Origin of the sequence: Acinetobacter sp. I-MWF, assembly GCF_025433935.1 — a bacterium.
GTDB classification, from domain to species: domain Bacteria; phylum Pseudomonadota; class Gammaproteobacteria; order Pseudomonadales; family Moraxellaceae; genus Acinetobacter; species Acinetobacter guillouiae.
The window spans coordinates 1,700,435-1,750,926 of the sequence record NZ_JAMBAR010000001.1; the positions used below are offsets into that span (position 1 = coordinate 1,700,435).

The 50,492-nt window shown below is 39.3% G+C and carries 38 protein-coding genes and 3 pseudogenes; 17 read left to right on the plus strand and 24 right to left on the minus strand.

Annotated elements, in window-relative coordinates; translation table 11 throughout:
• The 3 genes from M2R48_RS07885 to M2R48_RS07895 form a co-directional block, all read right to left on the minus strand.
• Positions 1 to 360: NAD(P)/FAD-dependent oxidoreductase (locus tag M2R48_RS07885; protein ID WP_262085698.1), on the minus strand; the 360-nt coding region annotated here is incomplete at its 3' end.
• Between the two features lie 172 nt (positions 361 to 532).
• A complete protein-coding gene (locus tag M2R48_RS07890) occupies positions 533 to 1,783 on the minus strand; it encodes an MFS transporter (protein WP_262085699.1) in 1,251 nt (416 codons plus the stop codon).
• Between the two features lie 61 nt (positions 1,784 to 1,844).
• A complete protein-coding gene (locus M2R48_RS07895) occupies positions 1,845 to 2,996 on the minus strand; it encodes an acyl-CoA dehydrogenase family protein (RefSeq protein WP_262085700.1) in 1,152 nt (383 codons plus the stop codon).
• 329 nt (positions 2,997 to 3,325) lie between these two features.
• Between M2R48_RS07895 and M2R48_RS07900 the strand changes: the two genes are divergently transcribed.
• Together M2R48_RS07900 and M2R48_RS07905 are read left to right on the plus strand one after the other, a co-directional pair.
• Positions 3,326 to 4,543 (plus strand): CaiB/BaiF CoA transferase family protein, encoded by a 1,218-nt coding sequence (locus M2R48_RS07900; protein ID WP_004721468.1) that lies wholly within the window; start codon positions 3,326 to 3,328, stop codon positions 4,541 to 4,543.
• 190 nt (positions 4,544 to 4,733) lie between these two features.
• The gene (locus M2R48_RS07905; RefSeq protein WP_004721467.1) at positions 4,734 to 5,579 is read left to right on the plus strand and encodes an IclR family transcriptional regulator; all 846 of its coding nucleotides are present in this window, start codon (positions 4,734 to 4,736) and stop codon (positions 5,577 to 5,579) included.
• 82 nt (positions 5,580 to 5,661) lie between these two features.
• On the opposite strand, the pseudogene M2R48_RS07910 reads toward M2R48_RS07905, so the two are convergent.
• Positions 5,662 to 5,801, minus strand: a pseudogene (locus M2R48_RS07910) (enoyl-CoA hydratase); the annotation flags it as partial.
• Between the two features lie 50 nt (positions 5,802 to 5,851).
• On the opposite strand from M2R48_RS07910, the gene M2R48_RS07915 reads away from it, so the two are divergent.
• Complete coding sequence (locus M2R48_RS07915; RefSeq protein WP_262085701.1) at positions 5,852 to 6,823, plus strand: NAD(P)H-dependent flavin oxidoreductase; 972 nt, start codon at positions 5,852 to 5,854, stop codon at positions 6,821 to 6,823.
• Positions 6,824 to 6,886: 63 nt separating this feature from the next.
• Here M2R48_RS07915 and M2R48_RS07920 read toward each other — a convergent pair whose 3' ends face one another.
• The 6 genes from M2R48_RS07920 to M2R48_RS07945 form a co-directional block, all read right to left on the minus strand.
• A complete protein-coding gene (locus tag M2R48_RS07920; protein ID WP_262085702.1) occupies positions 6,887 to 8,062 on the minus strand; it encodes an MFS transporter in 1,176 nt (391 codons plus the stop codon).
• An 89-nt stretch (positions 8,063 to 8,151) separates the two neighbouring features.
• Positions 8,152 to 8,994, minus strand: coding sequence for an IclR family transcriptional regulator (locus tag M2R48_RS07925; RefSeq protein ID WP_004721464.1), 843 nt, complete (start codon positions 8,992 to 8,994; stop codon positions 8,152 to 8,154).
• Positions 8,995 to 9,115: 121 nt separating this feature from the next.
• Entirely contained in the window at positions 9,116 to 10,321 is a 1,206-nt protein-coding gene (locus tag M2R48_RS07930) for a 3-oxoadipyl-CoA thiolase (protein WP_262085703.1), read from the minus strand.
• 14 nt (positions 10,322 to 10,335) lie between these two features.
• Positions 10,336 to 11,859 (minus strand): 3-hydroxyacyl-CoA dehydrogenase, encoded by a 1,524-nt coding sequence (locus M2R48_RS07935; protein WP_262085704.1) that lies wholly within the window; start codon positions 11,857 to 11,859, stop codon positions 10,336 to 10,338.
• A gap of 88 nt (positions 11,860 to 11,947) precedes the next feature.
• A complete protein-coding gene (locus M2R48_RS07940; RefSeq protein WP_262085705.1) occupies positions 11,948 to 12,709 on the minus strand; it encodes an SDR family oxidoreductase in 762 nt (253 codons plus the stop codon).
• Between the two features lie 29 nt (positions 12,710 to 12,738).
• Entirely contained in the window at positions 12,739 to 13,527 is a 789-nt protein-coding gene (locus M2R48_RS07945) for an enoyl-CoA hydratase (RefSeq protein WP_262085706.1), read from the minus strand.
• Positions 13,528 to 13,839: 312 nt separating this feature from the next.
• Here M2R48_RS07945 and M2R48_RS07950 point away from each other — a divergent pair, with 312 nt between their 5' ends.
• Genes M2R48_RS07950 through M2R48_RS07975 form a run of 6 tightly spaced genes read left to right on the plus strand, consistent with a single transcriptional unit; the run spans position 13,840 to position 20,301 of the window.
• Positions 13,840 to 14,994, plus strand: a complete 1,155-nt coding sequence (locus M2R48_RS07950; RefSeq protein WP_004721459.1) for an acyl-CoA dehydrogenase family protein — start codon at positions 13,840 to 13,842, stop codon at positions 14,992 to 14,994.
• A gap of 57 nt (positions 14,995 to 15,051) precedes the next feature.
• Positions 15,052 to 16,347: an MFS transporter gene (locus tag M2R48_RS07955; RefSeq protein WP_016539715.1), complete on the plus strand. Its 1,296-nt coding sequence runs from the start codon at positions 15,052 to 15,054 to the stop codon at positions 16,345 to 16,347.
• Positions 16,348 to 16,394: 47 nt separating this feature from the next.
• On the plus strand, positions 16,395 to 17,063 hold the full coding sequence (locus M2R48_RS07960) for a 3-oxoacid CoA-transferase subunit A (protein WP_004721455.1): 669 nt from the start codon (positions 16,395 to 16,397) through the stop codon (positions 17,061 to 17,063).
• Positions 17,063 to 17,716 (plus strand): 3-oxoacid CoA-transferase subunit B, encoded by a 654-nt coding sequence (locus M2R48_RS07965; protein WP_004820535.1) that lies wholly within the window; start codon positions 17,063 to 17,065, stop codon positions 17,714 to 17,716. The genes M2R48_RS07960 and M2R48_RS07965 overlap by 1 nt, the downstream gene beginning before the upstream one ends.
• A gap of 41 nt (positions 17,717 to 17,757) precedes the next feature.
• Positions 17,758 to 19,074: an outer membrane trimeric porin-like protein DcaP gene (dcaP, locus tag M2R48_RS07970; protein WP_004721452.1), complete on the plus strand. Its 1,317-nt coding sequence runs from the start codon at positions 17,758 to 17,760 to the stop codon at positions 19,072 to 19,074.
• Positions 19,075 to 19,092: 18 nt separating this feature from the next.
• On the plus strand, positions 19,093 to 20,301 hold the full coding sequence (locus M2R48_RS07975; protein WP_262085707.1) for an MFS transporter: 1,209 nt from the start codon (positions 19,093 to 19,095) through the stop codon (positions 20,299 to 20,301).
• Positions 20,302 to 20,651: 350 nt separating this feature from the next.
• Here the strand turns inward: M2R48_RS07975 and M2R48_RS07980 are convergent, their stop codons facing one another.
• Positions 20,652 to 21,086, minus strand: a complete 435-nt coding sequence (locus M2R48_RS07980; protein WP_262085708.1) for a PaaI family thioesterase — start codon at positions 21,084 to 21,086, stop codon at positions 20,652 to 20,654.
• Positions 21,087 to 21,427: 341 nt separating this feature from the next.
• Here M2R48_RS07980 and M2R48_RS07985 point away from each other — a divergent pair, with 341 nt between their 5' ends.
• Together M2R48_RS07985 and paaG are read left to right on the plus strand one after the other, a co-directional pair.
• Positions 21,428 to 23,230 (plus strand): acyl-CoA dehydrogenase C-terminal domain-containing protein, encoded by a 1,803-nt coding sequence (locus M2R48_RS07985; RefSeq protein ID WP_262085709.1) that lies wholly within the window; start codon positions 21,428 to 21,430, stop codon positions 23,228 to 23,230.
• A 40-nt stretch (positions 23,231 to 23,270) separates the two neighbouring features.
• A complete protein-coding gene (gene paaG, locus M2R48_RS07990; protein WP_262085710.1) occupies positions 23,271 to 24,059 on the plus strand; it encodes a 2-(1,2-epoxy-1,2-dihydrophenyl)acetyl-CoA isomerase PaaG in 789 nt (262 codons plus the stop codon).
• A 1,147-nt stretch (positions 24,060 to 25,206) separates the two neighbouring features.
• Here the strand turns inward: paaG and M2R48_RS07995 are convergent.
• The 3 genes from M2R48_RS07995 to M2R48_RS08005 form a co-directional block, all read right to left on the minus strand.
• Positions 25,207 to 26,163, minus strand: a complete 957-nt coding sequence (locus tag M2R48_RS07995) for a 3-hydroxyacyl-CoA dehydrogenase NAD-binding domain-containing protein (RefSeq protein ID WP_262085711.1) — start codon at positions 26,161 to 26,163, stop codon at positions 25,207 to 25,209.
• A gap of 207 nt (positions 26,164 to 26,370) precedes the next feature.
• The gene (locus M2R48_RS08000) at positions 26,371 to 27,156 is read right to left on the minus strand and encodes a 3-hydroxybutyrate dehydrogenase (protein ID WP_096733811.1); all 786 of its coding nucleotides are present in this window, start codon (positions 27,154 to 27,156) and stop codon (positions 26,371 to 26,373) included.
• Positions 27,157 to 27,189: 33 nt separating this feature from the next.
• Positions 27,190 to 28,614: a GntP family permease gene (locus tag M2R48_RS08005; protein WP_262085712.1), complete on the minus strand. Its 1,425-nt coding sequence runs from the start codon at positions 28,612 to 28,614 to the stop codon at positions 27,190 to 27,192.
• A 654-nt stretch (positions 28,615 to 29,268) separates the two neighbouring features.
• Between M2R48_RS08005 and M2R48_RS08010 the strand changes: the two genes are divergently transcribed.
• The 4 genes from M2R48_RS08010 to M2R48_RS08025 all read left to right on the plus strand — a co-directional run bounded on the left by M2R48_RS08010 (position 29,269) and on the right by M2R48_RS08025 (position 32,979).
• Positions 29,269 to 30,150, plus strand: coding sequence for a LysR family transcriptional regulator (locus tag M2R48_RS08010; protein WP_004820562.1), 882 nt, complete (start codon positions 29,269 to 29,271; stop codon positions 30,148 to 30,150).
• 147 nt (positions 30,151 to 30,297) lie between these two features.
• Positions 30,298 to 30,999: a CoA transferase subunit A gene (locus tag M2R48_RS08015; RefSeq protein ID WP_004721433.1), complete on the plus strand. Its 702-nt coding sequence runs from the start codon at positions 30,298 to 30,300 to the stop codon at positions 30,997 to 30,999.
• Between the two features lie 2 nt (positions 31,000 to 31,001).
• Positions 31,002 to 31,649, plus strand: a complete 648-nt coding sequence (locus M2R48_RS08020) for a 3-oxoacid CoA-transferase subunit B (RefSeq protein ID WP_004721431.1) — start codon at positions 31,002 to 31,004, stop codon at positions 31,647 to 31,649.
• 151 nt (positions 31,650 to 31,800) lie between these two features.
• Positions 31,801 to 32,979: a thiolase family protein gene (locus M2R48_RS08025; protein WP_262085713.1), complete on the plus strand. Its 1,179-nt coding sequence runs from the start codon at positions 31,801 to 31,803 to the stop codon at positions 32,977 to 32,979.
• A gap of 161 nt (positions 32,980 to 33,140) precedes the next feature.
• On the opposite strand, the gene M2R48_RS08030 is transcribed toward M2R48_RS08025, so the two are convergent.
• The 9 genes from M2R48_RS08030 to sbnA form a co-directional block, all read right to left on the minus strand.
• Entirely contained in the window at positions 33,141 to 33,455 is a 315-nt protein-coding gene (locus M2R48_RS08030) for a BrnA antitoxin family protein (RefSeq protein WP_262085714.1), read from the minus strand.
• Positions 33,418 to 33,729, minus strand: a complete 312-nt coding sequence (locus tag M2R48_RS08035) for a BrnT family toxin (RefSeq protein ID WP_004820567.1) — start codon at positions 33,727 to 33,729, stop codon at positions 33,418 to 33,420. The genes M2R48_RS08030 and M2R48_RS08035 overlap by 38 nt, the downstream gene beginning before the upstream one ends.
• Before the next feature lie 128 nt (positions 33,730 to 33,857).
• The gene (locus M2R48_RS08040; protein ID WP_262085715.1) at positions 33,858 to 36,086 is read right to left on the minus strand and encodes a TonB-dependent receptor; all 2,229 of its coding nucleotides are present in this window, start codon (positions 36,084 to 36,086) and stop codon (positions 33,858 to 33,860) included.
• 162 nt (positions 36,087 to 36,248) lie between these two features.
• Positions 36,249 to 37,022 carry an HpcH/HpaI aldolase family protein gene (locus M2R48_RS08045; RefSeq protein ID WP_262085716.1) on the minus strand — a complete coding sequence of 258 codons (774 nt, stop codon included), beginning with the start codon at positions 37,020 to 37,022 and terminating at the stop codon, positions 36,249 to 36,251.
• A complete protein-coding gene (locus M2R48_RS08050) occupies positions 37,015 to 40,542 on the minus strand; it encodes an IucA/IucC family protein (RefSeq protein ID WP_262085717.1) in 3,528 nt (1,175 codons plus the stop codon). The genes M2R48_RS08045 and M2R48_RS08050 overlap by 8 nt, the downstream gene beginning before the upstream one ends.
• A complete protein-coding gene (locus M2R48_RS08055; protein ID WP_262085718.1) occupies positions 40,539 to 41,744 on the minus strand; it encodes an MFS transporter in 1,206 nt (401 codons plus the stop codon). The genes M2R48_RS08050 and M2R48_RS08055 overlap by 4 nt, the downstream gene beginning before the upstream one ends.
• 3 nt (positions 41,745 to 41,747) lie before the next feature.
• On the minus strand, positions 41,748 to 43,388 hold the full coding sequence (locus M2R48_RS08060) for an IucA/IucC family protein (protein ID WP_262087467.1): 1,641 nt from the start codon (positions 43,386 to 43,388) through the stop codon (positions 41,748 to 41,750).
• Between the two features lie 71 nt (positions 43,389 to 43,459).
• On the minus strand, positions 43,460 to 44,473 hold the full coding sequence (gene sbnB / locus M2R48_RS08065; RefSeq protein WP_004820581.1) for a 2,3-diaminopropionate biosynthesis protein SbnB: 1,014 nt from the start codon (positions 44,471 to 44,473) through the stop codon (positions 43,460 to 43,462).
• A gap of 22 nt (positions 44,474 to 44,495) precedes the next feature.
• Positions 44,496 to 45,500 (minus strand): 2,3-diaminopropionate biosynthesis protein SbnA, encoded by a 1,005-nt coding sequence (gene sbnA / locus M2R48_RS08070; RefSeq protein WP_004820582.1) that lies wholly within the window; start codon positions 45,498 to 45,500, stop codon positions 44,496 to 44,498.
• Between the two features lie 482 nt (positions 45,501 to 45,982).
• Here sbnA and M2R48_RS08075 point away from each other — a divergent pair, with 482 nt between their 5' ends.
• Entirely contained in the window at positions 45,983 to 48,184 is a 2,202-nt protein-coding gene (locus M2R48_RS08075; RefSeq protein WP_262085719.1) for a TonB-dependent receptor, read from the plus strand.
• A gap of 938 nt (positions 48,185 to 49,122) precedes the next feature.
• A pseudogene (locus M2R48_RS08080) lies at positions 49,123 to 49,509 on the plus strand (contractile injection system protein, VgrG/Pvc8 family); the annotation flags it as partial.
• Here the strand turns inward: M2R48_RS08080 and M2R48_RS08085 are convergent.
• A pseudogene (locus M2R48_RS08085) lies at positions 49,482 to 50,492 on the minus strand (NAD(P)/FAD-dependent oxidoreductase); the annotation flags it as partial. The pseudogenes M2R48_RS08080 and M2R48_RS08085 sit on opposite strands and share 28 nt — an antisense overlap.

The following is a 50,492-nucleotide window of genomic DNA, read 5'->3' on the forward strand; positions in this document are numbered from 1 at the left end:
TGAAATAACATAGTTACCATCATTGTGCATGGTTTTAGGAACCATCCAATGTGGTGCTTCTTGTGACTTTTCAGCAGACATGAGGAAATAAGTTTTGTCCTCAGTCACAGGTACATTTAAAGGTGCACCTTGTTCTTTCCATTCAGGGAAAAGTTCATTGATTGCACGAGGTTCAAGTACAGCACCAGAAAGGATATGCGCACCAACTTCAGAGCCTTTTTCAACCACACAGACGGAAAGGTCTGGAAGATTGTTTTCAAGCGCTAATTGACGAATTTTAATCGCAGCAGAAAGACCCGCAGGGCCTGCGCCTACGATCACTACGTCAAACTCCATTGACTCTCGTTGTAAATCTTTCATAAAAAGAAATCCTATTTCGCTTAGCGGTATTTTAATTTATTGGGGTAAAAATATCAAATAAAAAGCCTCAAAAAAGGACTGTTTGATGAACAAATTCAAAATGGTATCGACAAAAAAGCCAGCTAGATTTAGCTGGCTTTAAAATGGGATAACTGATTTTACAAGGTTACTTTTACGATTTTTGCGGATCGTAGAGTTTTTCCTTGATGAAGAGGGCAGGAATAACACCGCAAATTAAATAAGCACCCCCCATCACCACAAAACCTAAACCAATAGAACCACCCGATGCCAAGTAGCCAATCGTTGCAGGCGCAAGTGCTGCACCAAGACGCCCCACGTTATAGGCACCACCAATCGCTGTACCACGAATCGCTGTCGGGAAACTTTCCGTCATATAGGTGGCATTTACACCATAAGGAATACCGTATAAAAATCCGAAAGCGATCAGTAAATATAAAATGTTGCTGGGTGAGTTATAAAAAACAATCAGTGGTAGAAAAATAGCAGTCCCAATCGCACCAAAGGCATAAGTAAAGCGACGACCAAGTTTATCAGCCATCATCCCCGCAAGGACTTTACCGAGGATCATGGCGGTATAGGTACCGACCATATATGCGGTCATTTCCTTAAACTTCATGCCTAATTCACTTTCTAGATATGAAGGCATCCAGTTATTTACCCCATAATAACCAAATTGCAAGAAGCCTGCTGTGAGCGCCCACAAGATAAACATATTGCGATTTCGTTTATCTTTAAAAATCAGTTTAAATGCTGAAGTTTCCTCAGAATTTTTATCACGTGTTGGTTGTTGTAAACGAGACTGTTGCCATGCGAGTGGTTCTGGTACCAAAAGATGCATTAAAACAGCAATCAACACCGGTACAATGGCAACATAAAACAGCATACGCCAGCCATGATCTGGAATAATCCATCCAGCGAGTAGCGTTGCAACAATATAGCCAACCGTCCAACCTGCTTGTAAGGTACCCAATACCGTTGTACGGTAACGTGTAGGTACATATTCCGCCATCAAGGTATTGCAGGCAATATAAAGCGAGCCTAGTCCGAGAGAAGCAAAAAAGCGTAATAGACCAAATTCAAGAAAACTTTGGGTAAAGCCTAGTCCACATGTAAGTAGTGAGAAGGTGAGAATAGAAATAACCACGATCCGTACTCGACCAAATTTGTCACATGCCCATCCCCCAAATATCCCACCAACAGCCATACCCGCCAAGGTAAAACTACCCAGCATACCTGCCTGAACGGAACTTAAACCAAAATCTGCCTTAATACTGTTGAGACTATAAGACAGCAGCATCAGATCGGCACCATCCACCAACAAGGCTAAAAATGCAAAAATAAATGCAATTTTCCAAGTATGAGGCTGTATTGAAGAGAGATGTGTATTGTAGTTTGTCGCCATAATCCATTACCTACATTTGATTTACAGCACTTCAAATCGTTTTAAAGTGCCTGAAAATTAATTAAGACGCAGCACGAATCATATTTCGCGCAATAATCATTTGTTGAATTTGGGTGGTGCCTTCATAGAGACGGAATAAACGTACATCTCGGTAAAAACGTTCAATGGCATATTCACTGATATAGCCAGAGCCACCATGAATCTGTACGCAGCGATCGGCCACGCGACCACACATTTCAGTGGCAAACATTTTTGCGCATGATGCTTCTGTGCTGACGTTGTGCCCAGCATCACGTTGTCTTGCCGCATCTAAAACCATACATTGCGCTGCATAAATTTCTGCTTTGGAGTCAGCAAGCATGGCTTGAATCAGTTGGAATTCAGCAATCGCTTGTCCAAATTGCTTACGCTCAAGGGCGAACTTTAAAGTATCGTCTAACATACGTATGGCAGCACCGACACTGATTGCGGCGATATGCAAACGACCTTTATCCAAGACTTTCATTGCGGTTTTAAATCCGACACCTTCGACACCGCCAATTAGTGCTGAGACAGGAACCCGACAGTTTTCAAAAATCACATCACAGGTATGGGCACCTTTTTGCCCCATTTTTTTATCTGTTTTACCTAGAGAGATTCCTGCGGTTTTGCGATCTACGATAAAAGCAGAAATTCCACCAGCACCTTTAATGTCTGGATTGGTTCGTGCCATCACGGTAAATACCCCTGCATGAGGTGCATTGGTAATAAAGCGTTTGGTGCCATTTAAAATATAAAATTCACCTTCTTTTACAGCACTGGTTTTTAAAGAGGCAGCATCTGAACCTGCATCTGGTTCAGTTAAGCAAAAAGAACTGATCACTTCGCCACGTGCTAAACGGGGTAAGAAAAATGATTTTTGAGTTTCGGTACCATCAATAATCAGACCACTCGAACCGATTCCATTATTGGTGCCGATCAGTGAACGAAAGGCAGGCGAAGTACGTCCAAGTTCAAAAGCGATAGACACCTCTTCTTCCATGGTCAAGCCAAGACCTTCATATTCTTCTGGAATCGTCAGTCCAAACAAACCTAAAGCTTTCATTTGCTCAATGATGGCTTGAGGGATTTGATCTGTTTCTGCGACTTCATTCTCATGAGGAATGAGGACACCATCTACAAACTGTCGAATCATATCTACCAGTTGTTTGAGTGTTTCCTGATCTCGAATCATAGTCTTGTCCTTTGTACAACATGTTGAAAACATCGAGCTGATGTTGCTAAAACCCTGCATATTGATGCGATAGTAATCAAAGGATCAGTAGAAAACAATATATTTTGAAAATTAATTTCGCAATGCGGTATATTGTGCTTGTTTTTCAGTTGGCTAATTATTTGATTTAATTAATCTATATTTGTTGAATAAAAATCATCACTTTTGATGAAAAAATTAAGTTTTATTTTTAAAGTTTTTTGTGTATATTAAAAATATATATCGCTATGCGAAATTTATATTAAATAAATTTTCCTGTAGGAAATTAATCAAAGGTTAGTGGAATAAACATGGGTGCTTTAAATGGAATTCGTGTACTTGACTTAAGTCGAGTACTGGCTGGACCGTGGTGTGGACAGATTCTTGCCGATTTAGGCGCAGAAGTGATTAAGGTTGAAAGACCGAAACTAGGTGATGATACGCGTTCTTGGGGACCACCTTGGATGAAAGATGACGCTGGACAGGAGACACGAGAAGCCGCTTATTATCAGTCGACCAATCGTAATAAACTTTCTGTTGCAATTGATATTGCAAATCCTGAAGGGCAGGCGCTCATCAAAGCACTTATTCAAGATACCGATGTGGTCATTGAAAACTACAAAGCTGGTTCTTTGAAAAAATATGGCTTGGATTATGCTTCTTTATCAGAAATTAATCCTAAACTGGTTTATTGCTCGATTACGGGTTTTGGTCAAAATGGACCGAGAGCAGAAGAACCTGGCTATGATTTTATCATTCAAGGAATGGGTGGACTCATGTCCATCACGGGTGAAAAAGATGATTTACCCGGTGGTGGTCCGCAAAAAGTAGGTGTCGCATTTTCAGACTTATCAACGGGATTATATTCAACCATTGCCATACAAGCGGCTTTGCTCAATCGTCATATGACGGGTTTAGGGCAACATATAGATATGGCTTTACTTGATGTGCAAATTGCCACAATGGCAAATCAAGGAATGAATTATCTTTCATCTGGAAAAGTGCCGGTACGTTATGGCAATGCACATGCCAATATTGTGCCTTATCAATTATTTAAAGCCGCAGATCGAGAGTTTATCATTGCTTGTGGTAATGACACCCAGTTTATTCAACTGTGCAGAAGTATTGGTTTGCCAGAGTTACCCAATGATGTTCGATTTACCCGTAATGCAGATCGTGTTAAGCATCGTGATGAAGTAATAGAAATTTTATCAAAGCATTTTTTAAGCAAGACTGCCGATGAGTGGGTGAGTGCAATTTATGCTGCTAAAGTGCCTGTTGGTGTGATTAATAATCTAGAGCAAGCTTTTAATGAACCTCAAGTAATTGCGCGAGAGATGCTGGTAGAAATGCAACATCCTCAACGTGAAAAACTTACTGTGGTCGGTTCCCCGATTAAGCTTTCACGTACACCTGTAGAGTATAGAAATGCGCCTCCTTTATTAGGCGAACATACTCAAACAATCTTAGGTCGTATTATCTCTCCAGCAAAACTTGATGAGTTAAAAGCCAAAGGCGTGATAGGATAGTTTTTAAATAGATGATGTGAGCAGTCTAAAGCCATTTTTTTCAATAAAATAAGCAAATTTAGACTTTTCACATCGAGATGGATGCATCGTTTTATTTTCAAAGTGAATCAGATGATTGCTTTTTGCTATTTATAGAAAAAATAGATTATAATTTTCGCAGTGCGAAACAAATATGTGAATTGGTATAACCATGAATGATGCCGTAGATGCAGAACAAACAGAAAAATTATTAGCGCCTTTGAGGCATGAGTTATTGCATCCGATTGAAGATATGCAAGATGAAAATGATCGTCAATTTATTACAGCTTTAGGACGTGGTTTAGAACTCTTACGTTGCTTTACCCCAAAACATCAGCATTTGGGTAATCAAGAGTTATCACAAATGACGGGTTTGCCTAAACCGACCATTACCCGTTTAACGCACACATTGTCACGTTTGGGCTATATCAAGCAGGTCCCAAATTCAAGCAAATTTCAACTTTCAGTTGGGGTTTTGGCGTTTGGTTACTCCATGCTTTCTAATGTGTCTATCCGTAATATTGCACATCCCTATATGAAAAACTTAGCGGATTATGCGGGTGCTGCTGTGGCAATGGCAACGCGTGATCGTCTAAATATGATTTATTTGGATGTGGTACAAGGCAAGGGCAATATGACCATGCGTCGTCAAGTCGGTACTTATTTACCGATTCATTTAAGTTCAATGGGACGTGCATGTCTGGCTGCAATGCCTGAAGATGAAAGAGAGTTTTTACTTGATGCAATCCGTAGCAAACATAAAGACGATTGGATCAAGATTAACCGTGATTTAGATAAGGCATTTAAAGATTATCAAGATTTTGGTTATTGTTTTTCAATTGGTGAATGGCATAAAGATGTCAATTCAGTGGCAGTCCCCTTGATTCATGAACAACATGGTCTACTGGTATTTAACTGCGGCGGACCAAGCTTTATTATGAACCGCGAAAAACTTGAAGAGGATATTGCACCGCGTCTTCTCCACATGGTGAATAATATTCGTACTGAAATTAGCTAATTTTATTGCTTTAAAACTGAAAGGCCAGCAACGATCTACATTGTTGGCCTTTTTAATAAGATGCATGTTAATAAGATGCATGTTAAATAGTTTGCTTACGAAAAATAGGTGCTGTTTTTTCATCAATGCACTCAGTGCTTGTTTAAATTCGTCACCTTGCAAACAAAGTGAGAATACAGTGGACTCATGATCGATCAGATTTAATAAATTATCGACAAGCATAGGATGCTAAGAAATGAGCCTCAAAATATAAAATAGTGAGTGGAAAGAATATGAAAACCAAAATTACAGAATTATTTGAAATTGAACATCCGATTATTCAAGGCGGTATGCATTATGTCGGTTTTGCCGAGCTGGCTGCTGCAGTTTCAAATGCGGGTGGGTTAGGCATTATTACCGGTTTAACCCAGCGAACACCTGAAAATCTAGCAAAAGAAATTGCCCGATGTCGAGAAATGACCGATAAGCCTTTTGGTGTCAATCTAACTTTCTTACCCACAGTCAATACACCTGATTATCCGGGTTTTGTCGAGGCAATTATTAAGGGTGGGGTAAAAGTTGTAGAAACAGCAGGCCGTAATCCTGAACAGGTCATGCCTTATTTAAAGGCTGCTGGAATTAAAGTAATTCATAAATGCACTTCGGTTCGGCATAGTCTAAAAGCTCAAAAAATTGGATGTGATGCTGTTTCTGTCGATGGTTTTGAGTGTGGTGGGCACCCCGGTGAAGATGATGTACCGAATATGATTTTATTGCCTTTAGCTGCCGATACCTTAGAAATTCCATTTGTTGCATCAGGTGGTATGGCTGATGGACGCTCACTTGCTGCCGCTTTAGCCATGGGGGCGGATGGCATTAATATGGGAACACGTTTTATTGTAACTCAAGAAGCGCCAGTGCATGCAAATGTAAAACAGGCGATCCTGAATGCTACGGAAAGAGATACCCGTTTAATTATGCGTGCTTTACATAATACTGAGCGTGTTATGAATAATGCGGCTGTAGAAAAAATTGTAGCCAAAGAAAAAGCACTTGGAGACCAGATTAAATTTGAAGATATCATTGAAGAAGTTGCAGGTGTTTATCCTAAAGTGATGATCGATGGTGATGTCAATGCTGGGGCGTGGTCATGTGGTTTGGTTGCCAGTCTGATCCATGACATTCCGACATGTGATGAACTGGTCAACCGTATTGTAAAAGATGCAGAAGACATTATTCGTGGACGTTTATTCGGGCTTTTATAAACATCTATTTGAGTTCAGCTTTATCTCGATGATAAAAGACTGCTTTTAAAGATCAGCACAACACTATGAATTGTGCTGATTTTTAGCATCTGCAAGACAATAATATAGACACAGCAGGGCAAAAACTAAGCCCAAGATACATACACCTGTCCAGCCAAAATGTTTCCATGCATAGCTTCCACTCGTGGTCCCTAAAGCACCGCCAGCGAAATAACCTGTCATATAGATAGCATTGAAACGTGAACGCAATTGTTGGTTAAGCTTAAAGACAATACTCTGATTGGTGACATGAACAGCCGAGAGCGAAGCATAAAGGATAAGTAAGGCAATGATATAAAAGATAAAATGATAAGAGAGCAATAAAAACAATAGCCAACTTAAAATCAGACCGATACCACAACATATCGAAATTTTATGAATATAGCCTTGATCAATAAATTTACCTGAAAAATTGGCAACGAATGTCCCTAAAACACCGACAAACCCAAATAAGCCAATCGTAAAATCACTGAAAAAATAAGGCGCAGGAGCTAAGAGTAAAGACATGGTGGTAAAGGTTAAGCTTACACAGGCAAAGGTTAATCCACCAATATAGGTTCTGATTCTTAGGCGACGATTTTGAATAAAGATTTGCGGCAGTGAGTGAATTGTTTTGAGATAATTTTCAGATTTGGTTGGAGGAAATAAGCCAATATTACGGTACAAAATAATCGCAATGAGTAATAATAAAAAACCGCTGAGTAGATAAATAACATTCCAAGCAAAAAGCGTCGACATCATCCCTGATAATGAGCGTGCCAATAAGACACCCATCATTAACCCACTCAGTAAAAAACCAACAACACGACCACTATGTTGAATTGGAACCAGACTGGCAGCCAGTGGTAACAACAGTTGGGCTGAACTAGAAAATAATCCTGTAATGATGGTACCGAGCATTAACAGATAAATATTGTGGGAAAAACCACTAATAATTAGCCCAATTGAGGCAAGCAGCATAAATATAAATAACAACTTACGCTTTTCAAGAATATCCCCTAAAGGCATTAAAAATAGCAGACCTGCTGCATAGGTGATTTGCGCTAAAGTAGGCACCCATGCTGTGGTGGTATCTGCTAAATTTAAACTTAGACTAATGGAATGAATCAGTGGTTGGCTAAAATAATTACCACCAGTACAGATGCCTGCTGCAACTGCCATTAAAATAATGGTTGGGGTATAGAGAGTGTTTTTCATCATGCCTATGGTTTGTCATTATGAAATCGGAACTTTTAATCCACACAACCATGTATCTGCTGATTTTAAGCATCTGATTTTAATCATCGTTGTTAAGGCGTTTCACTCAAAGCATCTTGAATGTTGTGCACCATATGGATTAAACGGGGTCCAATTTCACCTTCAAGTTTTTCAGGGTTTAAATGAAAACTTGGTGCACCGCAGTTAAACACATAAAGACCATGTTTGGAGCTGACTAAAGGTACAGCAACAGAGTTTACTTCTTTATGCCATTCACCTAAAGAAAGGCAATATCCGTAATCTTGATAATCTCGGAAAGCTCGTTCTAAAGAACGTTTAATTGCAGGCCAGTTTTCAGCATTTTTTTGTTTAAGCGCATCCAGTAAAAAGTTACGCTCACGTTCAGGTGTAGCCGCCAAGCAAGCTCGACCCATGGAACTGCTGTGAATGGGTAGGGTTGAGCCGATGGGACGGCGCATATTTAAAGCAGTTTCGATCTGAACTACGTCGATATAGACCATGTTTAAACGGTCACGGGTTGCCATAGCAACAGGTGCTTGTACATATTGGCTCATTTCTTCCATATAGCGATGTGCAATATTACGGATAGAAATATTGGACAAGGCTGCATAGCCTAAAGATAAAACACCGATATCCAAAGTATATTTGGTGGAATTAGGTAATTGTTTTAAATAGCCTAATGACACTAAGGTATTGGTTATCCGCGCAATGGTAGGTTTTGGTAAACCCGTCATTTTTGCCAGTTCTTGGTTGCCCAAGACTTGATTGTTGGCAGAAAAACAACGTAATAGCTCTAAACCACGTGCTAAAGAAGCGATAAATTGGGGGTTATTTTCCCGATGAATATGTGAAATAGGATCAAGACGTATCTCATCAAAATTTATAGGTTGTTCAGTTTCTGAATTCTGAGACATTCAATACTCAAATATAATAAAGCAACAGTTTGGCTATTATATTTCGCTCTGCAAAATAAATCCATTCATCACTGCGCTGTTGTGATGAATGGATACTCGGTTAGTGATTAAACAGTCAATGTTATGACACGTTTTCAATCACCATGGCTAAGCCTTGTCCTACGCCAATACATAAGCTAACGACAGCATATTTCTTATTGCGGCGGATCAGCTCACGCGAAACTGTCAGTGCAAGACGTGCACCAGAAGCCCCAAGTGGGTGGCCAATGGCAATTGCACCACCATTTGGGTTGACACGCGGATCATTAAAATCAACATCTAAACCTTTTAAGCAAGATAATACTTGTGAAGCAAAAGCTTCATTGATTTCAATGATATCCATATCATCTAAAGTTAGCCCTGCACGTGCAATGGCTTTTTTGATTGCTTCGATTGGGCCAGCACCCATAATACGGGGTTCAATACCTGCTGCCGCTGCTGACAAGATTTTTGCCATTGGCTTTAAGCCATATTTTTGTCCCGCTGCTTCGGAACCGATGAGTAGTGCAGCAGCACCATCGTTAATACCCGATGCATTTCCAGCAGTGACGACACCACCTTCAAATAATGGTTTTAATTTGGTTAAGGCTTCAACCGTTGAGCTTGGGCGAGGGTGCTCATCTTCAGAAACCAGTTTTGGCGGTAACTTTTTGCCTTGAAAGACTTCAATTGGGGTAATTTCACCAGTAAAAAAGCCATCTTGTTTAGCTGTTTGATACTTTGCCTGTGATTGAGCTGCAAATAAATCTGCCTGTTCACGGGTAATGCCAAACTCAACTGCGACATTGTCACCAGTTTCAGGCATTGAGTGACCACCGTATTGCGCAATCAGCTTTTTGTTTGGAAAGCGTGAGCCAATTGTGGTGTCGTAAATTTTGGCCTCACGACTATAGGCAGATTCAGCTTTACCCATCACAAATGGAGCACGTGACATGCTTTCTACACCACCCGCAATATATAAATCGCCTTCGCCACAGGTAATGGCACGTGCAGAGTCAATCACAGCACCCAAACCACTTGCACATAAACGGTTTACAGTTTGGCCGGGAACAGTCACAGGTAAGCCCGCGATTAATAGGGCATTTCTGGCAACGTTACGGCTATCTTCACCACCTTGGTTGGTATCACCCAAAATAACATCTTCAATCGCTGCGCCTGGAACCCCAGTTTTTTCAAGGAGCTTTTGTAAAACTGCCGCAGCTAAATCATCTGGACGTACTGAAGCAAGCTCACCTGCATGACGACCAATTGGGCTACGTAAACCATCATAAATATAGGCATTTAACATTGAGAAGTTCCTTTTCAAAATCCAGAATTAAAAGTAAGTGGTAAATTTAATGCGACACGACGTTGTAACCATGGGCTAGGACGATAGCGTGGGTCATAGGTCAATGTTGAGATACGATTGAGAATGAGTAAGATTTTTTGGCTACCGATATGATCCCCCCATTCAATAGGGCCAAAGGGATAGCCTAAACCTAAACGGACTGCGGCATTGATATCATCGACACTGGCAATATTTTGTTGTGCAATATCACAGCCTAAATTAATCACCATGGCTAAAACACGTTGTGCCACGAAGCCAATACTTTCAGCAATCATGCTGACCATAGCACCATCTAAATTAAACATAGAGTGGGCTGCTTGACGATACTCCGTGCTTGTCGCCAGTGACGGCATTAACGTTCTATGTTTATTTATGCCATATAGCATATCTATGGCAACAGCTTGTTGTGGATTGACTTTTAAACGTGTCGCTGCTTGGGTGGTATCTTCACCATAGCAAGCGAGTAAACATAAACTCTCAGGTAGTGGTTTTAGACCTGTATCTAAGACAATATTTTGCTGGATTAAATAATCTTCCAGTTGTTGTTTATCTTCAGCAAAATCAGCTGCAATCCAAACTTTTGGATAGTTGGTTAAACGCTCAACAAACTGTGCAGGTTTTTCACCTGTTTTTGTGCCTGTTTCATAGTGGTAAAAGCCTTGATTGACTTTACGCCCAAGTTGTTTGGCTTCAAGCATTTGTTTGGTCAATGGATTGGGCTTGTAACGGGCTTCTTCATAGTATTGATGATAAATCGACTCCATTACAGGATGTGATACATCCAGTCCTGTTAAATCCATGAGTTCGAATGGTCCCATTCTAAAACCAACACCATCTCTTAAAATGCGGTCAATTTCACTGATGTCACAGACGTTTTCATTTAAGATTTTTAACGCTTCGGTGCCATAGGCGCGCCCCGCATGATTAATAATAAATCCTGGGGTATCTTTGGCAACAACAGGTCGATGACCAAATGCACGTGATAGCTCATTTAATGCAGCTACAATACGTGGATCCGTTTTTAATCCTTGGATCACTTCCACAACTTTCATCAGGGGTACCGGATTAAAAAAATGGAAACCGACTACACGTTGTGGTTTTTTACAGTTTGCTGCAATGGCTGTGATTGAAAGCGATGAAGTATTTGAGGCTAAAATAGTGGTGTCTGAAACGATTTCTTCGAGTTGTTGCATCAACGCTTGTTTGATATCTAAGCGCTCAACAATCGCTTCCACAATCAAGTCACAGGCTTTTAAATCTTCAAGTTGCGCGGCAACGATCAAATGTTTGTTGGCATTTTCCGCCTGTTCAGCGCTGATTTTATTTTTATCGACCAGCTTTTGAAATGTTGCTGCCAGCTTTTCTTTGGCCTGTAGCGCAGCACCTTCTTTGGTGTCATATAAATAAGTGGTATGACCTGATTGTGCGGCAATTTGAGCAATACCGCTGCCCATAATACCAACACCAATTACAGCCATGCTTTGAATATCATAAGTCATGTCGATCATCCTGATAACTGATCCAGATTAAACGAAAAATTAGAGATGGAAAAAATAGAAACGAAAGAAACCAGTACAGTTTGGTGGGTTAACTCAGACATTGTTTGTCACCATCAATCGGTAAAATTTGTCCAGAAATAGAGCAACCGCTTTCCGAGGCTAAAAATATACACAAATCGGCAATATGCTTTGGATTGACAAAATATTTGAGCGATTGATTTTTAAGTGCATTTTGCGTAACGGCATCCAAGGATGTTTGCGCGACATCTGCACGCGCTTGTAACACCCGTTGAACTCGTTCCCCATCCACTGCACCTGGAAGTATGGCATTGACTCGAATATTGTCTGCACCGAGTTCCATTGACAATGTTTTGGTAAAACCAATTAATCCCCATTTAGAGGTCGCGTAAGCCAAACGATATGGATAGCCCAAACGTCCAGCGATCGATGACATATTGATAATGACACCTGCTTCCGACTGTTTTAAAAAGGGAATGGCGAGTTGGGTGATAGCAAAGGTACTATTTAAATTAAGGTTTAATACCGCACTCCAATCGGCAAAACTCAATTCTTCTGCTGCGATGGTTGGGCCAGAAATCCCTGTATTATTGACCAGAACATCAATATGCCCCAGTTTGTTGATGGCATCACTAAACATAGATTTGATTTCATCATGGTTAGATAAATCACATGCATAAATATGTAGTGCAGGATAGGCCTTTTGGAATTGCGCTAAGCTTTCTGCATTGATATCACAAACGAAAACTTCATCGTGATGCGCTAAGAATGCTTCTGCAATACATCGTCCAATTCCTGAACCGCCTGCACTAATCAATACTTTTCTAGCCATTTCTATTCCATTGTTGTTATCGATTAAACTTATTTGCCTTGATATGAAGGTTTACGCTTTTCAATAAACGCTTGAATGCCTTCATTTTTATCTTCGGTCGAAAACAACAATTGAAATGATTTACGCTCCAATGCCAAACCTGCATTTAATGGAACATCTTCGCTCATTAATGCAACTTCTTTGATTTGTTGTAAGGCAATCGGTGGCATTTTTGCCAGATTTTGCGCCATTTGAATAGCGGTTGAGATAGTCTGGTCATCTTCAGTAACTTGGGAAACCAGTCCAATGCTATATGCTTCTTCTGCTTTGACCATTACACCCGTCATGATCATACGCATCGCGTGGAATTTACCCACTGCACGGAAGAGACGTTGGGTTCCACCAGCACCAGGCATTAAACCGACTTTAATTTCAGGTTGACCAAAAGTTGCGCCTTTACCCGCAATAATAATGTCGCTATGCATGGCAAGTTCACAACCGCCACCCAGTGCATAACCATTTACAGCAGCAATCACGGGTTTAGGGCATTGCGCAATAGCATTCCAATAACGTTCTGTATGACGTAGCAACATTTCTGTGGAGGTTGCGCTTGCCATTTCTTTTAAGTCTGCCCCTGCGGCAAAAACTTCTTCACCACCTGTAAGCACAATGGCATTGATCTGGTCATTAAAACTTAACTCAGTAAACACTTGAGCCAGTTGCTGACGTACCTGCGTATTTAAGGCATTTTTAGCCTCTGGACGATTAATCTTCACGATCGCTACTTTCTGAACAGAATAGTCTACTTCAATGAAACTGTTCCCTGTTATTTCACTCATTTTTTGATTCCTTGTTTCGCAGATCAAAACTATATTTCTTTAATAATGCGTGTTTTGAAATTTATTTCAAGTAGTTTTTATTCATCTTGACACTTTATCGTCTGCAAATTTTTCTAAGTGATTGATATTTAATATTGGTAGAGTATAAAATTTCGCTTAATGAAATTAATTTTCAAAAAAGCTTGAAATTTGTGTTTTTAATCTCGTACTATGAAACACATTCGCAGTAAACAAGATTTAAAACAGGGTATCCATTACCCAGCTGGAATAGCTGATGGGTGCAATGAAGCTACAAAAGAAGGGAGATCATAGATGATCCGTGATGAAGGAATGTTGCAACAGTTGCTCACAACAATTCGTGACTTTGTAAAAAATGAATTGATTCCACGTGAGCATGAGGTTGCCGAGCAGGACAAAATTCCTGAGGATATCGTGCAACAAATGCGTGAGTTAGGTTTGTTTGGGTTAACCATTCCAGAAGAATATGGTGGATTGGGAATTACCATGGAAGAGGAGGTGAATGTTGCATTTGAACTTGGACAAACTTCACCAGCATTCCGTTCACTGATTGGTACCAACAATGGTATTGGTTCAAGTGCGATTTTGATTGATGGCACAGAAGAACAAAAACAAAAATATCTTCCTCGTTATGCCAGCGGTGAAATTATTGGTTCATTTTGTTTAACCGAACCTGAGGCTGGTTCAGATGCCGCCTCTTTAAAAACCAGTGCGGTCAAAGATGGTGATTTTTACGTTTTAAACGGCACTAAACGCTTTATTACCAATGCACCACATGCTGCTACTTTTACCGTGATGGCACGGACCAATCCTGATATTAAAGGTGCAAGCGGTATTTCTGCATTTTTAGTTGAAGCCAATACGCCTGGGATTAGTTTGGGGAAAATCGATCAAAAGATGGGACAAAAGGGTTCTCATACTTGTGATGTGATTTTTGAAAACTGCCGCGTTCCAGCATCAGCACTGATTGGTGGGATTGAAGGTATTGGTTTTAAAACAGCCATGAAGGTTTTAGATAAAGGTCGTTTACATATTGGTGCATATAGCGTCGGTGTGGCTGAACGGATGTTAAATGACGCACTTCACTATGCCATTGAGCGTAAACAATTTGGTCAGCCGATTGCTAATTTTCAATTGATCCAAGCCATGCTTGCAGACTCAAAAGCTGAGATTTACGCGGCAAAATGTATGGTGCTCGATGCTGCGCGTCGCCGTGATAATGGTGAAAACATTAGTACAGAAGCATCTTGTTCAAAAATGTTTGCCACTGAAATGTGTGGTCGGGTCGCAGATCGTTGCGTACAAATTCACGGTGGTGCTGGTTATATCAGTGAATATGCCATTGAACGTTTTTATCGTGATGTGCGTTTGTTCCGTTTATATGAAGGAACCACGCAAGTTCAACAATTGATTATCGCAAAAAACATGATTAGGGACGCTACAGCCTAATAACAATTAGATGCCATGAGGCAGGGGATGCCTCATATTCCTTCTGAGGATATGGACATGACAACGGAAACAGTTACACAAAATAATAGTGGTAATAATGGGGCTGGAGAGGTGATTCAGACACCCAAAAAGATTTGGATTACGGCCTTTATCTTTGCATTTTTTACTTTGCTTTGTGATGGCGCAGATTTGGGCTTTTTAGCGTTAAGTTTGACCAGTTTAAAGGCTGAGTTTCATCTGAGCGGTGTACAAGCAGGAACTTTGGGCAGTTTGACACTGTTAGGTTCCGCCGTGGGTGGTTTAGTCGGTGGATGGGCTTGTGATCGCTTTGGCCGAGTACGCGTGATTGTATTCTTTATTGCTTTTTCTTCTGTTCTGACCTGTGCATTGGGTTTTACCCATTCATATATGCAATTTGCGATTTTAAGAACAGTCGGTGCAATGGGCTTAGGCGCACTTTATATTGCCTGTAATATTTTAATGTCTGAAATGGTGCCGACCAAACATCGTTCTACAGTGTTGGCAACACTGATGACGGGCTATACCTTGGGGTCTTTACTTGCGACTTTATTGGCAGGTCATATTATTCCTGAACATGGCTGGCGTTTCCTGTATTGGCTTGCAATTACCCCGATTATTTTATCAGTACTGATGCATTTTATCGTACCTGAGCCTGAGTCATGGAAAAAAGCACGCCAATTAAAAGTCATTGCAACGCCACAAAATGCACAGCCTGTTAAACGTCAGAATCCGTATTGGGAAATTTTGAAAGATAAGAAACATGGCACCATGTTTGTGCTGTGGATTTTGAGTACCGGTGCTTTGCAATTTGGTTATTACGGTGTGAGTAACTGGCTGCCGGCTTATTTGGAATCTGATCTAGGAATTAAGTTTAAAGAAATGGCGATGTATATGGTCGGCACTTTCTTAATCATGATGTTTGCCAAAATTATTGCTGGGATTATTGCGGATAAATTGGGTCGCCGCGCTGTATTTGCATTCGGCACAATTGGCACAGCTCTATTTATTCCCGTGATTGTTTACCTTAACACGCCTGCCAATATTTTATGGCTCATGCTGTTCTTTGGTTTTCTATATGGCATACCGTATGCAATCAATGCCACGTATATGACTGAAAGTTTTCCAACCTCAATTCGAGGCTCGGCGGTTGGCGGTGCATATAACATCGGTAAAGTGCTTTCAATTTTCTCTCCATTAACCATCGGTTATTTATCACAACATGGTTCGATTGGTTTAGGACTGTTGGTGATGGCTGGAGCGTACTTTATATGCGGTGTAATTCCACTGTTATTTATTAAAGACCGACTATTTAACCCGCAAAAGGCAGAGTGACAATTTGACCTGTCACGTCAATTTAAGGATGAAAAGGGACAAGCGAAATGATAAATAAAATCACCAGTGACATTGAACCGATTTTAAAGGCAATTCCTGATGGTGCAACCATCATGACCAGTGGTTTTGGCGTGACAGGTCAGCCTGCGGAATTGATTGAAGCCTTAATCGATTTAGGTAAAAAAGAGCTGACCATTGTCAATAACAATGCTGCCTCTGGTGATCGTGGTTTGACCAAGCTGATCATTGCAGGTTGTGTCAGAAAAATGATCAGTTCATTTCCAAAGTCAGCAGGTTCGACTGTATTTCAAGACTTATATCGTGCAGGAAAGATTGAATTAGAACTGGTTCCACAGGGCAACTTAGCCTGTCGTATTCAAGCGGCAGGTGCAGGTCTAGGTGCAATATTTACACCGACAGGCTATGGCACAAAAGTCGCAGAAGGCAAAGAAACCAGAACCATTAATGGTCGAAACTATGTACTTGAGTATCCACTTGAAGCTGACTTTGCTTTGATTTATGCAGATCAAGCCGATCGTTGGGGGAATTTGACCTATCGTAAGGCAGCACGGAACTTTGGCCCGATTATGGCAAAAGCGGCAAAAACAACCATTGTTCAAGTGAATCATACGGTAGATCTAGGAAGCCTTGATCCTGAGTGCATTATCACCCCTGGGATTTTTGTACAGCATGTTGTCAAAGTAGGAGATATCTAATGTCAGTTCAAAAACGTTCTCGTGAAGATATCGCTCAGTTGATTGCTCAGGATATTCCCGAAGGAGCTTATGTCAATTTAGGTATTGGTTTACCCACCAACGTTGCGAAGTATTTACCTCAAGACAAAGAAATCTTTCTGCACTCAGAAAATGGGGTTTTGGCCTTTGGCCCACCACCCAAAGCAGGTGAAGAAGATGAGGACTTGGTCAATGCTGGAAAGGAGTTAGTCACTTTACTGGATGGTGGTTGCTTTATGCATCACGGGGATTCATTTGACATTATGCGTGGTGGGCATCTGGATATCTGTGTGATTGGTGCTTTTCAGGTCGCAGTGAATGGCGATTTAGCCAATTGGCATACTGGCAAAGCTGATGATGTCCCCGCTGTAGGTGGTGCAATGGATTTAGCGGTGGGAGCCAAGTCAATTTATGTCTATATGGAGCATGTCACCAAAAAGGGCGAAGCTAAAATTGTCGATGTACTGAGTTATCCCATTACAGGGGAGCAGTGTGTAGATCGAATTTATACCGATTTATGCATTATTGAATTAAAAGATCACAAAGCCTATGTCACTGAAATGGTTTCGGGACTGAGTTTTGATGAATTACAGGCAGTAACGGGCTGCCCGTTGATAGATGCACGAGACGCTTAGTTTATAAGCGTAGGAAAAAAAGCTTCTTTAAGGATTAAAAGATGAAAAAATTAATTTTAGCTACAGCTTGCGCTGTGGCTTCAGGGACTATTTTTGCAAATTCGCCAGTGACAGCAGAACAACGGATTAATCTGTTAGAGACAGAGCTGCAAAAACTCAAAGCAGAACTCGAAGCTCAAAAGCTGTCACAAAATAATTTGCAGGTCAAACAAGCAAAAATTGAAGAAAATGTAGAAAAAAATAAAGCACTTGAAACCGCGAAACCAATAGCGCCTTCATGGGTGACTTGGACAGACAATGTTAAAGTCTATGGAATTGCCCGACTTGATGCTGCAGTTGATTTTAAGTCCTCACCAGATTCGGGAGGAAGAACCACCAATAGCTTAAACCGTACTCCGTTTGAAAGTGACAAACGTTCCGATCATGCCCGCTCAGATGCCATGATCAATGCCAGTCGAATCGGGGTGTATTTCAACAGTCCAGATAAGGCTGTAACAGGGAATATTGAAGCCGATTTTTTTGACAGTGCCAACATGGGTACAGGCGATGGTAAATTCCGTATTCGTCATGCTTTCTTTACTTATAAAGATTGGACTTTCGGTCAAACCTGGTCTTTGATGTCCAATATGGAAACACGAACAGAGTCCGTCGATTATACTCAGTTTATGGGAACCTCTTATACCCGTACACCTCAAGTGCGCTATGACTGGAAGATAAATGGTAAGAGTGATTTAAAAGTTGCGTTGGAATACACTGGATCTCGGGTTTCAGCATTCCCGACATTGACAGGTCGATATACGGTAAAAGAAGGTGCCTTAACGGCTTTGGCTCAAGGTTTTGTCAATGAAAAATCAGTAGATGTTGCGAAAGATACGGTTAAAAAGGTCAGTTGGGGCGCGGGTGCTGGTTTAAAATACCAACTAAGCCCAGCACAATCTGTACAGGCGAATTATCAATATATTGTGGGTGATCAAAAATTCATGCCATATACCACACAAACTGGCCTGACAAATGCAACCAGCTTAAATGCAGCAGGTGATTTTTCGTTAAATGCGCAAAAAACAGATTTAGAGATGAATAAACTCAATAGCTTAAATATTGGCTATTCATATAAGTTTAATCCGCAATGGCGTGCAAATTTATCTGCATCGATTTTTGATTTTGATGATGATTCAGCCTATGCAAAACTCAATCCTGACGCAAACAAGCGTTTAACGGATTATGCTGCCAATCTGTTTTATTCACCTGCTGAGCAAATTGATATTGGTATGGAATATCATCAAGGTAAGCGTGAAGTGTTTGATGGAAGAACAGCAGATGTCTCTCGCATTAACTTTGTGTCGATGTACAAATTCTAAAATAAGGTGAGCTGCGCAATGGAAAAAATAGTTCAACCTGACACAATGCATATCTTGTCAAAAAGCTTTATTTTCATCATGGCAATGGCATGTGGAATTTGTGCAGGTTCGAACTATTATAACCAGCCTTTGATTTATTCTATTGCAGAAGCTTTACAGGTCAATGCAGAGCAAGTCGCTTTAACAATTGTAATCGGTCAACTCTCTTATGCAGTTGGTCTGTTTATCTTGGTGCCGCTCGGTGATTTTTTTGAAAAGCGTAGCTATATTTGTCTGTTAATGTGCTGCACAGGTTTTGCCCAGATCGGACTTTCTTTAAGTCAAAGTTTGCCTGTATTGTATGGTTTTACCTTTTTAGCCACCTTCTTTTCGATTACGACACAAGTCTTGGTGCCATTTGCTGCTGGTTTGGCGAGCCCTCAAAAAAGCCCGCAAATTGTCGGAACACTGATGAGTGGCTTGTTTTTAGGCATTCTCTTGGCAAGATCAATCGCAGGCTTACTTTCGACCGTTTGGTCATGGCATGCGGTGTATTTACTCAGTGGTATTGTGATTTTAGCTTTTGCAGTAGTGATGTGGCTTAAATTACCCGTTGCTCGAAAATCTCATCAATTAACAGTGCTGCAAATTTATCGTTCATTGTTTACATTGGCCGTTGATCAGCCACATTTAATTCGCCGTGGTCTGGCAGGTGGGATCGGCTTCGGTATATTGGCGTTGATCTTTACCACCATGACTTTTATTCTTGCCAATGCGCCTTATCACTTCAATGATTTCCAAATTGGTTTATTTGGCATAGTTGGTTTGGCGGGTGTGTTTGCAACCCCTTGGGCGGGAAAACAAATTGCCAAAGGATTGGAAAATAAAGTTGCACTGATTTGTATGTGGTTATTGGTACTGGCATGGATTCCACTGTTTTTTGCCCAACAGTCTTTGCTGGCTTATGCAGGAGGTGTGATTTTGGCTTATTTTGGTTTATCGGCCTTTCATGTACTTAACCAAAATCTGGTCTATCGAATTTCAGCACAAGCACGTTCTCGAATTAATTCTATTTATATGACATTGTATTTTGGTGGTGCTGCGTTGGGTTCTTTGGTTGCGGTCTACACGTGGAAACATTGGGGATGGAGTGTCTGTGTGGCTGTGGGTTTAGCCATGGCAATTCTAAGTTTTATAATTGACCGAATAGATTTTTATGTCATGAAGAAAACAGTGATAAAAGAATAGGGGCTGTTGACAATTCGTCTATGTTTGCGACTACGTGTGTTTTTTAGGCGATACTAGGCGCGAAATACGAAATTTAGTCATTCTAAATAATGAGAAACATCGTTTCGCAAGGTAACACGTAGCGGCAAAAAACACACTAGTCCCCCGCTGCGCCTTGCGCTGCAAACAAAGCAGTGCTTTGTTCTTGCTCAGGGTTGTGGCTAAAATTATCTCAGCCTTCGTTATGAAACTCGAAAATAGTCTCGCTATTCTCTTCGTTTCCTGTCTTGCCTGCTCAATTTTAGCCTACAACGCAAGCCATTTATGAAGTGTCAACAGACCCTAAGCCGCAAAAGGGCTTAGTCTTTTTATTATTTTCGTATGATCATCAGTGTTGCCGTCGCAAACGCATAAATTTTGCCATTTTCATCCACAATTTTACCTTCTGTGGTAATGATATTACGTCCAGCATTAATCAGTTCAGCTTGTGCGTAGTAGGTGGTATCGATTTGCATTGGGCGAATCATTTTCACATTGAGATCAATCGTGCCATAACCCATGCCATGTTCCAGCAAGGTATGTGCTGCACTTCCCGTTGCAGTATCTAAAGCAGTCGCACAAAAACCGCCATGGATTGTTCCTTGTATATTTCGATGCGCTTGACTTGGCGTAACCTTATACGTCGCTTTGCCTTTAGAAACTTCGATTAACTGCATAGGAATGGTTTGCGCCATGGGTGACGCTGAAATTTCACCATTTTTTAAAGCAGTTAAGAATTCAAGACCTGTGTATTGAGGGTTATCCATAAATCATCCTTGGAGTGTTAAGCGATCTAATTACCATACTATAAAATTTAATTTTACGAAATAATATTTTGCTATACAAAATTATTTTTTAATCAAATATTATACTTGAATTTTTATTTATTTAAATATTATTGTTCAAATACAGCTTGTTGTATCGGTTTGTCATATTTTTGGTGGTATTTTTGGTGGTATTTTTGAATAAATTTATCTAATGAGAATGAAAATAAATTTTGCAATAAGAAATTTATTTGATATTTTTAAGCAATCGTAAAATAAAATTGTCATCTAAGGGAAATCATCTCTATCTGCATCATCGGCAGAAGAACTGAAAGGGAAACACTATGCCTTTATACAAAGCACCACTGCGTGATATGCAATTTGTATTGCATGAAATGCTGCAAACAGAAGAAAACTACCAAAAACTACCCAAATATCAGGAAACGGTCAGTCGTGAATTGATCAATCAATATTTAGATGCCGCAGCAGACTTTTGTGAAAATGAGCTTGCACCCATCAATCAAAATGGTGATCAGGAAGGTTGTCATTTAAATCAGGGGGTTGTTACAACCCCAGCGGGATTTAAACAGGCTTATCATAAATATACTGAATTGGGTTTTACCTCACTGACGGCGGATCCTGAGTATGGCGGTCAAGGTCTACCTACTTTATTGCGTATTGCAATCTCAGAAATGCTGTGTGGTTCTAACTGGGCTTGGGCAATGTATCCAGGTTTATCGCATGGCGCAATGCGCACCATTGAACATCATGGTACAGCAGTACAGAAACAACAATTTTTAAGCAAACTGATTAGTGGCGTGTGGACAGGGACAATGTGTCTAACTGAATCACATGCAGGTTCAGATTTAGGTTTGATCCGCACTAAGGCCGAACCAAACCCAGATGGAAGTTATGCAATTACCGGCGAGAAAATTTTCATTTCTGCTGGGGAACATGACCTTTCAGAGAATATTATTCATATTGTTTTAGCCCGACTACCGCAAGCACCAGCGGGGACCAAAGGGATTTCACTGTTTATCGTGCCTAAATTTAACCTCGATGATGCAGGTGATTGCCAAGATCGTAATAAGGTTATCTGTAGTGCGATTGAACATAAGATGGGGATTCATGGCAATGCAACCTGTGTTTTAAATTTTGATGGGGCCAAGGGCTATTTAATTGGTCCTGAAAACCGTGGGCTAAATTGTATGTTTACCTTTATGAACACAGCACGTATTGGAACAGCTGTACAAGGGTTAGCGGCTACGGAGATTTCATTTCAAGGTGCATTGAGTTATGCCAAAGAACGTTTGGCGATGCGTGCTTTATCAGGCGCAAAATATCCAGATAAAAATGCTGATCCGATTATTGTGCATCCAGCTGTGCGTTCGATGTTAATGACGCAAAAAGCCTTTTCTGAAGGTGGACGAGCGTTGGCATATTTTCTAGCTCAGCATGTTGATATTGTTGAAACATCCAATGATCCTGAACAACAGAAAATCTCAGATGAATTGTTAGCATTTTTAACCCCAATTGCTAAAGCTTTTTTAACTGAATCAGGCAATGAAGCTGCAAAACACGGCGTACAAATTTTTGGTGGGCATGGATTTATTGTTGAACATGGCATGGAGCAAATTGTTCGTGATGCCCGTATCTCAACCTTGTATGAGGGAACCACAGAGATTCAGTCTTTAGATTTGCTGGCACGTAAGGTGCTCAAGTCGGATGGCAAACTATTAAAGAATATGACTGATTTAATAGAACAGTTTATTACAGCCAACCAATCAAATACCGTATTGGCAGCTTATCTGGAAAAACTGACGGAACTCAAGCAACAGTGGTTATCAATTACAGACAGTGTTGCCAAAAAAGCACAGCAAAACCCAGAAGAAATTGGCGCTGTTTCAGTTGATTATCTGTATTTCTCTAGCTATGTCGTGTTTGCTTATCTTTGGGCACGTATGGCGCAAGTAGCAGATGAAAAGTTAAGCCAAGCAACACAGGACGAAAAATTTTATCAGGCTAAATTAACCACAGCGAAATTTTTCTTTCAAAAATTATTACATCGTACCCAAAGTCATGCGGCTGCTATTGCATCAGGTGCTGAAGCGGTAATGGAATTAGAACAAGATGACTTTGCTTTTTAAGCTGGGTCAGGCTGTTTTTTATTTAAATGAGTAAAAATAAATGGATTTTCAACATATTTTGATTCGTCAGGAAAATCGGGTGGGCTATTTAACCTTAAATCGTCCCGAGGTGCTGAATAGTTTTAATGAGCAAATGCATCGTGAAATTGCTGCAATTTTAGACCTGTGGGCGGTTTCTACTGAGATTAAAGCCATTGTAATCTCTGGTTCAGGTAAGGGCTTCTGTGCGGGTCAGGATTTAAGAACGAGAAATAAAGAGGTGATAAGTGCAGCTGATTATGATGCAGGTGCTGCCTTAGAAAAATTTTATAATCCGTTAGTCGTTAAAATTTCCAATATGGCTAAACCTGTTGTGGCTGCGGTCAATGGCGTAGCGGCTGGTGCTGGTGCGAACTTGGCTTTGGCTTGCGATATTGTTGTGGCCAAGCAATCTGCTACGTTTATACAGTCTTTTTGCAAAGTCGGTTTAATCCCAGATGCAGGTGGGACGTGGAATTTACCACATCTGGTGGGGCTTGCCCGAGCCAAAGGTTTGACTATGTTCGGGGATAAGCTATCTGCTCAGAAAGCCTTGAGTTGGGGGCTTATTTGGGAGGTCTATGAAGATGATGCTTTTGATCAGGGCGTGATTGAATTGGCAGAACGTTTGGCAGAGCAACCAAGCAGTTCGATTTCGCTAATTAAAAAAGCCTTAAATACTGCTTCGCAAAATACTTTGGCTGAACAGTTACAGTTGGAACGAGAGTTACAGCGTATTGCTGGACAATCAGACAATTATAAAGAGGGTGTTGCCGCTTTTATTGAAAAAAGGAAAGCTAATTTTAATTAATCAAATCTATACCTAATCATGTTTAACCAGTAAAAATTAACAAAAAAAGCACTCTCTTTGGAGAGTGCTTTACAATAAGTAATAAGAGGGTCTGTTTACAATTCTTCTATGCTTGCGACTACGTGTTTTTTAGGCGATTTTAGGCGCGAAATACGAAATTTAGTCATTCTAAATGATGAGAAACACTGTTTCGCAAGGTAACACGAAGCGACAAAAAACACGCTAGTCCCCCCGCTGCGCCTTGCGCTGCAAACAAAGTAGTGCTTTGTTCTTGCTCAGGGTTGTGGTTAAAATTATCTCAGCCTGCGTTATGAAACTTGAAAATAGTCTCGCTATTCTCTTCATTTCATGCCTTGCCTGCTCAATTTTAACCTACAACGCAAGCTATTTATGAAATGTCAACAGACCCTAGTTTTGATCGTTGTTTACATGATGGTTTTTAACCTTAGCAAGCTAAATAGAGCTTTTATTTTTTATATATGAAGTAAGTTGCGAGAAGAGAAGGAATACCAAAATTAAGTAAAAATATTAAGAATTCTTCTTTAACCGCGTAACCTGCTTGTATGCCCATATACATATTCCAGCTCATTGCTACAAACCAAATCAAGATGAACAGAATAAAAAATAATGTTGGACTAAAGCGACCACGTAATATTCGACTTATAAAAAGAATTACAAGGAGTAGCATTATACCAATGAGAATCGTATAGAAAGTTCGCATATTGGGTAACCATTTGAATTAGGAATTGTTTGTATTTTTCATTCATCATATCGAAGTTGCTTTACCACATTTGTTTTAACTTTATTTTATTGTTGAGCATAAAACTTCCCTTATTTTGGCGACTTAATGATTAAAGTAGCGAATAAGACAACGATAACTGTTTTTAGTAGAAGAATAATGATATGAAACTTGGCATGTCTATTCGAATTTTCGAACAATCTAAAAGCTATTGGGTATTTTCGATGTAATTCAAAAATAAGCAACAAGGTTCAGTCTGAAATTGTTGCTTGGGATGCTTTGAAATGTTGATTCAATTTTGGAGCGGGAAGGTCAATGATCCTGTTTCCCTTGGCTAAATTTTTGAAGACTAAATTCTCCAGATGAGAATTCTGGAGAATCAATGAAGCTCACGTTTGTAAAACCCGATTAAGGCAAATCTAATTCTTTACGCATCTTTAAAGATCGAAGTAATGCCTGATCACGAAGTAATTGAAGATTCTTATCGCCTAGTTTTTTAACAAACTGCTGAGTTTCTTCATTCAGCATCTCAATTTTTTCTTCAGACAAGGTATAAGGGTGCATATCAGCCCACCATTCAGACATCGGTTCACCTAAATGATGCATAGCAGCTTTAAATCCATGTTGATTGGCCAACTGCATATTTAAATAAGGACCAAATATTGCCCAACGTAATCCGGGGCCATTGGTGATAGCGATATCAATATCTCCTGCGCTACATACACCTTCAGAAACCAGATAAAACGCTTCTCTCCAAATTGCAGACTGTAAACGATTAGCGACATGGCCTTTGACTTCTTTCTGAATTAAAATCGGTTTTTTTCCCAATAATCTATAAAATTCAAAAGCATCATGGATATAGTTCGCTTGGGTTTTTTCTCCACCAATAATCTCAACCAACGGTAATAAATGTGGTGGATTAAAAGGATGGCCCAGTACAATTCTTTCAGGATATAGACAATCATGTTGAATATCTGAGATTTTTAAGCCAGATGAACTTGAGGCGATAATGCTATCTTTGGGGCAGTTTTGAGTGAGCTGTGCATATAAGTCTTTTTTTAGATCAATTCGCTCAGGACCATTTTCTTGAATAAAATCCGCATCTTTTACCGCATCTGCTAGATTTTGATAAAAAGTGAGATTTTTTAAAGTGTCTGAAACATAATGATCAGAAGAGGTGGTTTGCTCTTCAGCCAATTCGAACAGATCAAGTAAATAGGTTTGAACTCTATTTTTTAAATTTAATTCTGCATCAGCTGCAGGATCAAAAGCACTCACCTGAAATCCTTTACTTAAATAGAATGCTGCCCAACTTGCACCAATAACACCAGTACCAATAATGGCAACTTTATTTATGGGTTTCATATATTCATTTTCCTTGAATAACCTGAGAACGTTGGATTGTCTCGCTATGGCACATGACAAAGTGAGCCTTTCACTTTGATAAAAACTAAAGATAGAAAAACTAAAAAACAGTAGGGGAGGATTTCCCCCTACAAATGAATATGTATTACATCTAGTTAGCTGATTTACATAGTGATAAATTCATGATCATTGCAATCATCAACTGTATTATTGAGCGGTATAACCACCATCCATAACCACTGCCTGACCCGTCACGCCCGCCGCTTTTTCACTCGCCAAGAAAACGGCATAATCTGCAATTTCTTCAACGTTGAGTAAGCGCTTTTGTGGCACCATGGCTAAAATGACATCTTCAAGTGCACTTGTTTCGCTGACATTACGGGTTTTGGCTAAATCTTTAATTTGACCACGTACCAAAGGTGTATCGACATAACCTGGGCATAATGCATTGACCGTGATTCCATCACGAGCAGATTCTAACGCTGCAACTTTAGTTAAACCGATCACCCCATGTTTGGCACTGTTATAACCCGCTTTTCCAGCAAAACCGATTAAACCATTGATCGAAGCCATATTGATAATACGGCCATAGTTTTGTGCCTTCATTATTGGAAATGCATGTTTGATTCCAATAAAAGAACCCACCAGCATGACATTCAGTAGTTTTTGATAAATGGCAGTTGGAAACTCTTCGATGGCAGCAACATGTTGAAAACCAGCATTATTGATCAAAATATCCAAACGACCAAAGGTGCTATGTGCTAGACCAATAGCAGCAGCATAAGCATCTTCATCTGAAACATCACAAGGTGCAGATAAGGCTTCAAATCCATCAGTTTTTAAGGCTAAAACTGCTTCATTACATTTGTCCGCATTCATATCCGAAATCACCACTTTTGCACCTTCAAGGGCAAATTTTTTGGCAATTTCAAGTCCAATACCACTTGCTGAACCTGTGATAAATGCAACTTTATCTTTGAGAAGTTGACTCATTATTGACTCCCTGTGTTCATTTTGAAGATAAACTTAGACGATACCAAACCATGTAAATGCAGCAATTGCGACAAATACTGCAACTGTTTTAATGATGGTAATGGCAAAAATGTCTTTATAAGATTGTTTATGTGTAAGTCCAGTGACAGCAAGTAGGGTAATCACGGCACCGTTATGCGGTAAGGTGTCCATACCGCCAGATGCCATTGCAACAATACGATGCATCACTTCAGCAGGAATGCCCATTGCTGCAATAGCTGTATTGTATTGGTCAGCCATGGCACTGAGGGCAATACTCATACCGCCAGATGCTGAACCTGTAATCCCTGCCAAAACGGTTGTGGTGACTGCACCATTGACCAATGGATTGGTAAATGTATGACCTAAAGCATGGCTGATCACGGCAAAACCCGGTAAAGCGGCAATGATTGCACCAAAACCATACTCAGATGCAGTATTCATCACAGCGAGTAGAGAACCACCTATACTTGCATTTACACCTTCTTTAAAGCTGGTTGAAACACGACGATAATCGAACATTATCGCAGTGATAATCCCAACGATTAAAGCTAAACCAACTGCCCAAATCGCTGATGTTTTTGCGATATCGACAGTGTAGTTTGCCAGTCCAAGCGCGTTAAAATCAAAGCCATTTGGATACCATGTTTTAATTGCTGTAGATAAATATTTATTCATCACTGCAACTAAAATTAAGGGAACAAATGCCATAAATTGACGTAGACCAGAACCATTATCTTGTTGCTGAGATTGATTTTCAAATTGTTGAAGTTCGGCTTCTGTTAAAGTAATACCAGATGCAAAACCATCTCCGTTGCGAGCAGCAACACGACGACGCCATTCCAGATAAGTTAAACCGACACCTAAAACAAAGATTGCGCCGATAATTCCTAAAAATGGCGCTGCATAAATATTGGTTCCAAAAAATGTAGTTGGAATAACGTTTTGAATCTGAGGCGTACCCGGTAAGGCATCCATGGTAAAGGAGAAAGCACCCAGTGCAATCGTGCCAGGAATCAAACGTTTAGGGATATTTGCTTGTCTAAATAATTGGTTTGCAAAGGGATAGACTGCAAAAACCACGACAAATAAACTGACGCCGCTATAGGTTAAAATTGCCCCTAGCAGAACAACGGTAAGCATTGCATTTTTAGAGCCAATTAATTTAACAATCGTTTTGGCAATGGATTCAGCAATACCTGACATTTCAACGACTTTACCAAAAATCGCACCCAGCAAAAACACCAAGAAATAATCTTTAATAAAGCCCACCATTTTTGGCATAAACACACCAGAATAAAATGGTAAAACGTTGGCAGGGTTAATCAGCAAGACGGCCAATAAGGCACAAATCGGTGCCATGAGAATTACAGAAAATCCTCTGTAGGCTGTGTACATCAACAAGCCAAGAGAAAGTAAAATTATACCCAGTTCCCACATATTTTTACTCCGTCCTTAAAGAATATATGTCAAAACCCACCTTGTTTTTATTTCAAATCACGACAAGGCTATCTCAATCATAAAAATGCATTAGTGAGTGAAACCAATAAAAATGGATATCTAGAGAAATTAATATTGATCAATAAATTTAGCTTTTATAAATCGTCCAGACTTATAAATTGGAATATCCATTTCCAAATGATGGATAAAACTATAATCCAAATTATTCGAGGCATTGTTTGAAAATATTTATGAGTCAATATGGAAAACTAATGAATAGAAACAAGTTTCATGAGGTTTTTGCGCAATAGGTCATAGATAAGCAAAAGAAAAAAGCCAAATTGGTAATGCTGATTAATGAGTGTGTGTTGAGCGTTTTAATTTTTATTTACAGCAGTGGCTTTATTGACAAGTATGTTGCTTGAAATACGTCTTATATCGATTTTGCTTTGATTTAAATGCATAGACATATTTTTTACAGATCACACAAATTAAAAACTTTCATTAAGACATCAATCTGAGCAAAAGCGAGATCAGCTAGCATGGATTGATATCTTATTCTATAAGCAAATCGATAGCTCAAATGACTCATTTTAGGATCAAAACTCGCTTGGTTTAGCGTATTATAGAGCTATAAATCAGTTAGGTTGCCGTATGACACTCAAACAGTTAAAAGCTTTTTTAGTTCTTGCTCGGACATTGAATTATGCCAATGCTGCCAATGAACTTTGCTTAAGTCAATCTGCTTTAAGCTTAAGTATCAAAAGTTTAGAGGATGAGTTGGGTGGCAAGCTGTTTAAGCGCAATACCCGCCGTGTGGATCTTACTGCTGAGGGAAATTCGTTGATTCCATTTGCAAAAAAACTTTTGGCAAATTGGGAAGACATGGAAAGAGATGTCAAACAGCGTTTTAAATTACATCGTGGCACATTGAATATCGCTTCAATGCCTTTCGCAACACATGCCGTTTTACCTGCTGTACTGCATGAATTTAATAAGAATCATCCCAATATCAATTTTTCAATCCATGATATTCCCAATGAAAAAATTATTGAAAAAGTCCAAGAGGGCATTTTTGAAATTGGGATTTGCTTTGAACCGCAACACAATGATCAATTAATATTTAAGCCATTTTTCAATGAGGATTTTTTAGCACTACTTCCCAAAGACCATCAGTTGGCGCAGCGTAAAAGTGTGACATGGCGTGAGCTGTATGCTTATCCTTTTATCACTTTACAGAAACCTTCAATCATTCGACACGTGGTGGAAGAGAAATGTTCACAAAATAATATGATCTTAGATTTAAAACTTGAGTGTCATCAGATTAGTTCATTGTCGCATTTCGTGGCTTTTGGTATGGGGGTCAGTGCGATTCCACGCCATTTTCAAAATTATATCGATAAAGAAAATAATGTCTTGGTCGAAATTGAAGAGGGCAATGTCAATCTTTCTGTTGGGATCATTTATAAAAAAGATTTTGAACTTTCTAATATTTCTTCGCAATTTATTGAAACGATATTGGCACATCAGTTTTAAGAGACTATCACCTCATCATAAAGCCCACTGTTTCAGGATGAAATCAGATTAATGAGTTTTACTCATTAGACATTTGAAAGAATCAATTTCTAAAATAATTTGCTCGATGTTAATAATAATAATTCTAAAGGACATAGAGTTAAAACGATGAACAAAGTTGTCGCGAATGCACATGAGGCTTTGGCTGATGTGGTTGCAAACAACCAGACTTTTGCAGTGGGTGGTTTTGGATTATGTGGTATTCCAGAAGCATTGATTGATGCCTTAAAAGAAATTGGCGTAACGGGTCTAACCTGTATTTCTAACAATGCAGGTGTGGATGATTTTGGTCTAGGTAAGCTTTTACAAACCAAACAAATTAAAAAAATGATTTCATCCTATGTTGGTGAAAACAAAGAATTTGAACGTCAATATTTAAATGGTGAGCTTGAAGTTGAGTTGACACCTCAAGGCACTTTGGCTGAAAAGTTACGTGCAGGTGGTGCTGGAATTCCAGCGTTCTTTACCCAAACAGGTGTTGGGACATTGATTGCCGAAGGCAAAGAAGTCCGCGAATTTGATGGTAAAGATTACATACTTGAACAAGCATTGGTTGCAGATATTGCTTTGGTAAAAGCCTATAAGGCAGATAAAGCAGGCAACTTAATTTTTCGTAAGACTGCACGAAACTTTAACCCAGAGTGTGCAATGGCTGGCAAATTGACCATTGTCGAAGTTGAAGAAATTGTTGAAATTGGTGAGTTAGATCCAGATTCAATTCATTTACCAGGCATTTATGTAAGTCGTATTGTTTTAAATGCGCAGCCTGAAAAACGAATTGAACAATTGACATTGAAGACGGAGATTTAATCATGGCTTGGACGCGTAATGAAATGGCTGAACGTGCAGCGCAAGAGCTTGAAGATGGCTTTTATGTCAATCTAGGTATTGGCTTACCCACCTTGGTTGCCAACTATATTCCTGACAATATCAATGTCTGGCTTCAATCTGAAAATGGCTTATTGGGAATTGATGAATTTCCAACACAAGCTACTGTCGATGCAGATTTAATTAATGCGGGTAAACAAACCGTAACTGCACGTAAGGGTGCTGCGTTTTTCTCTAGTGCTGAATCTTTTGCCATGATTCGTGGTGGTAAGGTCAATATTGCTATTTTAGGATCAATGGAAGTTTCCGAAAAGGGAGATTTAGCCAACTGGATGATCCCAGGGAAAAAAGTAAAAGGCATGGGCGGTGCAATGGATTTGGTTGCTGGGGTACAAAAAGTCGTGGTGTTGATGGAACACTGTGCTAAAGATGGCAGTCCTAAAATCGTCGCTGAATGTTCATTACCGCTTACAGGTAGACTGGTCGTAAACCGTATAATTACGGATCTAGGAGTGATGGATATTACTCCCCAAGGTGTTGAGTTGATTGAATTGGCTAAAGATGTAAGCCTAGAACAAATTCAGGCGGCAACAGGGGTAGAGCTGATCACCTCAAATCTCGCTGTGGCTTGATTGTGACAAAGCAAGCTTAAAATTATAATTTAACCAGCCAAGTTTAAATGCTAAGTCGCTTTGGCGGCTTAGACATGTTATCAATGGATATGCTATTTTCAAAAATACCCGCTTCAAAAGTATACGCATTTAAAATACAAGGTGAACTCGAATGGAAAAGATTGTCATCGTCGCAGCTAGTCGTACTGCAATGGGAAGTTTTCAAGGCAGTTTTGCAAGTTTATCTGCACCGGATTTGGGTGCAGTCGTCATTGAAAAAGTTGTTGAACAAGCCAATGTGCCTGTTGCTGATATTGATGAAGTAATTATGGGCTGTGTATTACCTGCGGGTTTAAAACAAGGTCCAGCACGTCAAGCGATGCGAAAAGCGGGTTTACCGGATCATGTTGGCGCAACCACAATCAATAAAGTCTGTGGTTCTGGGATGAAAGCTGCAATGCAAGCCAGCGATGCCGTTAAAGCAGGAAGTGCCAAAATTATTGTGGTCGGTGGGATGGAGTCTATGACCAATGCACCGTATTTATTACCTAAAGCACGTTCAGGTTATCGGATGGGGCATGGTCAAGTGATTGATCATATGTTCCTTGATGGTTTGGAAGATGCGGGTACAGGGCGTGCAATGGGAAGTTTTGCACAGGAAATGGCGGATAAAAAGGGCTATAGCCGTGAGCAAATGGATGAGTTTGCAATTCGCTCACTGACACGTGCAAAAAAAGCGATTGCAGAAGGTTATTTTAAAGACGAAATCACACCTGTTAAAGTGGCGCTACGTCAGGGGGAGATCACTGTAGAAGTGGACGAAAATCCTGAAAATGCCAAGATTGATAAAATCCCAAGCTTGAAACCAGCATTTGCCAAAGATGGTACGATTACTGCTGCAAACTCTAGCTCAATCAGTGATGGTGCATCTGCATTACTGATCACGTCGGCGTCAGAAGCGCAAAAGCGTGGTTTGACTGTGTTGGCTGAAATCAAAGGCTATACAACCAATTCCCAGCATCCTGAAGAGTTTACCATTGCACCTGTGGGAGCAATTGAAAAATTACTGAAAAATCTCGGTTGGTCCGTAGACGATGTTGATCTTTGGGAAATTAACGAAGCTTTTGCCATGGTCACTATGGCTGCAATTGATGCATTTAAACTTGATCCTGAAAAAGTCAATATTAATGGTGGCGCTTGTGCACTCGGGCATCCACTGGGTTCATCCGGTTCACGAATCATTGTGACCTTGATCCATGCTTTAAAACGTTTAGGTAAAACCAAAGGGATCGCAACACTTTGTATTGGTGGTGGTGAAGCAACAGCACTTGCAATTGAATTAAGCGCGTAATTTATTGTTTATCGTAATAAATAGCTAAATAGTTTGTGATTCAAAATTAAAAAAGCCGGTCGTTTCAATACTGCCGGCTTTTTGCTGTTCTTTGTCATGTGAGTTTAGGTCGTATTTTGATTTTATTGGAATCGTTTAAAAATAAAATCTCGTTTGCATTTTCAAGGATTGTTCTTTAATTCTTGAAGCATAGCATCTCGAAGAATTTTGTTCATACGGGTCTGATAGCCCTTGCCTTGAGATTTTAGCCATTGCATAACATCTGAATCAATACGGACAGTAGTCACTTGCTTGGTGGGCTTGTAAAAGGGATTTTGCACAGCATTTTTCCAAAATTTTTCATCAAGTTGAGGAATATCTGAAAAATCTATCTTGCTGTCTGGACGTTCAGCCAAAGTTTCAAACCTTGCTTTTTGTTCATTTGACAAGGTAGGTGGATTATTCAAATCCACTTTGTAAGTAACGGTTTTGCTCATACTGTTTCCTCTCTTTTTTCTCTGCCTGACGTGCCGAAATGATACGGATATGATCAATCCCATCATGATCCTTTACAGTATGGGCAACCAGTAAAACAGCCTGCCCATATACCAAACCTATCGCTTGCCAGCGATATTCACCATTTTCAAAGCGATCTTGATGGTATAAGGCATAAGCATCATAGAAAACCAGTACTGCGTCTTCAAAAGTTACACCATGCTTTTTTAAGTTTATTTCTGCTTTATGCTCATCCCATGAAAATTCAATTTCCATCACTGCATCGCTTTTTGTTAGTATAAAAATGTTAATACAAAAATGCAAAATTTAGCCAATTTCTTGACTAGACAATATAAAAAAACAACAAAGCCTTATAGATCTCTATAAGGCTTTATTATCAAATCTTACCATTTATGGCTATAAGTCACTTTCAATGTTGCACCTGATGCCAGCAGATGGCTGGTGTTATTACTGGTACGGAGAAGCTGGCTATATAATGGATAATATTTACGGTTAAACATATTTTCTAAGCCAATCGTAACGGTATCTTTTTTGTTTAGGGCAAAACTACTGATTAAATCTGCAGTGGTATATGACTTAACATCATAACGACCAAAACTGTTGACACCGTTTAAGCGATAATCTTCTGAACCAAAATATGTCGCTTGTAAACGATTTGTCCATGTGTCTGTTGGGCTATAAGAAATGTATCCTGTTACTTTTAAAGGTGGAATACGGTAACCCGTCATGTCTTGTTCTGTATTGGTGTTCTGTGGCGTTTCACGGCCTTTCATCCATGTAACACTTCCTCCAGTTCCCCATACTTTTGCATCATCAAGATAATCAAGAGTCGCTTCTACACCAGTCACTTTTTCTTTGGTACGTGTCAGTATCAAGCCATTGTTAAAGGATTGAACACCACCCAGATCTGAAGTTGACTGGAACACCGCTAAGCTCGAACTAAAATTATTAAAATGACCGTTCCAACCGAGCTCGTAATTATCCACCTTAACCGGTTCAAGGAATGATGATGCTAAGTTAAATCCTTCTGTTGCATTACGGATTACCACCCCTACATCGGGCAATTGAAAACCTTGATTAAAAGATGCGTAAATCGAGTGCTGATCTGTTGGCTTAAAGGTGATATTGGCATTATATAACCATGCATCCGCCGTCACTTTACCACCCTTAACAGTATAAGGATTTGGTTTACCTAATTGTGATAGTGGAACAAAGCTATCAATTTTTGCATAACTGTCTTCATAACGCGTACCAATTTCAGCAGACCATTGCTCATTGAAATTATGCTTTAATTGCGCAAAACCACCGATGCTTTGGGTGGTTAATTCCGGTAAATAGATTAGTTTTCCATTTTTAACAAATTCTAAGCCACCAGATTGGTCATAAATTGTAGGATCAAATGTGTCTAGAGGCATTTCGCTTTTTTCACGGCTAAAATCGCCACCCCAAACAATCGACGTATCACCTAAAAATTCTAGTGGGGTGTTTACGGTTAGGCGACTGCCAAGAACATTATTGTTTTGATAAACCTGATCGACTTTTCCACCACGTGTACTGACTTTACGGGCATCAAATGGCGAGAAGCGAGTAAAAAAGTCTCGGTAATAGATTTGCCCGTCAACTTTGCTGCCAAATAAATCTTTATTGTTATAGGTTAAATTGTAGATTTGATTTTCATTTTTATTCTGGTCTTTTAATTTAAGCCCTTTGATTGCTTTCGCAGGTACGCTACCTGCAGGAAGTTTTGCTACACTTGGGTCAGAGGCATAGTCAGAATCTTGTTCAGCGTTATAGTAATTTGCTGCAAATTGTAGATATTGGTTATCATCAATGTGATAGCCAAGTTTACCGCCTACGCTATATGCATCCGCATCAAATAAATCACCTTGACTTGGTTCTGGTGCAACACGATCGCCTCGGGCATCGTATGGACTACCAATACGTTGATAGCCAAAATCAAATGCATAGTCAAAGTTATTTAAGCTTCCAGAAAAATATTGATGAATATCTCCACTTAAAGCATCTGTACGAAAGTTGGTCAAAGCGCTTTGTAGCCCAATCACAGTTTTTGCAGTCGGTTCACCGCCCGCCGCTTTGGTGGTGATTGAAATCGTTCCGCCAGCAGCACCACTTCCATAAATCGCATTACTGCCACGAATGACTTCTATACCTGTAATACTTTGAGGGTCGATTGATGAAAGACCTCTTGATGTATCACGTGTCAAATTCATAGGTACGCCGTCAACCAAGATCAAGGCATTACGTCCGCGTAAAGTTTGCCCATAATCGGTAATTGTACGACTTGAATCAGATAAGCCCGGCACAACTTTGGCTAAAACAGTGGCGATATTTCCAGAAGACGCATTTTTTAGAAATTCAATTTGTTTTTCATCTAATTTGGTCACTTGTTTTGCAGAAGAGGAGAATTCATCTGAGCGTGATGCGCTGACAGTAATGGTCGGAAGCACTGCCGCTTTGTTCTCTGTATCTGTAGCTTCTGTGGGTGAAATAGCAAAAGAGGATTGCGATAAAAAGATGAACCCACCAATTGATATAAGTGGAATGATTTTTTTTACATCAGACTTCTTATTAAAAATTTTGTTGCTTTTCATCTTGCTTCCTTTTATCTCACCCTGAGATTGCTTTAAATTGACGAAAGTATAATTGAGAATGATTGTAATTCACAGTAACAAATAAACAAACAATAAAACATTTATATTCAGCTTAAATTTAATTGAGTGGAATAGCTGATACACCACTCAAGGTTTAGAGATCTATACAATTTCTTTATATGAATCAATATGAAGCTGATGTGCTCGACGAGTAATACTGCGATCATCACCGAGCACAAAAAGTTTTACAGACTGGTGTTTCCACAACGCAATATCTTCAGGCTGGCGCGGAATTGCGCAGAAATATTTACCCTGTTGTTGAGTTTTGCTATATATCTCTTGGATCTTTGCTTGAACTTGCGGATGGCGCGTTTCCCAAGGAACGCCCATAGACTGAGAAAGATCTGCCGCACCTTCAAGAATAATATCGATCCCATCAATAGCTAAAATTTCATCGATATTTGCTACACCAGCTAAACTTTCAATCATTGCGACGACAACTGTTTCTTTGTGTGCGTGTTGCACAAAATCAGTTAAGCTCTGCATGCCATAGTGATTTAACCGAGTTGAATTTAAGCCCCTTTGCCCTAGGGGCATGTAGTGGCAATAATTCACAGCTTCTTGGGCTTGTTGTGCATTTTCTATACGTGGTAATACAATTCCAGTCACGCCAGCATCGAGTAAAGGTAAGATCAAGTGATTGGCGGTTAAGGGGACTCGAACCAATACATCAAGCTGTATGGTTCTAGCGGCTAAAATCATGCTTTCAACTTGGGATGTACTAAATAAAGTATGTTCCAAGTCAATAATAATAAAGTCATAGCCAGCCAGTCCCAATTGCTCCACATGAATTGGCGAGGCAATAGAACAGAATATGCCATAAAGTGACTCACCATTTTCCATGCGTTTTTTAAAGGGAACTGAAGCTTTATTCATATTCAATTTCCTTAATTAAACTCAACGGATTTGGGGTGGTTTGTACTCTTAATCGGATTTCTGGTAGGAAGCGACGACTTGCAAGTTGTTCAATATCGATGGTGTCATCTGTAAAGTTAAACAATTCATATCTTTGTGCAAATTCTGGATGCTTTTCTTTATGTTGATTGATGATCGATCTTAACATTGTCCAAAATTTGATTTCATCAAAATCATAATGCGTGTTTAAAAATATGGCCAATTCCGCTAGATTGACAAACCAAAGTGCATCTTGGGTAAAATCTCTTAACTCATTTGCTGCGTGTGTTTCTAAAAAAGAATTCGGGTTAATTTTGGCATGTTCTTTAGGCGCGTCTTGTAACTCGGGTAATAGCTCTGGATTTCTTAACAAATGACGACTAAAGCGAATACCATCATGGAAATCTTTTAGAGCAGCTTTAACAGGTAGACCATCTTTGTGAATTAACACCATATTTTGTGCATGAGATTCCAATGCTAAGCCGTGACACCATAAAATATGCATAATTGGCAGGTAGGCATTTTTTAATAATTTCTCTAACCAAAACTCGATCCCGTATTGTTTGATCCAGTGGTCTATCAGCGGTTTTTGGTCAGTATCAAGTTGCATTAGACCTGTAACTGGTGTTGCTGATTCGCCTTCATTGAGATAATGATAAATACTTTCACGCCAAATACAGGCCAGTGCGCCATATTGAACAGCTAAGGCGATCGGCTGATTGATAGAAAGTCCAGCAATTTCTCTTAAAATAACGGGTTTACGTTGTTTTTCTAAAATATGGTCTTGCTCAACGATTTTATACAGCCAGTCACTCATTTTTGCAGCATTTTGCACAGTATGTGGTGCTAAAACACGAGAGGTCGACGTGTTAACTAAATTCATCGCTAATTTTAGTGATAACGCTGAAATATCCGTGATGTTTGATAATGTTCGGATTGATTGTTGCGGTAAATAAGTAGGTCCAGCGATTTTCAATCGAATGATCAGTTGATTGCTGATTGCATCTTGATAATATAATTCAATAATTTTATCCCATTGCCAAGGATGAATGGGGCTAAGAATATAATCATTGAAATCAACTTGATGTGCTGTCAATTCCTCACGGATTGCGTGAAGGTCTTTGTCTGAAAAATGCTGTTTATACAGTTGATTTAAGTTGATCGTTTCACTCAAAACCAATTTGCATAAGCTTTTATGAGTAGCAGCCCATTGAACAGAGAATCCTTGGGATAATTCAGGTGAGTATTTTTGATTTTCCTTAAGATCAAAGCCTATTCTAGATTTAAAACTTGGATGATAGAGATGTGCATTGTTTATACGGGCTTCTTGCTCAATATATGACAGTGTTCTTAATGGTTGGTTGGGTGATAGACCCAGTGTTTGTGCATGTTTGACATAGGTAAGATTGAGCTCATCATTAAAGTTTTGCCATTTGATTGGATCAGCATCAATAATATGTTTTAAATCAGCCAATAATGCTTTTAAATTTGGACTGCTTGATGACTTTTGAACGGCATCATAACGGACTAAACTCGATGGATTTAATTTAATTCGGTTAAAACTAAAATGTTGTTTAGCGTCGCAGCAATAAAAAAGATCATCTGAAATAAAGAATTTAATTTGCCCATTTGATTTTTCGTAGTTAAAGGCATTTTCAAAGATTAATGCTTCTAATAATTGCCCGATGACACGTCTTTCCGCTTGGACTTTATAATCAATTTGTTGCGTAGCTTGAAGAGGGGTCAGTGTTTGAGCGCCTCTGTATTTATAAATCGGATTTTCAATATCAATCCAAATCGGGTTACCACCACTGTGATATAAGGTGTTCATCATATTTGCCTTAATAGGTAAAGTGAGAGAGTTAAGCAAAAGGTTGCAGTAGTGCTGTGCTTTATCTGAGAAGTTTTCATCGATCAGGGTTTGTCTGGTGGTTTGCCAAAGTTCACTTTCTTCAATAATGCTTACTCTTGATATCGCACTAATCAGATGCGCAATATGATTGATGACTAAATAATATTGCAGAAAAATCCATGCATCCTTTTGAGAAAACCAAACAGTGCTATCTTCAGAGACTGAGGAATGATCATTGAGCATCTCAGAAACCACACTAATCCCTTCCATATCACGAATAATCAGTCGAGCAGGGAAGCCTTGTTTAAATTCCATCAAACTGTTTTGCATATGGGCTTCAACACTAATCCCTTTATTTGCAAACAATTCAATCAGTGGAACCAAGGAAACTTGAATATATTGTTTCCACCAATCAGCAAGAAAGGCTTTTGAGTGACTATTTGGAAGTCCTTGGGCTTGTGCGGCCTGATCAATAAACGCCATTAAGGGGATCTGATGATGCTCATTTTCTTCGACTAAACCACCTAGCATCCGAGTATTTTCAAGCGTTTCCGTAGCTAATCCTGCGCGATATATAATGCCAAAAGAACTTTCTAACTCAGGGATTTTGACAGTTTTGGCTGTAAGCTCTGGAAGAATGAGCATATTTTTATAGTGTTGATTGATCTGATGCTTAAGAATGATTTTACTGGCATCAATCGCTCTTTCCATTTCATCCATAGGGTTGTTACGAATAAAACTGGTAATACGCACATCAATGGAGAGTTTTAGAAAAATATTAGATTGCGGTAACCAGACGGTTCGTACTGAAGATGTAGGCCAAACGGTTTGTCCTAAAGCACCTAAATATCGAACCTCATGATTTTCTAAATAGCGTTTTAAGGAAGGATGTAGGAGTAAAAAGTTTGCTTGCCACGGATGTGTAGGCAAAAGTTCATAATTTTCGAAGTCATCTTTAAGGCGCTGTCGTGCATGCTTCAATACGTCTTCTTCAATCAGTTGATCAACATTATTATCGCTGACAAGTTTTTGGATTAAGGATGAATGCACTGCGAAGTAGTGTAACTGAAACGTCGCACCTAGCTCTGGGCTATACTTTTTCATATCCTCTTTAGAAAAGCCTAGATTGGCTTTTGAGGTCACATGAAATGGATGTCCATATAACATGCCTTGTTCAGCAGATTGAAAACTAGAGGCCAGTTTAGGCTTTATTTGATCTACGCAGTTTTCTAAAAAGAATTTGGTATTTTCGATACTGTTTGCGATTTCAGCATAGAGATTCTGATTTTGCTTTTTATCTTTAAATCGCTGATTTAACTTTAACTCATCGGTTATCATTTTAACCAACACTTTAGGATCAGTCAGACTTTTGACAGTCTTATCCTCAGTATTGAATACACAAAAAGAGCGCTGGTAACGATGATAACCTGTGCTTGAGAAATGCTGTATCGCACCATAGATGACTGAGTTAGATGCAGTAAATGGGTATGAAAAATAGGATGAATTATTTGCGTCATGTATTGTTAAAGGTGAATCCTGTTCTGAGAGAATATGCTGTTCGAGTTGAACTTGAAGTTCACGAAAAAAAGTATTCAAGTATTGTTCAAAAAGCTTGTAAGACCATGCATCGGTGGTAATGATCGGGTTCATTCTTGTACCTCTTCTAAAATTGTATTGGTTAAAAATTTGTTTAAAGTCACGATTAATCCAGCACCAATAAAAAATAATGCAGTGCAAATTAACGCGGCAGTGATATTGAAAAATGAGTATGTAAGGGTGACCGCAATCGGCCCAAACAGTTGACCGAGAACAAAGGCACTGTTTGAAATACCAATCACTTTTCCTTGATTTCTTGCATCAGTTTTTAACGAAATCGTATGAAAAATAGAGGGAATAAGTGCAGCGAAACAGAAACCTTGTATGAGTCTTAATAGCAGCACTAACCAAATATTAGTGGTCCATGTCAAAGCCAGAACCGTGATTCCACAGATCAGCGTTGCAGTGACAAAATTATGAAATGAATCGCCTCTTGTATCATTACGTTTCCCCCAATAGGTTGCAGCAAAGAATGCAGCGCCCCATGAAAGTGCGTGGATTGTTCCTGTTAAACTCGCAATAGATAAGGGTGTAGTTATATTTCGACTGATTTCACTGATATATAAGATAAAACAGGACACTAAACCGAACCCGCCAGCTTGGACAAAGGTTCCTGCACTGAGCCAAGAAAAAATTGTTCGATCAAAGGATTGCAGTGTTGATGGTTTTTTATCGGGTTCAGTGACAGATGTCTGTACAGGTTGGCTCAATAAAATGGCAGCAACTAAGATTAAAATGATGACAATATATGCTGTGGCATTGAGTAAGGTTTCAACTTTCCAATGGTCCATAAATATGCCCCCGAGTACCGGACCACATAGGCAGGCCAGTGCGACACTGCTTTGGAGCTGTCCAAAAGCAAGACCTCTTTGTCGCTCGCTAGACAAGTAAGAGGTATAGGCATAAAGAATCACGGATAGACCGCAAAATCCTAATAGAATACGGGCAAAAATAAACACAAATAGATGCTGTGCTCCCGCCATTAAAAGTATAGAAATGCAGAAACCAGCCAAAGAAAGTAACAGTGCTTTTTTATGCCCAAATGTATCTGATAGATGACCAATAAGGGGGGCTGTAAATAGACTCCCTAGAGCTGGTGCTGACAGCGCTATACCTGCCCAAATGGCGGGTGTTGTCATTTGCGCCGTCAATTTTTCCATATATAGCGGCATGATCGGTATTAAGACCATCAAGCCAAAAGTCGAAAAAAATTGACACAGTAAAATAATCAAATGATCTAGGCGAGAGGAACGCATGATTTAGATATCCATGGTCTCATAGCAAGATTGGAATAAAGCATGGTAGGGATTTGACGTCATACCAATTTTACTTGGCATCCCTGTTGAATCACCTTGTTGGGCTAATAACGGGGTGAGTAATTGTTTGAATGGCCAATGGCTACTTTCAAAAACATATTTTTGAATACAGTTTTTCGATTGTTCAGAAATTGTGGCAGTTTCTATAAAGTTGACAATAATCGCTTGGATCATTTCCCAGAAATCAATTTCAGTATGATCGGTATATTTCAATGTTGCTAATGCGATAGGGTATAGGTTGATTTGTATCCCGAGGGTTATAAAATAATTAAATAAATCCTCATTTTTATTAAAAATAAGATTGTTTGGTGTACTGGTATCAATTTTATAGATTGGCGGAACAAAACCACTGTCCTGAATCGCAGGGGTGCATATTCTTAAAGTGTCATGGTCACGCAGAATAAAGCATTTAAATTGATTGTCTTGGTAACATACTAGGGTGTTTTGACCATGACACTCAGGCATAACACCAAAAGACCACAGTGTGAGAAAAGTGTGAATAAAATGGGTACTCAAATCTTTAAGTAAGTTCCATTTGTCACCTGTTATACCTAAAGCTTCCCATGGATCAATATAAGGGCAACTTAAAGCAGACATGCTAATTGGTGCTATATTTTTTTCTTGGCAAAAATGAGGTAAATGCCTCACTTGACAGCCGATAACACCTAAATTCTGTACCAACGGTTCTTGTTTTCCCAAGACCCACCAATGGGTTTCATTGCTTAAAAAGAGTTGATGTTTTAATGATGGTGTTTTGTCGATGACATTATTGAGAAAATCATATGCCGCATGACCGTTGGCTAAATATCGAGCAGGCATAGAGCGAATAGCACCCAAAGTTTTGGCATTGGTCGAGAGCTTTAAGTGCTGATTTGAATTTAAGTGATTGATTAAAGTTCGTAGCGAGGATGTTGGGCAACCAATTGCAGTGGCGAGGCCGAGGTCAATCCCTAGATATTTGTTTTCTTGAAATCTTAAATAGTCATGCTGTGTTTTAAGTACAGGTATTGCAAGGTATTCATTTGAGAGAGCCTGCATTTTTTCAATAATAAGATTTTTTTCCTCAGCAGGGAGAGCCAGTTCATCATGTGGAATGGATTCCATATTATTTATGACATCTGCTTTTTTAAATGCCCACCAATACACTTCAATTTCTTTTTGAGTAATGAGTGGACTGAGTTCACCTTTCGCATGTGCAAATGGATGAAATGCACGGTCAGCGACAAGCGAAAGTTGTTCACTCATTATGAGTGGCGAAGAAAAAGAAAGTGCGGATTGTAAGATTTGAGGAATTTTTTCAGCAGTAACTAAATTATCATGCCAATATGCAATGGCCTTTTGGTGGTTGATTGATGGCCACCATGAGGATTGAGTTAAATAATTAAAAACGTCAGCAATCGCGATCTCAGTAGTCTGTTGACTCAACGTGTTATGAAGTAAAACTTCTGCTTTTGTGATATAGAAAGGATTTACACTATTTACTTTTAAGCAGTTGAAATGTAGTTCCAACTCACTACTCAGATGTATTACAAGATAAGGCTTTTTATAGACAATATGGTTTCTGAACTCACCATAATTTTCCATATAGAGCGCATCTATAGTTTTCTGAAGTTGTGTTGTGTAAATCCGATCTAACATGTGCATTGTTCCTATAATTATAAAAGTGGCAAAACTGTGCCAATATTTTGTTTTTGTGCGGCATTGAAAAACCATTTCGCACAAACAATATCGTCGATCGCCATACCCATTGGGTTGAGTAAAATGATTTCATCATCATTTTCACGGCCATTTTTATGCCCAATAATGATGTCACCTAGTTCAGCATGTAGTTTTTCACGGCTAAATAAACCTTCTTCAACCAGCACATTGATGACTTTCTTTTCTCTATTGGATTGATCCCAGTCATCCACAATCACTTTGTCAACTTTGAGGAAAACTTCTGGTTCAATATCCATGATTGATATATTTGAAACGAAGCAACCTTTTTTAAGCCATTCAAACGGGATATAAGGTTTGTCAGATACTGTGCAAGTGATTAAGACATCTGCTTGCTGGATCGCCGACTTGGCAGTTTCATGAATTTCGATTTGAAGATTTGGATATTCGCCAATAAATAAAGCTTTAAGTTTTTCTGCAGCTTCTGGGTTTAGATCAAATAAATGTATTTTTTTAACTTGTGGGTATTGTTCTAAGACCGTTTTGATTTGCATTTGGGCAATCGGACCACAACCAATCACACTGATATCTGAGAAGTCTTTTTTGGCGAGATATTGAATTGATACACCAGTAATTGCAGCTGTTCTCATCGCACTAATTAAGCTGCCTTCCATGATTGCCACGGGGTAATTTGTTTCAGCGTCATTTAAAACAATTAAGGCACTGGCACGAGGAATATTAAATTTCTTAGGATTATGTTGGCGAGAGCCAATCCATTTGATCCCTGCAATAGGATCATTTCCAGCCAAATAACACGGCATGGCAATAATTCGGTCTGCAATATGGTCCGCACCTTGCCAACGTAAATAGGGTTTTAAGGGTTGTACAAACTGTTTATTTGCGTGAAGTGTGAGGCCTTCAGTAATTGCTTCGATAAACGAATTACTGTGATTTGCACCAAGATGGAGTAAATCTGATTGACTAAGGTAACGAAGGCTAGCCAAATTACTCATAAATATTTCCTAAAAAGTGGAGTTAAACAACGGATTGCAAAGTAAAATTTTCTTGATTGAGATGATTTTTATTGAAATGTCTTCTCTTGATCATTTCGAACCATTCTTCGTCATAAACTAAATCTAAATAACGATCGCCTCTATCTGCTAAAAGGGTTAAAACGCATGATCCAGAAGGGATGGTCGGGATAAGTTTTTTTATTGCTGAAATAGATGAGCCGCTAGATCCACCCGCAAAAATGCCTTCATGTTCGAGGAGTTCTCGGCAGCCTAAAGCTGACTCATAATCATCAACATAGATGACATCATCTATTTCATCTGGGGAGAGTAGGGCTGGAACGGTACTTGCACCGATACCCGGAATTTCACGTGGGCCTGAGTGACCACCAAAGAGAACAGAACCGACGATATCGACTGCAATAACTTTTAAATGCGGGAATTTTTCTTTTAAGCGGCGAGATACGCCCATGATTGTTCCAGAAGTACTTGCACCAACAACCAAGTAATCAATACTGCGATCGATTTGATTTATGATTTCTTCTGCTTCACCATAATAGTGGCTTTTCCAATTGTTGGGATTTGCATATTGGTTGATCCAAACAGCATTGGGCAACTGGCGGCAAAGTCGTTGTACTGTATCGATTCTTGTTTTTAAATAACCGCCGTTTTGATCTTTTTCAGAGACCATTTCGATATTGGCTTTATAGAGCTTCAACATTTGCAAGTTGGCTGAAGCAATTTTGGGGTCAATCACAGCCGTGAATTTTAGGCCGTAAATTTTGCATGCCATTGCAAGTGCAATTGCTAGATTTCCTGATGAACTTTCAACAATGTGGCTATCTTTATGAATGAGGCCAGATTTAAGCCCCTCTTGTAACATATACAATGCAGGTCGATCTTTGATACTTCCACCTGGATTGAGTAACTCCATTTTTGCGACAACGGTGATGGATTGATCGGTAAACATCCTTGAGAGTCTGATTAAAGGAGTTTTACCTATGCAATCGAGAATATTGTTATGGATCATCGTTAGAATTCTCTGGTTTTATCTGTTGCAAATGATAATCATTATTGGTTTTGTTATTATTAAAATTTACGTGAAATTTGTTGTGTTTTGTAATTTTATTGAAGAGTAAACTAAGAGAGTAATTAATGATATTTTTATAAAATATTGATAAATATGGTTTATATTTAATTATTGAATTAAATTATAGTGAAATTAGATGACCATTTGATTAAAATTGTTAATCAATCACTAGAAAAAATTTATAAAGCAGATGGCTATCACATTTATTTTTATTAAAGAGAATTACCGTCATAAAATTTTAGAGACACAAAATGAATCAGAACTGAAATTATTAAAAATATAATAAATCAATAATTTAAGATTTTTTATGCTGTGTTTTTCCTGAGTTGTTGGAATTGGTCATTAGAATATTATGTTTTACCTCATTAATGATAATGATTATTATTAGCGCTAAAATTCAGGCCTACAACTGAGGAAACAGGATGCGCCTTTCCCAATTCAGCTTATGTGTTTTATCTATTGCAATCAGTAGTCAGTTATATGCACAGGATGAAACCTCGAATAATCAGACATCAGTTAGCAATGCTCAACAACAAGAATCTGTCCAGAAATTACCACAGATTGTTATTACAGCAACACGGTCAGAAAAAAGCATTGCAGATATTGCAGGGACTGTACAGAACATTAGCGGAGCAGAGGTACAAAAACAGGCTGGGGCAGGGCGAAAAGTGGCAGATGTTCTTGCTCAATTGGTTCCTTCACTGGCGCCGTCTAGTGGTACTGGAAGTAATTATGGACAGACCATGCGAGGCAGAACTGTACTGGTGATGATTGATGGTGTATCTCAGACGGGGTCGCGTGATCCAGCTCGCCAATTGAACAGTATCAGTCCAGGTATGATTGAAAGGATTGAGGTTATTTCAGGAGCAACCAGTATTTATGGTTCTGGCGCAACGGGTGGGATTATTAATATCATTACCAAACGTGCTGACAAATCGAAACCACTGAGTTTTGAGACGAAATTAGGGATAACCTCTGCTGATAATTTCCGAGGAGATGGCCTGGCCTATGAAGCGGGTCAGAGCGTTTCTTTTAGCAATGATAAAATGGATGGTTTTCTTGGTGCGAACTATACCAGCCGAGGATCATTATTTGATGCGAATGGGGATCGAATCGCAACTGAACCCAATCAGACCAGCCGTAATGATACAGATACACTAGACATAAATGGGCGCCTGAATTTTAATTTGACTGACACACAAAGCTTGAGTTTTGGTGCGCAGTATTATAAGGATAAGCAAGATACTCGTTATCTACCTGATTATGGACCGAACTATACTATTGCTAAAGGGCCACAGTCTGAACGAGCAATCAAGGGACTGGAATTAAGTAATCAGCCATTTACGGATCGTTATGCCTTTAATACCCAATATCAAAATCAGGATGTATGGGGGCAGACGGTAAATTTGGAAGCCTATTATAGAAATGAAAAAGGGCGTTTTTTCCCAGTTTATGCAGGTGGCGCGACGGTAAATCAGTCGCAATATACGGTTGATGTGGCAGGAATGCGGTCTACAGTTCAGTCTGATTTTAAGCTTGCAGCGCGTGATCTTAATCTGACCTATGGTCTGGATTATGACCGGGAAAAAGATACTCAGCATTATGACGTATTGTCTGTCAGCAATAACGGTATGGTTTACAAGGATACTGGTAGAAGATTAGATGCTGGTCCAGATACTGTCATTCAAAATATCGGTGCTTTTTTACAGGCAGATTATCAATTAACGGATCGCTTTAATCTACAAGCGGGAACGCGTTATCAATATATCAAGGCAGATACAGACGCTTATACACCTTCTAGACAAACACAAAGCGTAGCGAGTGATTCAACAAATGCTGACAAGTTTTTGTTTAATTTAGGCGCAGTTTATAAACTTACTGATAATCAGCAATTATTTGCCAATTTCTCTCAAGGATTTAGTTATCCAGATGTATTACGGATGTTGCGTGATGTCTCAATTCTGACCGTTTCAACTGCGAATATAGAACCACTAACCGTCAATAGTTATGAACTGGGTTGGCGTCTGCAAGATGATCAAAAACTTGATTTAGGAATTACTGGCTTTTATAACACATCTGATAAAGTCATTCAGTTCAATGCGGACCGTTCAGTCAATATTGCTGATACTGATCAGCGTGTTTACGGTGCTGAAATGACTGCGGCATATCCAATTCTGGATGATTTTAAAATTGGTGGTACGTTGGCTTACACCCGTGGACAATATAAGGATGCTGCTGGTAATTGGCGTGAGTTAAATGCTTATCAGGTATCTCCAACTAAGGGAACTATTTTTGGTGAGTGGAATAGTGATGATGGTTATGGATTCCGTGTACAGATGCTTGCTGTAAAAGGAACTGACAAAGCATTTGAAGATGATAAGGTTGCGGTGAACAGTGATAAGGTGGTTCCAAACCGTGCTGCAAAAATAAAGGGTTATGCGATTATGGATACCCTAGTGAATTTCCCTGCGTATAAGGGGCGGGTGGATTTTGGAATTTATAACGTGTGGAATAAAGACTATCGCACGGTGTATAGCCAGCAGTCAGAAATTACCTTTTCCCCTGTGTCTAGTATGCGGGCACAAGGGCGGACCTTTGGTTTGAGTTATACTTTTAATTATTAATTGATGTTAGCTAAAAGCTGGTGCTGAGTGTTTAATTTTCACTTATCACCAGCTTTTATTATTTATATATAGTTAAACCGCCTAATTATTCATACAAGTGATTTGCATCAAGTCATTGATCATAAATGAAGCTTATAGTTATGTATGAACTTTTTGAAACTGTTGGTTATTCATTTTTGTATTTTTGAATCCTAGATGGTGATCCTACCGTGGGGCGACATGGATGTCGCCGTTGGGCGGGGGTACAGGACGTACCCCTCGCCCAGCAAAAGATTTTTGTCATCTTTTCATCTCTGAAAAGTGAGGCATCGCCTACGCAAAGGTATTTAAACTTTGAATATAAAGTGTGGCATTGCAAGCTTTTTATAATCAAACAATTTATTTTTTCCATATAATTGATTTAATTAAAAATATTAATTAAGAGAAATTATATTCTTGTGTCTGAGTTTTTTGACAGGTTGATTATAAAACAGATCCTTAACTAAAGATAAGTATCAAGTGTCGTCAAAATTTAAAACAATAGAATGGATAAGCTATTTAGCGGATTTTTTAGCCATGTTTGTAGAGGTCTATTCTATTTGAGTTGTTGTTGCACAATTTGAAATGAATAAAAATTCAATGAGTACATGTTGTATCGCCCTAATTTTGGTTCAACGTTGTTTAGTTTCCCAATACTGTTTAAAACACATTATGTGAATTGACCGAATCGAAATAAAGAGAGTCAAACATCAGCTCAGTGTGATAATCGTTTTTAAGCAGGGGCGTATTTTTAAATAAATATTTGATAAAACAATGAGAAATTTTTATCTTTTATATGACTTATAATAAAAATAGATGCATTTTGCTTAAATATTAACCACAAGATAGACTAGTCTGTATAGACAAAGCCCTAAATTTTTTAGTACAATTGATCACAATTTAGAATTAAATAATAATGCATGTCTAACAATATTTACGCTGCTTTGGAGCAGCTTGGCTTATCAGCACAAAAACGTGCGATTCACGTACAATTTTCTAATTCGGCGTTGAGCCAACAAGTGTTCCTACAACGTATCGATGGAACACATCAAATCAATGAGGGTGTTCGGCTCCAACTCATCTGTCTTGCAACGTCAGCAACTATCCCTTTAAAAAGCTTTATTGGAACTCAAGCTGCGATTGATGTCGTCACAGATAAATCTGAGTTAACCCGTATTTCAGGGATTGTGACCCAAGCCGATATTGGCGCATCTGATGGTTCTCTTACCATCTATCGTTTGACTGTAGAAGACCCAACAGCACTTTGGAAACACCGTAGAAACTCTCGAGAACGATGTAACTCTTCTTTTAACCAACTGTTGTTGAATTTGTCAGTATAAGCAGTCAATTCTTTAGCAAAGAAATCTTCGCCTTCAGCGACACGCGCAACCGCTAAATCACCACCTTTCTCATGACCCGCTTGGATTGCTTCAAATACAGCTTCACCACACAACATACCCGATTTCATCGCAGTATGAGAGCCTTTGATTTTAGCAAAGTTTAAGAAACCAGCATCATCACCAATTAAGCAACCGCCTGGGAAGGTTAGTTTAGGTAGAGAGTTTAGACCACCTTTAACAACTGCACGTGCGCCGTAAGAAATACGCTTACCACCTTCAAGATATTGCTTGATCAGTGGATGTGTTTTCCAACGTTGCATTTCAGCAAAAGGATACATATGTGGATTTTCATAAGATAAATCGACAATCATACCCAAGGTTACTTGGTTATTTTCAGCGTGATATAACCACCAGCCGCCTGAAGAACCTGTTTCTGCCAAAGGCCAGCCTGAACCATGCATCACTAAACCAGATTTATGTTTTGCAGGGTCAATTTCCCAAAGTTCTTTGATCCCGATACCGTAATGTTGTGGATCAGCATCTTGGTCTAAGTTGTATTTTGCAATCAAACGTTTACCAAGGTGTCCACGGCAACCTTCTGCAAAAATTGTGTATTTTGCATGAAGCTCGTAGCCAGGAGTAAAGTTGTGAGTAGGTTCACCATCTTTACCAATACCCATATCACCAGTTTGGATGCCTTTTACAGAACCATCTTCATGATAAAGGATTTCTGAAGCAGCAAAGCCAGGGAAGATAGAAACTTCTAACTCTTCCGCTTTTTGACCTAACCAACGCACGACATTACCCAATGAAATAACATAGTTACCATCATTGTGCATGGTTTTAGGAACCATCCAATGTGGTGCTTCTTGTGACTTTTCAGCAGACATGAGGAAATAAGTTTTGTCCTCAGTCACAGGTACATTTAAAGGTGCACCTTGTTCTTTCCA

Coding starts and splice junctions, on each gene's coding strand:
- M2R48_RS07960 (WP_004721455.1), top strand. CDS start 16,395: ATGATAAATAAAATCACCAGTGACATTGAACCGATTTTAAAGGCAATT.
- M2R48_RS08020 (WP_004721431.1), top strand. CDS start 31,002: ATGGCTTGGACGCGTAATGAAATGGCTGAACGTGCAGCGCAAGAGCTT.
- M2R48_RS07980 (WP_262085708.1), bottom strand. CDS start 21,086: ATGGATAACCCTCAATACACAGGTCTTGAATTCTTAACTGCTTTAAAA.
- M2R48_RS07940 (WP_262085705.1), bottom strand. CDS start 12,709: ATGGCTAGAAAAGTATTGATTAGTGCAGGCGGTTCAGGAATTGGACGA.
- M2R48_RS08050 (WP_262085717.1), bottom strand. CDS start 40,542: ATGAACCCGATCATTACCACCGATGCATGGTCTTACAAGCTTTTTGAA.
- paaG (WP_262085710.1), top strand. CDS start 23,271: ATGGATTTTCAACATATTTTGATTCGTCAGGAAAATCGGGTGGGCTAT.
- M2R48_RS07995 (WP_262085711.1), bottom strand. CDS start 26,163: ATGAAACCCATAAATAAAGTTGCCATTATTGGTACTGGTGTTATTGGT.
- M2R48_RS07900 (WP_004721468.1), top strand. CDS start 3,326: ATGGGTGCTTTAAATGGAATTCGTGTACTTGACTTAAGTCGAGTACTG.
- M2R48_RS07915 (WP_262085701.1), top strand. CDS start 5,852: ATGAAAACCAAAATTACAGAATTATTTGAAATTGAACATCCGATTATT.
- sbnB (WP_004820581.1), bottom strand. CDS start 44,473: ATGAGTAATTTGGCTAGCCTTCGTTACCTTAGTCAATCAGATTTACTC.
- M2R48_RS08075 (WP_262085719.1), top strand. CDS start 45,983: ATGCGCCTTTCCCAATTCAGCTTATGTGTTTTATCTATTGCAATCAGT.
- M2R48_RS07920 (WP_262085702.1), bottom strand. CDS start 8,062: ATGATGAAAAACACTCTCTATACCCCAACCATTATTTTAATGGCAGTT.
- M2R48_RS07905 (WP_004721467.1), top strand. CDS start 4,734: ATGAATGATGCCGTAGATGCAGAACAAACAGAAAAATTATTAGCGCCT.
- M2R48_RS08000 (WP_096733811.1), bottom strand. CDS start 27,156: ATGAGTCAACTTCTCAAAGATAAAGTTGCATTTATCACAGGTTCAGCA.
- M2R48_RS07895 (WP_262085700.1), bottom strand. CDS start 2,996: ATGATTCGAGATCAGGAAACACTCAAACAACTGGTAGATATGATTCGA.
- M2R48_RS08025 (WP_262085713.1), top strand. CDS start 31,801: ATGGAAAAGATTGTCATCGTCGCAGCTAGTCGTACTGCAATGGGAAGT.
- dcaP (WP_004721452.1), top strand. CDS start 17,758: ATGAAAAAATTAATTTTAGCTACAGCTTGCGCTGTGGCTTCAGGGACT.
- sbnA (WP_004820582.1), bottom strand. CDS start 45,500: ATGATCCATAACAATATTCTCGATTGCATAGGTAAAACTCCTTTAATC.
- M2R48_RS08030 (WP_262085714.1), bottom strand. CDS start 33,455: ATGAGCAAAACCGTTACTTACAAAGTGGATTTGAATAATCCACCTACC.
- M2R48_RS07955 (WP_016539715.1), top strand. CDS start 15,052: ATGACAACGGAAACAGTTACACAAAATAATAGTGGTAATAATGGGGCT.
- M2R48_RS07975 (WP_262085707.1), top strand. CDS start 19,093: ATGGAAAAAATAGTTCAACCTGACACAATGCATATCTTGTCAAAAAGC.
- M2R48_RS07930 (WP_262085703.1), bottom strand. CDS start 10,321: ATGTTAAATGCCTATATTTATGATGGTTTACGTAGCCCAATTGGTCGT.
- M2R48_RS08045 (WP_262085716.1), bottom strand. CDS start 37,022: ATGAATAAAGCTTCAGTTCCCTTTAAAAAACGCATGGAAAATGGTGAG.
- M2R48_RS08015 (WP_004721433.1), top strand. CDS start 30,298: ATGAACAAAGTTGTCGCGAATGCACATGAGGCTTTGGCTGATGTGGTT.
- M2R48_RS07985 (WP_262085709.1), top strand. CDS start 21,428: ATGCCTTTATACAAAGCACCACTGCGTGATATGCAATTTGTATTGCAT.
- M2R48_RS07965 (WP_004820535.1), top strand. CDS start 17,063: ATGTCAGTTCAAAAACGTTCTCGTGAAGATATCGCTCAGTTGATTGCT.
- M2R48_RS08060 (WP_262087467.1), bottom strand. CDS start 43,388: ATGGAAAATTATGGTGAGTTCAGAAACCATATTGTCTATAAAAAGCCT.
- M2R48_RS08055 (WP_262085718.1), bottom strand. CDS start 41,744: ATGCGTTCCTCTCGCCTAGATCATTTGATTATTTTACTGTGTCAATTT.
- M2R48_RS07935 (WP_262085704.1), bottom strand. CDS start 11,859: ATGACTTATGATATTCAAAGCATGGCTGTAATTGGTGTTGGTATTATG.
- M2R48_RS08010 (WP_004820562.1), top strand. CDS start 29,269: ATGACACTCAAACAGTTAAAAGCTTTTTTAGTTCTTGCTCGGACATTG.
- M2R48_RS07890 (WP_262085699.1), bottom strand. CDS start 1,783: ATGGCGACAAACTACAATACACATCTCTCTTCAATACAGCCTCATACT.
- M2R48_RS08035 (WP_004820567.1), bottom strand. CDS start 33,729: ATGGAAATTGAATTTTCATGGGATGAGCATAAAGCAGAAATAAACTTA.
- M2R48_RS07950 (WP_004721459.1), top strand. CDS start 13,840: ATGATCCGTGATGAAGGAATGTTGCAACAGTTGCTCACAACAATTCGT.
- M2R48_RS08040 (WP_262085715.1), bottom strand. CDS start 36,086: ATGAAAAGCAACAAAATTTTTAATAAGAAGTCTGATGTAAAAAAAATC.
- M2R48_RS07945 (WP_262085706.1), bottom strand. CDS start 13,527: ATGAGTGAAATAACAGGGAACAGTTTCATTGAAGTAGACTATTCTGTT.
- M2R48_RS08005 (WP_262085712.1), bottom strand. CDS start 28,614: ATGTGGGAACTGGGTATAATTTTACTTTCTCTTGGCTTGTTGATGTAC.
- M2R48_RS07925 (WP_004721464.1), bottom strand. CDS start 8,994: ATGTCTCAGAATTCAGAAACTGAACAACCTATAAATTTTGATGAGATA.